This is a genomic window from Dyella japonica DSM 16301 (assembly GCF_001010355.1).
In the GTDB taxonomy this organism is placed as follows: domain Bacteria; phylum Pseudomonadota; class Gammaproteobacteria; order Xanthomonadales; family Rhodanobacteraceae; genus Dyella; species Dyella japonica.
Genome location: NZ_JPLA01000015.1, coordinates 1 through 57490 on the forward strand (window position 1 = coordinate 1; position 57490 = coordinate 57490).

General features: G+C 64.8%; 51 protein-coding genes and 1 pseudogene (1 of these 52 cut by a window edge). 30 read left to right on the plus strand and 22 right to left on the minus strand.

Going from position 1 to position 57490, the window contains the following annotated elements; all coding sequences use genetic code 11:
* The first annotated feature begins 127 nt into the window (after nt 1-127).
* A complete protein-coding gene (locus Y882_RS06460; protein WP_046971087.1) occupies nt 128-1498 on the plus strand; it encodes a formimidoylglutamate deiminase in 1371 nt (456 codons plus the stop codon).
* Between the two features lie 134 nt (nt 1499-1632).
* Nucleotides 1633-1803 carry a hypothetical protein gene (locus Y882_RS19945; RefSeq protein WP_156171342.1) on the plus strand — a complete coding sequence of 57 codons (171 nt, stop codon included), beginning with the start codon at nt 1633-1635 and terminating at the stop codon, nt 1801-1803.
* Here Y882_RS19945 and Y882_RS06465 read toward each other — a convergent pair.
* Nucleotides 1788-2723: a LysR family transcriptional regulator gene (locus Y882_RS06465; RefSeq protein WP_046971088.1), complete on the minus strand. Its 936-nt coding sequence runs from the start codon at nt 2721-2723 to the stop codon at nt 1788-1790. The two genes, Y882_RS19945 and Y882_RS06465, sit on opposite strands and share 16 nt — an antisense overlap.
* Nucleotides 2724-2829: 106 nt before the next feature.
* On the opposite strand from Y882_RS06465, the gene Y882_RS06470 reads away from it, so the two are divergent.
* Complete coding sequence (locus tag Y882_RS06470; RefSeq protein WP_046971089.1) at nt 2830-3936, plus strand: aldo/keto reductase; 1107 nt, start codon at nt 2830-2832, stop codon at nt 3934-3936.
* Nucleotides 3937-4138: 202 nt separating this feature from the next.
* Here the strand turns inward: Y882_RS06470 and Y882_RS06475 are convergent, their stop codons facing one another.
* The gene (locus Y882_RS06475) at nt 4139-4630 is read right to left on the minus strand and encodes a Spy/CpxP family protein refolding chaperone (protein WP_046971090.1); all 492 of its coding nucleotides are present in this window, start codon (nt 4628-4630) and stop codon (nt 4139-4141) included.
* A gap of 159 nt (nt 4631-4789) precedes the next feature.
* Here Y882_RS06475 and Y882_RS06480 point away from each other — a divergent pair, with 159 nt between their 5' ends.
* From Y882_RS06480 to Y882_RS19165, 4 genes and pseudogenes are all read left to right on the plus strand, one after another.
* Nucleotides 4790-5476, plus strand: a complete 687-nt coding sequence (locus Y882_RS06480) for a response regulator transcription factor (protein ID WP_046971091.1) — start codon at nt 4790-4792, stop codon at nt 5474-5476.
* The gene (locus Y882_RS06485; RefSeq protein ID WP_046971092.1) at nt 5473-6840 is read left to right on the plus strand and encodes a HAMP domain-containing sensor histidine kinase; all 1368 of its coding nucleotides are present in this window, start codon (nt 5473-5475) and stop codon (nt 6838-6840) included. The genes Y882_RS06480 and Y882_RS06485 overlap by 4 nt, the downstream gene beginning before the upstream one ends.
* A gap of 79 nt (nt 6841-6919) precedes the next feature.
* Complete coding sequence (locus Y882_RS06490; protein WP_046971093.1) at nt 6920-7906, plus strand: multidrug resistance efflux transporter family protein; 987 nt, start codon at nt 6920-6922, stop codon at nt 7904-7906.
* 49 nt (nt 7907-7955) lie between these two features.
* Nucleotides 7956-8645: pseudogene (locus Y882_RS19165) on the plus strand (alpha/beta hydrolase); the annotation flags it as partial.
* A 258-nt stretch (nt 8646-8903) separates the two neighbouring features.
* Here the strand turns inward: Y882_RS19165 and Y882_RS06500 are convergent.
* Complete coding sequence (locus Y882_RS06500) at nt 8904-10616, minus strand: sensor domain-containing diguanylate cyclase (protein WP_046971095.1); 1713 nt, start codon at nt 10614-10616, stop codon at nt 8904-8906.
* A 220-nt stretch (nt 10617-10836) separates the two neighbouring features.
* On the opposite strand from Y882_RS06500, the gene Y882_RS06505 reads away from it, so the two are divergent.
* Nucleotides 10837-12135, plus strand: coding sequence for an MFS transporter (locus Y882_RS06505; protein WP_082120979.1), 1299 nt, complete (start codon nt 10837-10839; stop codon nt 12133-12135).
* A gap of 45 nt (nt 12136-12180) precedes the next feature.
* On the opposite strand, the gene Y882_RS06510 is transcribed toward Y882_RS06505, so the two are convergent.
* A complete protein-coding gene (locus Y882_RS06510; RefSeq protein ID WP_046971096.1) occupies nt 12181-13470 on the minus strand; it encodes an alkaline phosphatase family protein in 1290 nt (429 codons plus the stop codon).
* A gap of 32 nt (nt 13471-13502) precedes the next feature.
* On the opposite strand from Y882_RS06510, the gene Y882_RS06515 reads away from it, so the two are divergent.
* The gene (locus Y882_RS06515; protein ID WP_046971097.1) at nt 13503-13700 is read left to right on the plus strand and encodes a hypothetical protein; all 198 of its coding nucleotides are present in this window, start codon (nt 13503-13505) and stop codon (nt 13698-13700) included.
* A 157-nt stretch (nt 13701-13857) separates the two neighbouring features.
* Here Y882_RS06515 and Y882_RS06520 read toward each other — a convergent pair whose 3' ends face one another.
* The 3 genes from Y882_RS06520 to Y882_RS06530 all read right to left on the minus strand — a co-directional run bounded on the left by Y882_RS06520 (nt 13858) and on the right by Y882_RS06530 (nt 16552).
* A complete protein-coding gene (locus Y882_RS06520) occupies nt 13858-14385 on the minus strand; it encodes a methylated-DNA--[protein]-cysteine S-methyltransferase (protein WP_156171343.1) in 528 nt (175 codons plus the stop codon).
* Nucleotides 14385-15875 carry a DNA-3-methyladenine glycosylase 2 gene (locus tag Y882_RS06525; RefSeq protein WP_046971098.1) on the minus strand — a complete coding sequence of 497 codons (1491 nt, stop codon included), beginning with the start codon at nt 15873-15875 and terminating at the stop codon, nt 14385-14387. The genes Y882_RS06520 and Y882_RS06525 overlap by 1 nt, the downstream gene beginning before the upstream one ends.
* Before the next feature lie 137 nt (nt 15876-16012).
* A complete protein-coding gene (locus tag Y882_RS06530; protein WP_052949742.1) occupies nt 16013-16552 on the minus strand; it encodes a YybH family protein in 540 nt (179 codons plus the stop codon).
* Between the two features lie 155 nt (nt 16553-16707).
* Between Y882_RS06530 and hutU the strand changes: the two genes are divergently transcribed.
* The 5 genes from hutU to Y882_RS06555 all read left to right on the plus strand — a co-directional run bounded on the left by hutU (nt 16708) and on the right by Y882_RS06555 (nt 23945).
* Nucleotides 16708-18378: a urocanate hydratase gene (gene hutU / locus Y882_RS06535; protein WP_046971099.1), complete on the plus strand. Its 1671-nt coding sequence runs from the start codon at nt 16708-16710 to the stop codon at nt 18376-18378.
* Nucleotides 18379-18545: 167 nt separating this feature from the next.
* Entirely contained in the window at nt 18546-19535 is a 990-nt protein-coding gene (bla, locus tag Y882_RS06540; RefSeq protein WP_244466268.1) for a class A beta-lactamase, read from the plus strand.
* A 71-nt stretch (nt 19536-19606) separates the two neighbouring features.
* Nucleotides 19607-20002 carry an MAPEG family protein gene (locus Y882_RS06545; protein WP_046971100.1) on the plus strand — a complete coding sequence of 132 codons (396 nt, stop codon included), beginning with the start codon at nt 19607-19609 and terminating at the stop codon, nt 20000-20002.
* 347 nt (nt 20003-20349) lie between these two features.
* A complete protein-coding gene (locus Y882_RS06550; RefSeq protein ID WP_046971101.1) occupies nt 20350-21123 on the plus strand; it encodes an iron-containing redox enzyme family protein in 774 nt (257 codons plus the stop codon).
* Between the two features lie 71 nt (nt 21124-21194).
* Nucleotides 21195-23945 carry a putative bifunctional diguanylate cyclase/phosphodiesterase gene (locus tag Y882_RS06555; RefSeq protein ID WP_046971102.1) on the plus strand — a complete coding sequence of 917 codons (2751 nt, stop codon included), beginning with the start codon at nt 21195-21197 and terminating at the stop codon, nt 23943-23945.
* A gap of 3 nt (nt 23946-23948) precedes the next feature.
* Here the strand turns inward: Y882_RS06555 and msrA are convergent, their stop codons facing one another.
* Nucleotides 23949-24653 (minus strand): peptide-methionine (S)-S-oxide reductase MsrA, encoded by a 705-nt coding sequence (gene msrA, locus Y882_RS06560; protein WP_046971103.1) that lies wholly within the window; start codon nt 24651-24653, stop codon nt 23949-23951.
* A gap of 179 nt (nt 24654-24832) precedes the next feature.
* Here msrA and Y882_RS06565 point away from each other — a divergent pair, with 179 nt between their 5' ends.
* Nucleotides 24833-25657, plus strand: a complete 825-nt coding sequence (locus tag Y882_RS06565) for an arylamine N-acetyltransferase family protein (RefSeq protein WP_046971104.1) — start codon at nt 24833-24835, stop codon at nt 25655-25657.
* Here Y882_RS06565 and Y882_RS06570 read toward each other — a convergent pair whose 3' ends face one another.
* From Y882_RS06570 to Y882_RS06595, 6 genes are all read right to left on the minus strand, one after another.
* Entirely contained in the window at nt 25658-25879 is a 222-nt protein-coding gene (locus tag Y882_RS06570) for an RNA-binding S4 domain-containing protein (RefSeq protein ID WP_046971105.1), read from the minus strand. It abuts the gene before it with no gap.
* Between the two features lie 14 nt (nt 25880-25893).
* Nucleotides 25894-26328 carry a barstar family protein gene (locus Y882_RS06575; protein ID WP_046971106.1) on the minus strand — a complete coding sequence of 145 codons (435 nt, stop codon included), beginning with the start codon at nt 26326-26328 and terminating at the stop codon, nt 25894-25896.
* The gene (locus tag Y882_RS06580) at nt 26325-26783 is read right to left on the minus strand and encodes a guanyl-specific ribonuclease (RefSeq protein ID WP_046971107.1); all 459 of its coding nucleotides are present in this window, start codon (nt 26781-26783) and stop codon (nt 26325-26327) included. Before Y882_RS06580 ends, Y882_RS06575 begins: the two co-directional genes overlap by 4 nt.
* Nucleotides 26784-26846: 63 nt before the next feature.
* The gene (locus Y882_RS06585) at nt 26847-27689 is read right to left on the minus strand and encodes a DUF72 domain-containing protein (RefSeq protein WP_046971108.1); all 843 of its coding nucleotides are present in this window, start codon (nt 27687-27689) and stop codon (nt 26847-26849) included.
* Nucleotides 27690-27773: 84 nt separating this feature from the next.
* Entirely contained in the window at nt 27774-28589 is an 816-nt protein-coding gene (locus Y882_RS06590) for an AraC family transcriptional regulator (protein ID WP_046971109.1), read from the minus strand.
* A gap of 49 nt (nt 28590-28638) precedes the next feature.
* Entirely contained in the window at nt 28639-31074 is a 2436-nt protein-coding gene (locus Y882_RS06595) for a DUF3772 domain-containing protein (protein ID WP_046971110.1), read from the minus strand.
* Between the two features lie 86 nt (nt 31075-31160).
* Here Y882_RS06595 and nfi point away from each other — a divergent pair, with 86 nt between their 5' ends.
* A complete protein-coding gene (nfi, locus tag Y882_RS06600; protein WP_046971111.1) occupies nt 31161-31850 on the plus strand; it encodes a deoxyribonuclease V in 690 nt (229 codons plus the stop codon).
* Between the two features lie 84 nt (nt 31851-31934).
* Here nfi and Y882_RS06605 read toward each other — a convergent pair whose 3' ends face one another.
* Entirely contained in the window at nt 31935-32579 is a 645-nt protein-coding gene (locus Y882_RS06605; protein ID WP_082120966.1) for a PadR family transcriptional regulator, read from the minus strand.
* A 292-nt stretch (nt 32580-32871) separates the two neighbouring features.
* Between Y882_RS06605 and Y882_RS06610 the strand changes: the two genes are divergently transcribed.
* On the plus strand, nt 32872-34728 hold the full coding sequence (locus Y882_RS06610; RefSeq protein WP_046971152.1) for an ABC transporter ATP-binding protein: 1857 nt from the start codon (nt 32872-32874) through the stop codon (nt 34726-34728).
* Between the two features lie 131 nt (nt 34729-34859).
* The gene (locus tag Y882_RS06615) at nt 34860-35393 is read left to right on the plus strand and encodes a DUF6496 domain-containing protein (protein ID WP_046971113.1); all 534 of its coding nucleotides are present in this window, start codon (nt 34860-34862) and stop codon (nt 35391-35393) included.
* Between the two features lie 3 nt (nt 35394-35396).
* Here Y882_RS06615 and Y882_RS06620 read toward each other — a convergent pair whose 3' ends face one another.
* From Y882_RS06620 to Y882_RS06635, 4 genes are all read right to left on the minus strand, one after another.
* A complete protein-coding gene (locus Y882_RS06620; RefSeq protein ID WP_244466272.1) occupies nt 35397-35840 on the minus strand; it encodes a PaaI family thioesterase in 444 nt (147 codons plus the stop codon).
* A gap of 2 nt (nt 35841-35842) precedes the next feature.
* Nucleotides 35843-36436, minus strand: coding sequence for a TetR/AcrR family transcriptional regulator (locus Y882_RS06625; RefSeq protein WP_046971115.1), 594 nt, complete (start codon nt 36434-36436; stop codon nt 35843-35845).
* Between the two features lie 83 nt (nt 36437-36519).
* Nucleotides 36520-37146, minus strand: a complete 627-nt coding sequence (locus Y882_RS06630; RefSeq protein WP_046971116.1) for a cytochrome b — start codon at nt 37144-37146, stop codon at nt 36520-36522.
* On the minus strand, nt 37146-38231 hold the full coding sequence (locus tag Y882_RS06635; protein ID WP_046971117.1) for a catalase family peroxidase: 1086 nt from the start codon (nt 38229-38231) through the stop codon (nt 37146-37148). Before Y882_RS06635 ends, Y882_RS06630 begins: the two co-directional genes overlap by 1 nt.
* A 398-nt stretch (nt 38232-38629) precedes the next feature.
* On the opposite strand from Y882_RS06635, the gene Y882_RS06640 reads away from it, so the two are divergent.
* Entirely contained in the window at nt 38630-39784 is a 1155-nt protein-coding gene (locus Y882_RS06640; protein ID WP_046971118.1) for an acyltransferase family protein, read from the plus strand.
* Between the two features lie 80 nt (nt 39785-39864).
* Here the strand turns inward: Y882_RS06640 and Y882_RS06645 are convergent, their stop codons facing one another.
* The 3 genes from Y882_RS06645 to Y882_RS06655 form a co-directional block, all read right to left on the minus strand.
* The gene (locus tag Y882_RS06645; protein WP_046971119.1) at nt 39865-40839 is read right to left on the minus strand and encodes a GlxA family transcriptional regulator; all 975 of its coding nucleotides are present in this window, start codon (nt 40837-40839) and stop codon (nt 39865-39867) included.
* Nucleotides 40840-41097: 258 nt separating this feature from the next.
* Nucleotides 41098-41658, minus strand: a complete 561-nt coding sequence (locus tag Y882_RS06650) for a sigma factor-like helix-turn-helix DNA-binding protein (RefSeq protein ID WP_046971120.1) — start codon at nt 41656-41658, stop codon at nt 41098-41100.
* 153 nt (nt 41659-41811) lie between these two features.
* Nucleotides 41812-42846: an alpha/beta hydrolase gene (locus Y882_RS06655; protein WP_046971121.1), complete on the minus strand. Its 1035-nt coding sequence runs from the start codon at nt 42844-42846 to the stop codon at nt 41812-41814.
* A 643-nt stretch (nt 42847-43489) separates the two neighbouring features.
* Between Y882_RS06655 and Y882_RS06660 the strand changes: the two genes are divergently transcribed.
* The 11 genes from Y882_RS06660 to Y882_RS06710 form a co-directional block, all read left to right on the plus strand.
* Nucleotides 43490-46294 carry an ATP-binding protein gene (locus Y882_RS06660; RefSeq protein ID WP_052949746.1) on the plus strand — a complete coding sequence of 935 codons (2805 nt, stop codon included), beginning with the start codon at nt 43490-43492 and terminating at the stop codon, nt 46292-46294.
* Between the two features lie 704 nt (nt 46295-46998).
* On the plus strand, nt 46999-47475 hold the full coding sequence (locus tag Y882_RS19170) for an NUDIX domain-containing protein (protein ID WP_162207396.1): 477 nt from the start codon (nt 46999-47001) through the stop codon (nt 47473-47475).
* Between the two features lie 165 nt (nt 47476-47640).
* Nucleotides 47641-48066 carry a MerR family transcriptional regulator gene (locus Y882_RS06675; RefSeq protein ID WP_046971125.1) on the plus strand — a complete coding sequence of 142 codons (426 nt, stop codon included), beginning with the start codon at nt 47641-47643 and terminating at the stop codon, nt 48064-48066.
* Nucleotides 48063-50477, plus strand: a complete 2415-nt coding sequence (locus Y882_RS06680) for a heavy metal translocating P-type ATPase (protein ID WP_046971126.1) — start codon at nt 48063-48065, stop codon at nt 50475-50477. Before Y882_RS06675 ends, Y882_RS06680 begins: the two co-directional genes overlap by 4 nt.
* Before the next feature lie 98 nt (nt 50478-50575).
* Nucleotides 50576-50734 (plus strand): hypothetical protein, encoded by a 159-nt coding sequence (locus Y882_RS20505; RefSeq protein ID WP_169748740.1) that lies wholly within the window; start codon nt 50576-50578, stop codon nt 50732-50734.
* A gap of 114 nt (nt 50735-50848) precedes the next feature.
* Nucleotides 50849-52141, plus strand: a complete 1293-nt coding sequence (gene folC, locus Y882_RS06685; RefSeq protein ID WP_046971127.1) for a bifunctional tetrahydrofolate synthase/dihydrofolate synthase — start codon at nt 50849-50851, stop codon at nt 52139-52141.
* Between the two features lie 61 nt (nt 52142-52202).
* Nucleotides 52203-53264: an SPOR domain-containing protein gene (locus tag Y882_RS06690; RefSeq protein WP_046971128.1), complete on the plus strand. Its 1062-nt coding sequence runs from the start codon at nt 52203-52205 to the stop codon at nt 53262-53264.
* A 35-nt stretch (nt 53265-53299) separates the two neighbouring features.
* Complete coding sequence (locus Y882_RS06695) at nt 53300-53905, plus strand: CvpA family protein (protein WP_046971129.1); 606 nt, start codon at nt 53300-53302, stop codon at nt 53903-53905.
* Nucleotides 53906-53920: 15 nt separating this feature from the next.
* On the plus strand, nt 53921-55396 hold the full coding sequence (purF, locus tag Y882_RS06700) for an amidophosphoribosyltransferase (protein ID WP_046971130.1): 1476 nt from the start codon (nt 53921-53923) through the stop codon (nt 55394-55396).
* A gap of 114 nt (nt 55397-55510) precedes the next feature.
* Complete coding sequence (locus Y882_RS06705; RefSeq protein ID WP_046971131.1) at nt 55511-56323, plus strand: ferritin-like domain-containing protein; 813 nt, start codon at nt 55511-55513, stop codon at nt 56321-56323.
* A 272-nt stretch (nt 56324-56595) separates the two neighbouring features.
* Nucleotides 56596-57490, plus strand: the 5' portion of a protein-coding gene (locus Y882_RS06710) for a site-specific integrase (protein WP_046971132.1). The gene runs 314 nt beyond the window's last position; 895 of the gene's 1209 nt are visible here — the first part of the coding sequence; the start codon lies at nt 56596-56598; its stop codon lies off the right edge, out of view.

Sequence of the window (57490 nt, forward strand, 5' to 3'; positions counted from 1 at the left end):
GCCTGACCAGCAGCTTGGGCGTGTGTTCCGGAGATTTTTTGGCCATTGCCGCATTATGCCGCAGCGATGTGAACGGCGCGGGGTGGCGAGAGGTTACACTCGAAGTCTGTCCTTACGGAGCTTGCTCATGGCAGCCACCATCCCGACCCGCTACGCCGCTGACCGACTCTGGACGCCGCAGGGCTGGAGCCCTGACGCCGTGTTGGATGTCGATGATGGCGGCATGCTGGTCGAGGGTTCCGCGGGGCACGCCGAGCGCCTCGGCCGTTGGGTGCTGCCGGGCATGCCGAACCTGCATTCGCATGCATTCCAGCGCGCCATGGCGGGGCTGGCCGAACGCAAGGGCAAGAGCGACGACAGCTTCTGGACGTGGCGCGAAACCATGTATGCGTTCGCGGCCACTATCGGCCCGGACGAATTGCAGGCGATCGCCGCGCAGCTCTATGTGGAGATGGTGAAGAGCGGTTACACCCAGGTCTGCGAATTCCACTACCTGCATCACCAGCCCGACGGCACGCCGTATGCGCAGCCCGAGGCGATGTCGCTGGCGCTGATCGAAGCTGCGCGCGAGGCCGGCATCGCGCTGACCTTGTTGCCGGTGCTGTACATGAGCGGTGGTTTCGATGGCCGGCCGCTGGCGCCGCGCCAGTGCCGTTTCGGTCATGACGTGCCGTCCTATCTGCGCCTGCTGGAGAGCCTGCGCAAGCACGAGAGCGACAAGCTGCGTGTGGGCATCGCCCTGCATTCGCTGCGTGCCGTACCGGAGGATGCCTTGCGCGCGGTGCTCGCCGACGATGCATCGAAGAGCTGCCCCATCCACATCCATATCGCGGAACAAATTGGCGAAGTGCAGGACTGCCTGGCTACGCGCGGCGCACGTCCGGTCGAATGGTTGTACGACCACGCGGCGGTGGATGCACGCTGGACGCTGATCCATGCCACGCATTTGACCGACAAGGAAACGCAGCAGATCGCGCGCAGCGGTGCCGTGGCCGGCCTGTGTCCAACCACGGAAGCCAATCTCGGCGATGGGTTGTTTCCGCTGGCGGCTTATCTCGATGCGAACGGTACGCTGGGCATCGGTTCTGATTCGCACATCTCCGTATCGCCGGTGGAGGAACTGCGTTGGCTGGAATACGGCCAGCGCCTGGCAACGCGTCATCGCAACATCGCCGGTCGCCATCAGGGCGACAGCGTGGGCGAAACGCTGTGGCGCGCCGCCTTGCGCGGCGGGGCGAGGGCTTCGGGCTTGCCGATCGGCGAGTTGCGCGCAGGCGCACGGGCTGACTTGATCGTGCTCGACGATCGCGCGCCCTTGCTTGCCGCACGCGACGAACGCTCGCTGATCGACAGCTTCCTGTTCGCCGGCAACGCGCCGCTGGTGCGCGATGTGATGGTGGGTGGCGAATGGATGGTGCGTGGCTTCACCCATCGCGACGAGGATCGCATCGCGGCGCGCTATCGCACGGTGATGGAACGGCTCGCCCAGCAACGCTGACGCGTAAGGCTCAAGCCAGCATGAACGGTGGCTGCGATTTCGATGAATCGCAGCCATCCAAAAGCGTGTGATCTCGTCATCGGGTTTTTCGAGGCCGGCGTTCTCCGGATCGAACCCACCCGAAGGAGAACACCATGCGTCGACTCATGCTGATCGGTCTCGGCCTCGCCGTCATGTTCAGCGCGAGCCTGTCACTCACCGGCTGTGTGGTGGTGGCGCCACGTCCGCACTATGCAGCGCGGGTCTGGGTACCGGCTTACTACGCCCCCGGCAGCGTCTATGTATCCGGTCACTGGCGTTCGTGAGCTGTAGCCAACGCAGCGCAATGCTGGCGCAGGTGCTCGATGAAGGCGCGTAATTTCGGCGGCACCTGCAGCCGGCTGGGGTAGTAGAGATAGAAGCCGTCGAACGGCGGCAACCAGTCGTCGAGCACGCTCTCCAGGCGGCCATCGGCCAGCGCTGCACGCACCGAGGGTTCCACCATGTGCGTCAGCGCGAGGCCGTCGATGGCGGCGCGTATCGCCATGCTCGGGTCGTTGGTGGTGATGGGGCCGTCCACGTCCAGTTCGAACCACTGTCCCTTGGATGCGCCTGTCGGGTGTGCAAATTCCCAGCGGTAGATGGCATTGCTGCTGAAGCGGAAACGCACGCAGTCATGCGTGGCAAGGTCGCGCGGATGGGAAGGGCGTCCGCGCGCTGCAAAATAGCTGGGCGATCCCACCACCACCGCGCGCTGCGGGCCACCCAGCGGCAACGCCACCATGTCTCGCGCCAAACGTTCGCCCAGGCGAATGCCGGCGTCGAAACCATCGGCGATCAAATCGGTGAGGCGATTCTCGACCTGGATATCCAGCTTCACTTCCGGCCATGCGCGCATGAAGGAGGCCACGCAGGGTGCGATCAGGTGATCGAGCACCATCTGCGGTACAGCGACGCGGAGCGTGCCAGCGGGCCGGTCGCCGTGCTGACGCAAGGCATCGATGGCCTCGTCGATTTCGCTGAGGGCAGGGGCGATGCGTTCGAGGAAGGCGTGGCCAGCTTCGGTCAGGCCGACGCGACGCGTGGTCCGGTGCAGCAGGCGCACGCCCACATGGTCTTCGAGTTGCCGCAGTGTCTGGCTGAGCGCGGAGGGCGTGACTTCCAGCTCCGCGGCGGCACGGGTGAAGCTCCCATGGCGGGCGATCAGGCGGAAGGCGCGCAGAGCGGTCGCGTGGTCCTGAGCCATTAATTAGCCTCACTTAATAAAGCATGCACAAGATGCGGATTTTTCCGCGTAATGGCAAGGCGCATGCTCTGCCCATCCGCACCAGCCACCATCACGGGAGTTCGCCATGTCGATCGATGCCTACTACACCCTCGGCCGCTCCGGCCTGCGCGTCAGCCGCCTCGCCCTGGGCACCATGACCTTCGGGGACAACTGGGGCTGGGGAGCGGCGCAGGACACCGCCCGCGCGATGTTCGACCGTTACCTGGACGCCGGCGGCAACTTCATCGATACCGCCGACTTGTATACCGACGGCGCCAGCGAGGAGCTGCTCGGCCAGTTCGTGGCCGACAGCGGCACCCGCGACCGCGTGGTGCTGTCGACCAAGTTCAGCTACAACGCCCAGCCCGGCAACCCCAATGCCGGCGGCAATGGCCGCAAAAACATCCTGCGCGCCGTGGAAGGCTCGCTGCGCCGGTTGCGCACCGATTACATCGATCTCTACCTGCTGCACACCTGGGACCGCCTGACGCCCGCCGAAGAGGTGGTACGCACGCTGGATGACCTGGTACGCGCCGGCAAGATCCGCTACGCCGGCCTGTCGGACGTGCCCGCCTGGTATGCCTCGCGCGCACAGACCTACGCCGAGGCGCACGCGCTCACGCCGCTGGTGAACCTCCAACTGGAGTACTCGCTGATCGAACGGCACATGGAACACGAGTTCGTGCCGATGGCAGGCGAACTGGGCATGGGCATCACCGCATGGAGTCCGTTGGGCATGGGTCTGCTGTCGGGCAAGTACAAGCCTGGCGCAGCGGGCGATGGCCGCTTGTCGAAGATCTCCGGCGCACCGGGTTTCGATCGTTTCACCGAGCGCAACTGGGCGATTGTCGCGGCACTTGAGGCGGTGGCCGCCAAGCTCGGCAAGCCGATGGCGCAGGTCGCGCTCAACTGGGTGGCCACGCAACCGGGCATTGCCTCGGTGATTGTCGGCGCCACCAAGCTGGCGCAGCTCGATGACAACCTTGCGGCGCTGTCATTCGACATCCCTGCCGAGCTGCGTGGCCAGTTGAACGACGCGAGCGCGCTGGAGCCCACGTTCCCGTACTGGTTCTTTGGCGACGTACAGCAGTCGCGTATCCATGGCGGTGTGGCGGTGGGCAGCAAGCCGGAGGGCTATGCGCACAAGGTCTTCGTGCCGGCCGCGCAACAGGCGGGATTCAAGGCCGATTGAGCGAAAGCTGTCTTGTGTAGGAGCGCACTTGTGCGCGACAAACCTACGGAGCGGTGTCTGTGTGAGGCTGCGGTCGCGCACAAGTGCGCTCCTACAAAGGGTCTAAGCCTCCAAAAAAACGGCGCCAGCATGCAGGCTGGCGCCGAGTTTCTTGCTGGCGCCGAGGCAGCGCCGTTACGTTGTTATGACGTCGTCCGAACCGTTACTGGGCCGAGGACGAACCCGTGGTCGGGTGCGTGGCCTTGAACTGTTCCCACTGCTGGTGACGGGCGACCTGCTGAGCCTTGAAGGTGGCCAGCTGGGCCTGCTGGGCGGGGGTGAGGATGGCGTAGACCTGGGCGCGGATCGCGGCGCGCTGCTGCACGCGTGCCGTGGTGGCGGCGCCTTCGGCCTGGGCCAGGGCGGTAGCCGCGGCCTGGTAACCGGAAGCATTCGGAGCCATCTGCTCGAACGCCTCACGCTGCTGACGCAGCGCCTGGCGCTGGGCCTTACCCTGCGAGAAGGAGCTCTGCATGATCTGCTTGATGCTGGCCTTCTGGGCGTCGCTAAGGTTCAGCTTGCTGTACGCCTCAAACGCGCCGTGACCATGACCGTGGCCGCCGTGCGGGCCACCGTCCTGGGCGGACGCGATGGCGAACGGAGCGAGAGCAACAGCCGAAGCGAGCACCAGAGCGAGAGAGATGTTCTTGCGCATGGGGATTACCTGTGTCGTGGTGGAGGGGTCTTGCGTGGTGCCTATTTGACGACGGCGCTATGTGTATGTTCTTTGCGGGAAGGTAAAGAACGGTAAAGCCGGTGGAGCAAGTTCCTTCGCACCGCTTGAATGGCCGCCAGGAAACCGAAAAAGCCCGACATGCCCCGAATTCTCATCGTTGACGACGACCGCGCACTGGCTGAGCTGCTGGCTGAATACCTGCGGCGCGAGGGCTTCGTGGTGGATGTCGCGCACGACAGCGAAGCAGGCCTTGCGCAGCTGCACAATCCGACGACGCGACCGGACCTGCTGATCCTCGACGTGATGATGCCGGGGCGCGACGGCCTCGATACGTTGCGTGAACTGCGCCTCAAGCATCGCCTGCCGGTGATCATGCTGTCGGCCAAGGGCGAGCCGGTGGATCGCGTGATCGGGTTGGAACTGGGTGCGGACGACTACCTCACCAAGCCTTGCCTGCCGCGCGAACTGCTCGCGCGTGTACGCGCACAGCTGCGACGCAACACGCCGGCCACCGCAGGCACGCTGCAGGTGGGCGTGCTGCGGCTGGAGCCTGGCGAGCGTCGCGCCTATGTGGGCGAGCAGGAGTTGTCGCTGACCGGTGCGGAATTCCAGCTGCTGCTGGCGCTCGCCCAGCGCACCGGCGAACTGGTGGACAAGGCCACGCTCACGCGCATGGCGCTGGGCCGCGAGCTGGAGCGTTTCGACCGCAGCATCGACGTGCACGTGAGCCGCCTGCGCCACAAGCTGGCGGAAGCGTCGCCGCAGGCGCCTCGCATCGATTCCGTGCGCGGCGCGGGCTACAGCCTCGTGGCGGGTGGCGCGTGAGTCCGTTCAAGAGCTCGCTGTATTGGCGCGTGCTGATCAGCTTCTGCGCCGCCAACCTGCTGGCGCTGGCCCTGGGCATCTTCCTCACGCAGCACTTCATCGAATACAGCACGGCGGTGGAGATCAACTGGTCCGCCGTGGCCCAAGGCGCTGACCAGGCTTTTGAGGCGGGCGGCTCGACGGCGCTCACGGAATGGTCGCTGCAGCAGCGGCGAGAAGGCATCGAGGCGACGCTGTACGAAAACGGCCAGGCGCTGTCGCCGATCCGCATGCCTTCGTCGGTGCAGGAATCGCTGCCGAGCTGGCTGGACGAAAAGCGCGACATGGTGCTGCAGCCATGGCCGAATCTTTATCTCGCCGTGCAGCAGATACGGGGCAGCGATGGCCATGTGCGCCAGCTGGTGGCGCTGAGCCGCACCCACTCGCGGCTGCGCCAGCAGACGCGGCAGACGATTTTCCTGGCTTTCCAGGGCGGACTCTCGCTGTTGTTCATCGGCTTTGTCGGCTGGTGGGTGGCGCGCAGTGTGGCCAAGCCGGTGGAGGCGATCAGCAAGGCCACTCGGCGCATGGCGGCAGGCGAGTTGTCCGCGCGCGTCGAGGGGCAGGGGCGCAGAGCGCCGGAGGAACTCACTCAACTCGCCAGCGACTTCGACGCGATGGCCGAGCGCATCGAAGCCCTCGTCGCCCACGACCGCAGCGTGCTGCAAGACCTCTCGCATGAATTGCGCTCGCCGCTGGCGCGCCTGCACCTGATCCTCGATCTCGCCCAACGCAGCGGCACGCCTGAAGAAGCCGCGCGTTACTTCCTGCAGGCAGAACAGGAAATCGGCCGGCTCGACGATATGACCGGCGAAATGCTGGCGCTGTCGCGGCTGGAAGGCGGCATTCCCGGGGTCAACCGCGAACCGGTGGACCTGGCCGCGCTACTGCGCGAAAGCGCGCGCCGTGCCGAACTGGAAGCCGCCGCGCGTCATATCACGTTGGAACTTCTCGACACTGCGCCGGCCGTCGTATCGGGCAACGAGCTGCTGCTGGAGCGGGCGTTGGACAACCTTATCGCCAATGCGATCAAGTTCAGCCCGCCGGGTGGTCGCGTCGAACTCAAAGCGCAGGCGCAGGCCGGCCATGTCGACGTCTCCGTGCGCGACAACGGTCCCGGCGTGCCGGAAGCCGAGCTGGGCTCGCTGTTCCGGCCGCTGTTCCGCGGCAGCAATGCGTCGCGTGCCGATGGACACGGGCTGGGGCTGGCCATCGTCCAGCGCGTGGTCAAGGCGCATGGCGGCGACATCCACGCGGAAAACGTCGATGGCGGCGGGTTGTTGGTCGCCCTGCAACTGCCATTGGCGCCGGACACTGGCGGCTGATTCGAACTCAGAGCAGTCGACGGCCTTCGAAAACGCCCGCGCGTCTGCGACACTCGGTGTTTTCGACCACGGCCTGCCGATGCGCTCCAACGCTATCGCCGCGGTGGGACTGGCGCTGTGCGCGGCGCTGTTCTTCACCATGACCTATGTACTCAACCGCAGCCTGGTCGCCGGCGGCGGGCATTGGGCGTGGGCGGTGATCCTGCGTTATCTGATCACCTTGCCGCTGCTCGCTATCGCCTTGCCCTGGCAGGGTGGCCTGGGCGAATTGCCGAATGAGTTGAAGCGCTATCCGCGTGCCTGGCTGTTGTGGAGTGCGGTCGGCTTCGTGTTGTTCGGCCTGCCGCTGACGTGGGCGGCCAACAGCGGCCCGTCCTGGCTGGTGGCGGGCAGTTTCCAGACCACCGTGCTGGCCGGTCCGCTGCTCGCACCGCTGATCTATCGCGATGCGCGCCGACATCTGGCATGGCGCAGCGTGGCGATCGGCGTGCTGATCGTGGCCGGCGTGTTTGCACTGCAATGGGGACATGCCCAAGGCGAGTTGCGCGCCAGCGATTGGCTGGCGATGGCGGCGGTGGTGTTCTCGGCCTTCATGTATCCGCTGGGCAACCGCATGGTGCTGCTGCATCTGGAACATAGCGGCGCGCAGATCGGCGCCACCCAGCGCGTGTTCGGCATGACGCTGTGCAGCTGGCCGCTGTGGTTGGTGCTCGCCGCCGTGACCTGGATCGCGGTAGGCCCGCCGGGCTGGCGCGAAATCCTGTTGGCCGGCGGCGTGGCCTTGTCGTCGGGCGTGATTGCCACGGTGTTGTTCTTCCGCGCTACGGCGATGGTGCGCACCGAGCCTACGGCGCTCGCCGCGGTGGAAGCGATGCAGGCGGCCGAGCTGTTGTTTGCCACGGTGATCGGCGCGAGTTTTTTGGGTGAGGCATGGCCGCACGGTTACTCCGCTTTCGGCGCGGTCATGATTATCGTGGGCATTGCGTTGTTCGGTTGGGTGAGTGGCCGTTCGGCAGCGGGGCATCGGGAAGAAGTGCGCACATTGGAGACGGATCGTGGTGCATGAGCGCGGGTGGAAGGTGATGCGTGACGTTTGGAAAGGTGTGGCGATCTGCATGCTCGTTGGAGCGTTGGTCACACCGTTGCCGTTGCTGGCTGGCGAACAGGCGCTGGCGCCAGAAAAATTGGTGCTTGATGCGAAGGCGTTTGCGCCCGAGCAGATCAAGGTGACGGTCTACCTTCCTCCTGGCTACACGAGCTCCGACGCGCGCTATCCCGTGCTCTATGCGAATGACGGCCAGGACATGGATGCGGTTGGCTTGCAGCAAACGCTGGCAACGCTCTACGCGCATCACGCCATCCAGCCGGTGATCGTGGTCGCGGTGGATATGCTCAAGGATCGCGCGTCTGGCTATGGGCTGTTCGATCGCGCACGGCGGCAGAGCATCGTGGGTGGCTCGCGTATCGGCCCGATCGGGGCGCGTGCGTACGATTACTCCGCATGGGTCGCCAACACGCTGGTGCCCTATGTCGACGCTCACTACCGCACGCAGGCCTCAGCCCAAGGCCGCACCATGCTCGGCTGGTCGCTGGGTGCGCTCAATGCATTCAGCTTGGGCTGGGAGTATCCGGACGTGTTCGGGCAGGTAGGCGCGTTCTCGCCGTCGTTCTGGCTGGCCGCCGATCGCAGCGATGCGCAGGCGGTGGAAAGCACGCGCCTGGCGCAGGCGGTGGTGGACCGGGCAGGGCAGCGCAAGCCGCTGCGTTTCTGGTTTGCGGTAGGCGGCCATGAAGAAACCAATGACCGCAACCACAACGGCACCATCGACGCCGTCGAAGATCTGCAGGATTTGATCAACGGTTTCGCGGCGCCGGACGGCAGCCATCGCCGGGGACTGCGCGACCTTGGCTATCGCATCGACACGGATCGCCCCGACCAGCCATCGCAAGCGGACCAGGTCGTCTACGATCTGCTGCCCGATGGGGAACACAACCAGGCCACCTGGAAGCGCATGTTGCCAGTGTTCCTGCGCTGGGCGTATGGCGTGACGCCGAAAGGGGAATCAGCCCGCCACGGCGGTCAACGGCGTGTGTGCGACCACGCAGTTGCGGCCCAGGGTTTTGGCGCGATAGAGCGCCGCATCGGCGCGGGCGATCAGATCGTCCGCCGTATCGGCAGGTCCGGTAAGACTGGCCACGCCCATGCTGATGGTGGTCTGCAGCGAATTGCCGCGCGCGTGCACATGCAGCGACTCGATGCTGCGGCGGATGCGCTCGCCCACCGCCATGGCCTGCTCGTGCGTGGTGGCTGGCAGCAGTGACACGAACTCCTCGCCGCCATAGCGGCCCAGGCTGTCCGTCGGGCGCAGCTCGTCGGCGATCGCGGCAGCCACCGCGCGCAGGCAGGCATCGCCGGTCTGGTGACCGTAGCGGTCGTTCACCGACTTGAAGTGATCCATGTCCAGGAAGATCAGCGCCAGCGGCTGGTGCTGCGGTCGCGCCTGCGAGACGGCCTCATGCAACCGCGCGACCAGGGCGCGGCGATTGAGCAGGCCGGTGAGCGCGTCGTGATCGGCCAGATGATGTGCCACGTCGCGTTCGCGCCGCGCACGCAAGGACAGGTCGGCCAAACCAATCGTGACCACGATGCTGCAGAACGCAGTGGCGAACGGCAGGCCGTATTCCAGCCAGCGCGGCTGGTCCAGCGCCAGCAACACCTGGCCCAGTCGCACCACGGTCAGCAGCACCTGGGGCAGCCATGCCACCAGGAAAAAACGAGCCTGCCGCCCATGCCGGGAGGCAGCAAGCACGATGGTGGCCAGGGCCCACAACGAAGTGACGATGAACCACAGGTTGTACGCACTGGCCAGCAGGTGCATGCGCTCCGCGAACGGGAAACACAGCAGGGCGGCGATCAGTACGTACGGCCAGCGCATATACCCCAGCGCCCGTGCAGGACGCGGGGTGATCTGGCGCAACTCGCAGAATTCCAGGATGAAGGAGAACAGCAGCGGTGCGCTGAGCGCCACGAACAGCCACGGCGCATGCGTACCCAGCGGCACCAGCAGCGAGCCGCCGGGCAGTTCGTACATCTCGCCGCTCATCAGCAACTGGTTCATCAGCTGGCAACCCGTATAGCCGATGAAATACAGCAGCACGCGATCGCGCAGCACCAGCCACAGGCACAGCGCCGCAAGGATCATGGTGAACTGCACGCTGGAGAACAGCGTGGTCAGGCGCACATGGGTCAGGTCTTGCGCCTGGTAGGTGGCCATGTCGGTGATGTCGGCGCGGATCTGCCGGGTGAAGTTGTCGGCAGCAATCTGCACATAGATCGGCTGATCGGCGCGCAAGTCGTGCGGCAGCTCCAGCGCGAGATGGTGGCGCGAGTAGCGCGCCAGCTGGTCGGTCTGGGCAAACCACAGCTCGTGCGGTTGATAGTCCGGCGGCGCATACACGTTGATGCGGATATAGGTGGCGCCGGTGAAATTGAGCACGGGCGAACTCGCCTCGTGCCAGTCGCGGTCGATGGTCAGGCGATACCAGCGCTGCGTCTCCACCGCGTTGGGCGTATGCGTCGAGCGGCTGGGCAGGAAGCGCTCGTCCATGCCGCCGTGGATCACCTGCGCCGGTGTCGGCGCCGGCTTGAGCGGCGCCAGCGAGGCCACTTGCAGGGTCGGGATGGCGGAGCGCGCAGGCATCGCCTGTGCGGCCAGTGCAAAGCACATGGCGCACATCCAGGTGAACAACACCACGATGGGCTCGCGTATCGACATATCCCCCCTTGCTGCCGGTCCCCTGTTACCGGCGTGCGGGGCGGGTCCTTCCTTCGGACAGCTACCCCGGCGTCTTTATGTATCACGTTCCACACGCGATATGGACTTTTTGGCCAGCCCGGGCCAGGTCGTCAGGATCCGGGGCGGCCATGAGCGGCGGTCGAACACGATCACGGCAAGTCTTATGCTTATCGCCTCGGCAGTCGTTGGCGGTGGTGGCATGGCAAGGCGGGAAAGCGTGAAACCGGTCTCTCAGGCAGAACATCGGCCCGAGGGCGGCGAACTTGAATCGCACGACTTTATCCGCCACGGCACACCGGCGTTTCGACGGACCAACCTGGCGCTGTTTGCCGCCGGTCTGGCCACGTTCGGCCTGCTGTACTGCATCCAGCCCCTGATGCCCGAGTTCAGCAAGGACTATGGCGTCAGCGCGGCCGTCGCGGCGCTCTCGCTGTCGCTGACCACCGGCGTGCTGGCGTTCGCCATGCTGTTTGCCGGCGGCCTGTCCGATGCCTGGGGCCGCAAGACCATCATGACGGCCTCGCTGCTGTCCTCGTCCGTGCTGGTGCTGCTCACCGCGTTGGTGCCCGACTGGCACATGCTGCTGATCCTGCGCGCCCTGCTGGGGCTGACGCTGAGCGGGTTGCCCGCGGTGGCGATGACGTATCTCAGCGAGGAGATGCACGCCGAATCGATCGGCCTGGGCATGGGCCTGTATATCAGCGGCAACGCCATTGGCGGCATGGGCGGACGCCTGGTGGCCGGCGTGCTGGCCGAGTTTTTCGGATGGCGCGTGGGCGTGGCCACGGTGGGGGTGATCGGGCTGGTCGCCGGCATCGTGTTCTGGCGCAGCCTGCCGCCGTCGCGCCATCACGTGCAGCGGCCGTTTCATCTTGGCGCACTGATGGGGCGATTCGCCTCGACGTTTCGCGATCCCGGCCTGCCATGGCTGTTTGCCGAAGGCTTCCTGCTGCTGGGCGCGTTCGTCACGCTGTACAACTACATCGGCTACCGCTTGCTCGCGCCGCCCTATGGGCTCAACCAGGCGGTGGTGGGCGCGATCTTCAGCGTGTATCTGATCGGTACGTTCAGTTCGGCCTGGATGGGCCATCTCGCCGGCAAGCTCGGGCGACGCAAGGTGTTGTGGACGGCGTTTGCGCTGATGCTGGTGGGATTGGCGCTGACGGCCGCGCGGCCACTGTGGCTGATCGTGCTCGGCATCGTCGCGGTGACGTTCGGCTTTTTCGGCGGCCATTCCATCGCCAGCAGCTGGGTCGGGCGACGCGCCGGCGACAACAAGGCGCAAGCCTCGTCGCTTTACCTGTTTTCCTATTACATGGGTTCCAGTCTGGCCGGTGCCAGCGGTGGCCTGTTCTACGCCTCGCATGGCTGGAACGGCGTGGCGGTATTCGTTGGCGCGCTGGTCGTCGCCGGACTGGTGATTGCGTGGCGCCTGTATCGACTGCCGCCACTCGTCAGTCCGTCCCGCCCGGAAACAGAACCGCCGATTCCGCAGTGAGGCTGCGGAAGCGCGTTGCGCGCATCCGCAGCGGGAGTTGCCGGCTTACTGCACATCCGGCTTGAGCATGCCCTTCACTGCGTCGTAGTCGCCATCGTTGGTGGCGGCCGGCAGGTCGAGCAGGTGGGTCATCAGCGGGTAGACGTCCACGTTCGGAAACGACGCGACTTCGGCGCCTGCGCGGAACGCCGGGCCGTGCGCGACGAACAGCGCCTGCATCTGCGGCGCGGCGTTGTCGTAACCGTGGTCGCCGCGCATCGGCTCTTTCTTCTTCGCCAGGTACTCGCGGGTGGAGATGCGCCAACCGACATCGGCCAGGCACAGCAGCTGCGGCACGCGCGGATTGCTGCCGTAGGCGAGTCGTGCGGGTACGCGCGTCTTGTCCCAGCACGTCATGTGCTGCTGCGGCTGCTCCATGCTGGCTTCGATCTTCGCGAAATCAAACCCCGGCTTCGGGTTGAAGCCGGCCAGCACGCCCACGCTCACCAGCCCCACCTGCTTGAGCGGGATGAGTTTGTCGATCACCACCACGTTGTGCGCCGGTGAACTGGCCATGCCATGGTCGGCCACAATGATCATGTTGATGCGATCGAGCAGGCCGCGCTGCTGCAGGCCTTTGACGAGTCGATCCAGTGCCGCATCGGTGTGCGCAATCGCTTCGTTGACCTGCGGCGTATCGGGTCCGAAATGGTGGCCGGCATGGTCCACTTCATCGAAGTACAGCGTGAGGAAGGTCGGGCGCTCGCCAGCCGGAAGATCCAGCCAGGCCAGCACTTGGTCCACGCGCTGGTCGGGCGTGATCTTGCCGTCGTACGGCTTCCAGTAGTTCGGGTGGGCGCCGTGGATATCCGCTTCCGAGCCAGGCCAGAACATGGTGGCCGTCTTCATGCCGTGCTGCTGCGCGGTTTCCCACAGCGGTGTGCCTTGCGCCCACCACTGGCCATTGCTCACTGCCTCGCGATTGCCGAGCGAAAATTTGCCGAGCACCGGATCGGTCATCGTGTTGTTGACGATGCCGTGGTGATCCGGGCGCAGGCCGGTGACGAGGGTGTAGTGATTGGGAAACGTCAGCGACGGGAACGACGGCTGCATGCCGTCGGCGGCGCGCACGCCTTGCCTGGCCAGCGATGCCAGCGTGGGGCTGAGTCCGCGTTCGATGTAATCGGAGCGATAGCCGTCGATCGAGATCAGCAGCAGCGGTGCCGGTGCGGGGGCGGGCTTCGCTACGGCGACGGGTTGCGGCGACGGCGCGGAAACCGGTTGCGGGTGGGTCGTGGCACAAGCTGCTGCAAGCACAATCAACGAACAGAGCAGCGGGCGAAACAGGATCTTCATGCGCAAGGACTTATGATCGATACAAAGTCCGTATGATCGCCCAGGCGTATGACCATTACACGTCTTTTTCTTTGCGCAACTTTCGTCACTTGCTCGTGCTGGGCCGGTATGGCAGCGGCGTATCCGCAAGCCAGTGGCGCACCCGCGAGCAGCGCCACGGCGGAAGCGTCCGCCACCACGACGACGCGCAAGCCGGCATCGCAGGCGAATACGAAGACATCGCATGTTGATGCGAAGGCAATACCCGCGAGCAAGGGCAAGCCAACACCGGCGCCGGCCACGCCGGAGACGTATCACCTATCGCACCGGCCGCATCAACTCGATTCCTACCAGAACGCGTTGACACCACCGCCGGCGGCGAACGAGCGCTGATCGTCGACCCTTGGCCTAGTGCGCAGCGTGCGTAAGCTGCGCGCCGAACAAGTCACCGTCGGCGATGCGGCTTTCCATCGCCAACAGAAACTGCTTGGTCGGCAGCCCGCCGCCGAAGCCCGTGAGACTGCCGTTCGCACCGATCACGCGATGGCACGGCAGCACGATCGGCAGTGGATTGCGTCCATTCGCGGCGCCCACGGCACGCACGGCTTGCGGATGCTGGATGCGGCGCGCGAGTTCGCCGTAGCTGATGGTGGTGCCGTAAGGAATGCGTGACAGCTCCCACCACACCTCCTGCTGGAACGGCGTGCCCAGCGGATGCAGCTTGAGATCGAATTGCTGGCGAACGCCGGCGAAGTATTCTTCGAGCTGCTGCCTCGTCTGGGCGAGAGGCTCACGTGCACGTATCCACGCCGGGTTTGGTGCGCGCTGATGGCGACCGGTGGAGAACCAGATCTCGCGCAGTCCGGCTTCGTCCGCGACCAGGCGCAGCAGGCCGATCGGCGTGTCCATCTCGTCGTGAAAAATAAGCTCGTTCATCAGGCCACCTGCTTGCTCGATGCGGCGGCGTCGCTGGCGCTGCGCCACAAGTGCATGACGGAGTACGCGCGCCACGGTCGCCAACCCTCGGCGAGCGACGTCAGCGCCTTGGTCGACAACTCCGGACCGTCACCGGCGGCAACGCGACGAAGAATCAGGTCGGCCGAGGGAAATGCATCCGGATGGCTGAGCGCACGCATCGCCATGTAATGCGCCGTCCATTCGCCGATGCCCGGCAGGGCGACCCAGCGTTCCACGAATTCGTCCAGCGGTTGCTCGCTGCGAAAATCGATGCGCCCGTCCAACAGCGCCTGGGCGACGCCGCGCACGGTCGCCGCACGGGCCGTGGTGAGGCCGATCGAACGCAGATCCGCATCGACCAGCAACTCCGGGCCCGGGAACAGGCGCTGCAGTTCTGGCACCGGCGATACCACCGGTGTGCCGAAGTGCTGCACGATGCGCGTCGCCAGCGTCCGCGCAGCCGCCACGCTCACTTGTTGGCCGAGGATCGCGCGCACGGCGATCTCGAAGCCGTCCCAGCCGCCCGGCAGGCGCAAACCGGGACGCTTGCGCAGCAGTGGCCGCAGCACGGGACTTTCCTTCAGCGCATCGCTGATCGATTGCGGGCTGGCGTCCAGGTCGAACATCCGGCGCAGCTTGTTCACCACGCCCAGCATCTGCGCCGGTTGTGGGCAGTGCAGCTCCAGCCGCAGCGCATGATCGTGGCCGGGCCATGCACTCAGGCGCAGCCAGCCCGGCGCTTCGGGCGTACCGAACACACGCGCATAACTGTGTTCGTCCACGTGTTCGACGCCGGGCAGTGCGCGGCCGCGCAGGAACGCGAGGATCGCCTCGAAATCGTAAGGCGGCCGATACGCAAGCCGTAGCGTGATCGCATCGCCGGTCGCCGCGCCGGGGTGGCGACGCAGGTCGCGCGGCGCCATGCGGTTCGCTTGCAGGAACGCGGCATTGAAGCGACGCAAGCTGCCGAAGCCGGACGCGAGCGCGACTTCCGTGACAGGCATGGTGGTCTCGGTCAGCAGCTGCTTCGCGAACAACAGGCGTCGCGTCGTATGCACGCTGATCGGCGGCGCACCAAGTCGTTCCACGAACAACCGGCGCAGCTGCCGCGCGCCGACGCCGACGCGTTCGGCCATCGCATCCACGGACAATTCGTCGAACGCGCCGCTGTCCATCAATTTCAGCGTGCGCGCAATCACATGGTCGCCGCGCTGCCACGCATCGTTGCCGGGCGACAGTTCAGGCCGGCAACGCAGGCATGGCCGAAAGCCGGCCGCTTCCGCCGCCGCGGCACTCGCGTAATAACGCACATTCTGCGGCTTCGGCGATGGGGCAGGGCAGACCGGGCGGCAGTAGATGCGCGTGCTGGTGACGGCGGTGAAGAACAGTCCGTCGAAGCGCGCGTCGCGGCTGAGGCGGGCCTGCTCGCAGGTACGGTCGTCGGGCAACGGGGCGGTTGGAGTGGCCATGGCGCAAGGTTAGCACCGGGGATCGATCCGGACTGGCCGTTTTCGGACATCAATATCAACGGGTTCAGCCGCCAAGGCTTTCGAAGTTCGGCTGCATCGCCGCGCCATGGATCATTGCAATGATGCGTGCTGCGCGTTCAGTGAACGACGGCAAGCGACACGAGATCAGGCGCGCATTCCGCACGGCGCCCTGACTCGAAATTCGCCACGTCCTGTGCGGTCGCCGTGCGTCCTTCGTCGCCGGCATCGAACATCACGCGCCACACGCCGTCGCCGCCGCGATGCCACACCGTGCTGAATGCGATCAGCGTGAAGCGCGGGTTTGCGTTCGGCGCGAGGTTTTCCAGCAGGGCAGGTCCACTCGACAGCACGGTCGAAGGATCGCCTGCCTGCACCACCCATGCGGGGTACCAGCGCACGCGCATGCTCTTGCCTTCGAGCAGGCCCTTCCACTGTTTGACGATGGCTGCCCGGCCGCGCTGCGGATGCGCCGTGTTCGCCGCGAACACGGCATCGTTGTCGATGTGCTCGGCGAATGCCTTCTCGTCGTGCCGATCCACGGATGCCGCGAACGACAGTTCTCGCTGCCACACCGCGCAACGCGATGTTTCAGCAGCCTGCGCGTGACCAACGGACGCGGCCATCGCCATCACGGCCAGTATCAGGAAACGCTGCATGGGCGCAACCTCAGGGGGAGTGGGGCAAGCATGATTTCGCCTTGTGCGGCGCGAAAGTGCCGAAAGGTGGATCGGCGGGACTTTGCCGCAATGCGGTTTGCGGGCGCCGGCTGGCCTCGTCACAATGGCACTTTCCCCTGGCTGTGACGCTTCCCATGAACGCTCCCACCCGCATCGACACCACCCGTACCATCCGCGCGCCGCGCGGCACCGAATTGACCTGCAAGAGCTGGCTCACCGAGGCGCCGTTCCGCATGCTGCAGAACAACCTCGATCCGGAAGTGGCGGAGAATCCGGCCGAACTGGTGGTCTACGGCGGCATCGGGCGGGCGGCGCGCAACTGGGAATGCTTCGACGCGATCCTGCGCGCCCTGCGCGAGCTCAACGACAACGAGACGCTGCTGATCCAGTCCGGCAAGCCGGTCGGCGTCTTCCCGAGCCACCCGGATGCGCCGCGCGTGCTGCTGGCCAATTCCAACCTGGTACCGGCATGGGCGAACTGGGAGCACTTCAACGAGCTCGATAAGAAGGGCCTGATGATGTACGGCCAGATGACGGCCGGCTCGTGGATCTATATCGGCTCGCAGGGCATCGTGCAGGGCACCTACGAGACCTTCGTGGAAATGGGTCGCCAGCACTACGGCGGCAGCCTCAAGGGCAAATGGATCCTCACCGCCGGCCTCGGCGGCATGGGCGGCGCGCAGCCGCTCGCCGCGTCGCTGGCCGGTGCGTGCTCGCTGAACATCGAATGCCAGCAGAGCCGCATCGATTTCCGCCTGAAGACGCGTTACGTCGACGAGCAGGCGACAGACCTGGACGACGCGCTTGCGCGCATCGCGAAATACACCGCGGCTGGCGAAGCAAAGTCGATCGCGCTGCTCGGCAACGCGGCCGATGTGCTGCCGGAGCTGGTGCGCCGCGGCGTGCGTCCGGATGCGGTCACCGACCAGACCAGCGCGCACGATCCGGTCAACGGTTATCTGCCGCAGGGCTGGACGGTTGAGCAGTGGTTCGAGCGCCGCAAGAGCGATCCGACCGGCACCGCCAAGTCCGCCAAGCAGTCGATGAAGACGCACGTGGAAGCGATGCTCGCGTTCCACCAGCAGGGTGTGCCGACGTTCGATTACGGCAACAACATCCGCCAGATGGCGAAGGACGAAGGTTGCGCGGATGCGTTCGCGTTCCCGGGTTTCGTGCCGGCCTTCGTGCGTCCGCTGTTCTGCCGCGGCGTCGGTCCATTCCGCTGGGTGGCGCTGTCGGGTGATCCGGAAGACATCTACAAGACCGACCAGAAAGTGAAGGAGCTGATCCCCGACGATCCGCACCTGCATCGCTGGCTGGACATGGCCAAGGAGCGCATCAACTTCCAGGGCCTGCCGGCGCGCATCTGCTGGGTGGGTCTGGGTCTGCGCCACAAGCTGGGCCTGGCGTTCAACGAGATGGTGCGCAACGGCGAGCTGAAGGCGCCGGTGGTGATCGGCCGCGATCATCTCGATTCGGGTTCGGTGGCCAGCCCCAATCGCGAGACCGAAGCGATGCGCGACGGTTCGGATGCGGTCAGCGACTGGCCGCTGCTGAACGCCATGCTCAACGTGGCCGGCGGCGCGACCTGGGTGTCGCTGCACCATGGCGGCGGCGTGGGCATGGGTTATTCGCAGCATTCGGGCGTGGTCATCGTATGCGATGGCAGCGAAGCGGCCGACCAGCGTCTTGCGCGCGTGCTGTGGAACGACCCGGGCACCGGCGTGATGCGTCATGCCGATGCCGGTTACCAGATCGCCATCGACTGCGCGAAAGAGCAGGGCCTGAACCTGCCGATGATCTGATCGCGTCGCGGTGCCTTGCGCATGGCGCAGGGCACCGCTCGCTGCGTGCCGGGGCAGGGCCAGTTCTGCGCCCGTGATTTGCCATGGTCAGCTGCGAAAGTGACGGGGTCATCCAGATACAGAAGGGATTCTCCATGGCTCTTTCGACCGCCCTCCGGGCTTGTTTGATGCCGGTATTTGCGATCGCCTGCGTGGCTGCGTCGGGCATGTCGCTCGCGGCCAGCCCACCGTCGGTAACCCCAACGAACGAGCCGCTTCAGCATGCGTTGGATGCCCTGGCGCAGCGTGCGCGGCCGGGCACCCTGGGCGTGGCCGTGCTCGACTTGAAGTCGGGCGCAGCGGCGGGCGTCGATGCGGATCGCGCGTTCCCGATGATGAGCGTGTTCAAGGCGCCGGTGGCCGCTGCGGTGCTGTCGCGGATTGACGATGGCTCGTTGTCGCTGCAGCAGTCAGTGACGGTGACGCGCGATCAGGTGATGGGAGGCTCGGCGATCCCGTCCCTGGGCGCGCACTTCCACGGTGAGCGCATGAGCTTCACCGTCGAGCAGCTGTTGAAAGCCGCGGTGACCGAGAGCGACAACACGGCGGTCAATGCCTTGATACGCGTCGCGGGTGGCCCCGGCGTGGTGACGACGTATCTGCACGCGCACGGCATCGATGGCATGCGCGTGGATGTGGACGAGGCGGGCATCGCGCAGGTGTTTCACGGTCTGCGTCCGGGCGAACTGCCGCCGGCGCACGAAAGCGACGCGGCCGCGGACCAGCGTTTCCAGTCGGGCTATCAGGCCTTTCTCGCCGACCCGCGCAATCGCAGCACGCCGGATGCGGCGATCGCGTTCCTGCGCAAGCTGGTCCAGGGCGAGCTGCTGTCGCCGGTATCGACGCAGCGCCTGCTCGCGCTGATGGAAGCGCAAACGATCCCGAACCGCCTGCGCGCGGGCTTGCCTGCGGGCCTGCGGTTTGCCGACAAGACCGGTACGTCCGGCTCGCTGGGCAAGCGCACGGCTGCCTTCAACGATATCGGCATCATTCGCTGGCCCGACGGCCACACCGTGCTGGTGGCGGCCTTCCTGATGGATTCACCAGCGAGCGACCCGCAGCGTGCTGCGCTGTTTGCCGATATGGCGCGAACCGTGGCGTCTTCTGTCCAGCCTTAGGGCCGCCTCGGTGGTGCCGGGCTCCGGCCGGGCGCATGATGTCGCCACATCATCCAACCAGGAGTGGCGATATGCCGGTCGAACTGAAGATGTTGGCGTGGTCGATTGTGTTGGGTCTGGTCTACGTGGTGGTTGCCGTCACGCTCGCCACCATGCAGCGAGGCCTGGCCTGGAGTGCCAGCAATCGCACCGGCGAAGCCCCGCTTACCGGCGCCGCCGACCGGACCAGTCGGGCCTGCCGTAATTTTCTCGAGACCTTCGCGTTTTTCGCGGCCGCGGTGCTGGTCGTGGTGGTGGGGCAGCGCACCACGGGCACGACCGCGCTTGGTGCACAGATCTACTTCTGGGCACGGGTAATCTACCTGCCGGTTTTTGCGGCCGGCATTCCTTACCTGCGCACCTTGATCTGGGCCGGGTCGGTGGTCGGCCTGGTGATGATTTTGTCCGGCGTGTTCGGTTCGAATTGACGAAACGCGCGCCTCGCGACTGATCGCCGGGTGCCATCGGCGGCGGCGCGGGGCGCGCGTTTGTCTATCGCGGCAACGCTGCTTGATTCGTCGGGTGCTGCGTCAAAATCTTGGCGCGCGCCAGTATTTCGTCGTCAGTTTTCCGCCAGGATGGTGCCGGGGCTTCCTTGGCTGATTTTTACTTTTTCTCTGTTAATCAATCACTTGCGTGCATTTTGCCAGGTAGCTTCGCGAACTGGCGTTCGCAAGCCATTCGAGGCGTGACCACACTGGTAGTCCGGCACGGCTTGTGTCGGGCCGCCGGCCAGGGTCCGGCGGTTTCCTTGAATGACGACTGGAGAAACTGCATGAACACCAACAATGTACGCACCGGCTCGCTGACCGAACTGTCCAGCTACCCGAAATGGGCACGCGACATGATCGAAGCCTGCGAACCCGCCCGCCGGAGCGTCCGCGACCACGTGATGTGGGACATGATGAGCGAAGGTAGTATCGACTTGGCTACCGTGCGCAACTTCATGGTCGGCACCTGGTCGCTGATCGAGCGCTTCCCGGGCTTCATGGCCTTGAGCCTGCTCAAGACGCGTTATGGACGCAGTGCCGGCGACAACATGGCCCGACGCTGGCTGGTCCGCAACATCCGCGTGGAGCAGAACCATGCCGAGTACTGGCTGGATTGGGCCGAGGGCTCTGGCGTGTCGCGCGAGGAAGTGCTCGACGGCCTGCCGCCCCGCGGCACCCAGACAGCCGCGGAGTGGTGCCACGACGTCTGCGCCCGCGACACGCTGGCTGCCGGTATCGCGGCCACCAACTACGCGATCGAAGGCGTCACCGGCGAATGGTCCCAGAAGGTGTTTGACAGCGTGGCCTACGCCAACAGCCTGCCGGCGGCCGGCCGCAAGTCGACCCTGCGTTGGCTTCAGCTACACGCCGCTTATGACGATACTCATCCGTGGGAGGCGCTGGAGATCGTCTGCACCCTGATGGGCAGCCAGCCCGCGGAGGAGGAAGTGGAGCATCTGCGTGAATGCATCGAGCGCAGCTACGTGAGCCTGCACTATGGTCTCGAGCGTTGTCTGGTGCAGCACGCGGTGAACGAAGTGGCAGAGCAAGCGGCGTAAAGGGGATCTCGTCGTCGACAGCGTGACGGGACGAGATGTAGCTTTATGGAGTGGTCGTGTAAAAGGACGCCATGGATTTGATCCGTAGCACCTCTCCAAGACCGCTGTCCCGGCGCTTGAGGCCACTGGCCTATGGGCTGGTGGCCGTCATCGGCCTGATTCTCATGCTTACCTGGGGAGCCCTCCAGGTCCAGGTCACTCTCGCCGGTTTCCTCAACGGCGAGAGTGTCTGGAGCAAGGCGCAGAAGCAGGCGGTGGTGGACCTGCTCGGCTATGCCCAGTCCGGCGATGCTGCCCGGCTGGCGGCCTTTCGCCGAAACTACGAGTTGCTGTCGTCCGACGGCTGGGCGCGTGACGCGATCGCCTCGGGCCATTACGACCGCAAGCTGATCCATGAGGCGTTCCAGCGCGGCAAGATCCTGCCGCAGGCCGAGCCCGGCATGATCTTCATGCTGCGCTGCTGCACGGACGTGCAGCACATGCACGAAGCCGTATCGCTATGGCGCGCCGCCGATGGTCCGCTGGGCCAACTCGATGGCGTGGCCAAGGAATTGAGCGAAGCCTATGCGCGCGGACAGCCCGAGCCGGCATGGCTGCAGTGGCAGCTCGACCGCATCAACGGGCTCAACAACGATCTGGAGCCGCTCACCAACGGTTTCTCGCTGGAGGTGGCGCAGGGCGCGATCTGGCTCGGCAGGGTGCTGTTCGCGGCGGTGTTCCTCACCGCCTGCATCGCCTCCCTGCTGTGGCTGCGCATGGCCCAGCGCATCCTCTTGCGCATCCGCGGCACCGAAGAGCGCTACAGCACGCTGTTCAACAGCGCCGCCGACGCCATCCTGATGGTGGACGACGAAAGCGGGCGCATCCTGGAGGCCAACCGCACCGCCATGCAGTGGACCGGCCGCGACGTGGACAAGCTCACCGGCGAAGCGCTGTCCACTTTCTTTACGCCGCTGCTGCATCGCGCCGATGGCGCCGTCACCGGCGAGTTGCGCATGGCCGACGGCGAATTGCGTCCGGTGGAGATGCGCAGCAGCGTGACCCACTGGGGATCGCAGAGCGTGCGGCAGTCGATCCTGCGCGATATCACCGAACGGGTGAACCTGGAGCAGCAGCGACGCATCGCCTCGGAGGCGCTGGCCAGCATCGCCGAGGGTGTGATCATCGCCGAGGCGGATCGGCGCGTGACGCGCGTGAACGCCGCGCATATCCGCATGACCGGTTTCACCGTGCAGGCCCTGCAGGGGCTGCGCTTCGACGACCTGCGCTGCCTGGCCGACGGCTCGCCGCTGCCCAACTCGGTGTGGGACGTGATCGAGGCCGAGGGCAACTGGGTCGGCGAAGTGCGCAGTCGCCGCATGGACGGCACCAGCTATCCGGAGCTGCTCAGCATCAGCGCCATCCGCAACCCGGAAGGCGAGGTGCAGCATTACGTGGCGGTGATCAACAACATCAGCACCGCCAAGGCGAACGAGCAGCGCCTGCAATACATGGCCGCGCACGACACGCTTACCGGCCTGCCCAACCGGGCCGAGTTCGAGCGCCGCTGCGTGCAGGCCGTCACCACGGCCGAGCGCGAACGCGGGATGGCCGCCGTGATCTTCATCGACCTGGATGCCTTCAAGGCGGTGAACGACAGCTACACCCACGCCATCGGCGATCACCTGCTGGTGAAAGTGGCCGAGCGCGTCGTCTATGAGCTGGGCGATCACGGCGTGGCGGGCCGCATCGGTGGCGATGAGTTCACCGTGCTGCTGTCGGATCTGCATTCGCGCGAGCAGGCGAGTGCGCTGGCGGGCCGGTTGTTGACGGTGCTGTCGACGCCGTTCGCGGTCGGCGACTACGAACTCGCCCTCAGCGCCAGCATCGGCATCGCCTGTTTTCCGCTCGACGGCACCGACGTGCCCACCCTGATCACCAACGCCGATGCCGCCATGTACGCGGCCAAGACCGAGGAGCGCAACGCGTTCCGCTTCTACTCGCCGCGCATGCAGGCCGATGCACGGCGTCGCATCGCACTGGCCTCGGAGCTGCGCAAGGCGCTGTCGGAGAACGAGTTCCGCTTGATGTACCAGCCCACGGTGGAAATGCGCACCGGCCGCATCGTGGCGGTGGAGGCGCTATTGCGCTGGTATCACCCGCAGCGCGGGCTGATCGCGCCGGGCGAATTCATTCCGATGGCGGAGAAGCTGGGCTTGATCCGGCGCATCGACCAATGGGTGCTGCAGGCCGCGTGCGAGCAGATGTCCGCGTGGGATAAGGCCGGTCTGCCACCGTTGCGCATGGCGGTGAACGTATCGGCGAACTGGTTCGGGCAGGCCAATTTCGTCGACGAAATCCGCATGCTGCTGGAAGCGCGGCGCCTGGCGCCCGAGCGACTGATGCTGGAGATCACCGAGGGGGCGATCCTGCGCCTGGGCGAGGAGATGGAGCGCACCCTGCACGCGCTGCACTCGCTGGGCGTGGGCGTGGCGATCGATGATTTCGGCACCGGCTATTCGTCGATGAGCTACCTGAAGCTGCGCGCCATCGATTACCTGAAGATCGACCAGAGTTTCGTCGCCGGCCTACCCGACGACGTCAGTGACGGCGCCATCGTCGAGTCCATGCTGACGCTGTGCCGCCGCCTCGATATCAGCCCGATTGCCGAAGGCATCGAAACCGAAGAACAGCATCGCTTCCTGCTGCGTGCGGGATGCACCGAAGGGCAGGGCTTCCTGTATTCGCGTCCGGTCGAACCGAACGTGATCGCGCAATTGCTCAGCCCCGGACGGCGCCAGGGCAATTCCCACCTGCGCCTGGTGCCGCCCGAGGCGGGTTGATCGTCAGTGCAGCGTGACGCTGACCAGTTCGCGGTCAGGCTGATAAAGCGTCGGGAACTGCTGCTTCAGATGGGTCACCTTGGGCGCATCGTTGAACACGATGTACGGCTCGTCGGGATGACGCTTCGCATAGTCCTGGTGATAGGACTCCGCGACATAGAAGCCCTTGAGCGGCACCACCTGGGTCACGATGGGATCGCCATAGGCATGCGCGGCGGTCAGCTGCGCGATGTATGCGGTGGCGACGCGCTTTTGGTCGTCGTTGCCATAGAAGATCGCCGAGCGATACTGCGTGCCCACGTCCGGACCCTGGCGATTGAGCTGCGTCGGGTCGGTGGCGACCGAGAAGTAGACCTTCAGCAACTGGCCATAGCTGACCTTGCTCGGGTCGTAGACGATCTTCACGGATTCGGCGTGGCCGGTGTCGCCATCGCTCACGCGATCGTACTCGGCGGTGTTGGCGGCGCCTCCGGAGTAACCGGCCCACACTTTCTTCACGCCTTTGACGTGCTCGAACACCGCCTGCAGGCCCCAGAAACAGCCACCGGCCAAGACGGCGACCTGATCACCCTGGGCAGGCGCGGCGTCGACCGCGGGGTCGGGAAGCACGGTGTTGTCGCCGGCCGCGGCCAGCGTGCAGGCGCCCAGGCCTGCCATCAGAAGTAGGCCCGCGAGGGCGGGAAACAGCTTGAATCGGCGGATGCTCATGAAGGAACGCTCCATCGAGGAGGGGGACGGCATGCCCGCAGCACTGCGCGGGCCTTGCTTCCTTATTCGCCGCCGGGTCGCTTCCGGTTACCTGCATCCTGACAGCTTGCGCCCGGCCGGGTGCGAAGGCCTCGCCAAGGCGGTGTTATCGTGCGGCTTTCTTCGCCAGGGAGGCCGCCATGCCGCATCAGCTTGATCTCGAGGGCTACCTGCAACGCATCGGTTTCGTCGGCGAGCCCAGGGCCGACGTAGCGACCCTGCGCGCACTTGCCACGGCGCATATCGCAGCCATTCCGTTTGAGAATCTCGATCCCCTGACGGACGCGCCGGTATCGCTGGAGCTCGCCGCGATCGAGGCCAAGCTGGTGAACGGCCAGCGCGGCGGCTACTGCTTCGAACAGAATGCGCTGTTCAGCGCGGTGCTGAAGGCGGTGGGCTTCGACGTCACCGGTCTGATCGCCCGCGTGCTGTGGAACCAACCCGAGGACGCCGAGAGCCCGCAGACGCATATGCTGCTGCGCGTGGAAGTGGAGGGCGAGAGCTGGCTGGCCGATGTCGGCTTCGGCAGCATGGCGCTGGGCGGTGCGCTGAGGCTGGTGGTCGACGAGGCGCAGCCCACCTCACTGGAGCCGTTCCGCCTCGTCACGGACGGCGTGCAGTGGCGCATACAGGCGCGGGTGGGCGAGCAGTGGCGCACGCTGTACCGGTTTCGCCTGCAGCCGGCGGAACCGGTCGACTATGTGGTGGGCAACCATTTCACCTCGACCTTCCCGCAGTCGCTGTTCCGGCACAACCTGATCGTCGCGCGCACGCTGGCCGATCGCCGGCTCGCACTGCGCAACCGCGAGTTCGCGATGCATGCCCTGGGGCACGAGTCGGTGCGTCGCACGCTGCAGAACGTCGACGAGATCAAGCGGGTGATCGAGGAACAGTTCGGCATCCGCCTGCCGGCATCGCCGGTGCTGGACGCCAGGCTCGCCGCGCTGCCGATGCCCGAGGCTTGATCAGTCCAGCGCGTTCACGTGGATGACGAAGTCTTCCAGCTGCACCACCTGGCCTGCGTGGATCTTGCAGGTCTTGCGCAGCTCCTGCTGGCCATCCACGTAAACCACGCCCGACGCCACGATGGCCTTGCCCGCGCCGCCGCTGTCGCATAGACCCACCAGCTTGAGCAGCTGGTTGAGTTCCACGTAGTCGCGGTCCAGGTCGAAATCGATCTCTTGCATGGTGATGTGCTTACTCAGTCGTCGGTATCATCAAAAGCGCTTTCGGGCAGCGCGAAGAACACGAAGAACGGGGCGCCGGCGTCCTGCCAGTAGTCCACCGCTTCTTCGAGAATATCCAGCAGGGTATCGAAGTCGTCCTCGTTGCGGCCGCGCATCTGCTCGGCGTGATCGAACAGCAGGATATAGCCAGTCGCCTTGAGCCAGGACAGATCGCGCATGCTGTCGGCCAGCGCATCCCAGTTGCGGCCGAAGTCGGCGGGCAGGCGCAGTGCCTGGGTCAGGCGATCGAACAGCGCTTCGTGATCAGTGTAGTCGGCGAGGCTGACGCGGCATACGCGCAGTCCCTGCATGCCGGCTGCTTCGGCCAGGGGTTCCAGATCCTCGCTGGTGACAAAGAAAATGCCACCGTCTTCGGCATCGCCGAAATCCAGATCAAATTGCGCGCTCATCGGGATACCTCGAACTGGCGAAACGTGCGGTAGTGGTCGTCGGTGTAGTAGTAGATCTGCGGCGGTGTGCCGCCGGTGATGATGCGTCGCGCGCCGCGGTAATCGAGTCCCGGCGTGTCCACCGTGTACTCGTGGTAGTAGCCCTCCGGCTTGGCCGGCAGGCGTCCTTCGCGATTCTGGAACACCACGCCGTCCTGGCGATGTTCGTACGGACCACCGCTGGCGATGCGCCGCAGGATATCGGCCGCTTCCGGCGGCAGGAACGACGGCAGCGTATCGTTGCGTGTCGGCGCGGTGACCGGCGTCGTGGCCTCTTGCGATACCACGCTGTCTTGCGGCGCCGCGGTTGGCGACACCACACCGCCTTGCGGCAGCGGTTCAGAGCTATGACGACCCCACAGCAGCGCCGCCACGGCCAGCACGGCCAGCAGAAGCAAGGGTTTGAGTGCGCGCATCACGAAACGCCTGGTCAGAGTGGCGCGAGTGTAGATCCTCCGGCGCGCCCAGGCACGCCGGCGTCAGCCCTTTTTGTCCACCCGCCGCTGCAGCGACATGGCCGCGGCGGGATTGCGTTCCTTCGCGCTGCTGATGAAGTAGATGAACACGTCGCGCGGCGCCTGGGTTTTCAAAGGCGCCGACACGTGCGGCAGCTCCGGCAGGTCATGGCCCTCGGCCCAGGCGCGTGCGCGCGTGGTCCAGATATCCAGGTCGCCCGATGGATAGCCCGTCTCCAGTTGCGCCTCGCTGCGCATCAGGCGCGCATAGGCAAAATCGCCGGTCAGGTCGGCCAGCGACGGATGCTCGGACGAATCGGTGAACACGGTAGGGATGCGGTACGAACGCGCCAGTTCCACATAGCGTTCATCGAGAAAACTGGGATGGCGCACTTCCAGCACATGGCGCATGGGCCGGCCGTTGAGTTCGCGTGGCAGCAGGTCGAGGAAGGCGGCCAGATCGTTGCCATCGAACGGGCGCGTCGGCGTGAGCTGCCACAGCACCGGCCCCAGGCGATCGCCGAACTCGGCCAGGCCGCCAAACACAAAGCCGTCGATGCCGCGACCGGCGTCGGCCAGCCGCTTGCCTTCGGTGACATAGCGCGGCGCCTTCAACGAGAACACGAAGCCGTCCGGCGTTTCAGCCGCCCATTTCGCATACGTCGTGGGCTTCTGCGCGCCGTAATAGGTGCCGTTGATTTCGATGGCGCGCAGGTGGCGGCTGGCGTATTCCAGTTCCCGTCGCTGCACCAGGCCGGCGGGATAGAAATTGCTACGCCACGGCGCGAAGTTCCAGCCGCCGATGCCGACACGGATACGCGAAGCAGGGCCCTGCGCGATGGCAGGCGAGAACAGGTCGGCAGACATGGCGGGGACTCGACGGGGATGGCCGATCATGCCACGGACCAGATGAAGCTACGCGTGAAGCTGCGTCGGCAATCGATACCGCCTTCAGTCCAGGGGCAGGTGATTCGGATAAGGCCCGCGCGCCGCCATGAACGCGGTAGGCGTCATCCCGGCAAAGTCGCGGAACTCGTGCACCAGGTGCGCCTGGTCGCCGTAGCCGCCGTCGATCGCCACGCCGCTCCAGTCCACGGCGGCCGATCGATACACCGCGTCCACCACATGGCGAAAGCGCATCAGTCGCGCGTAACGCTTCGGCCCCATGCCTACCTGCCGGCGGAATAGACGGCCAAAGCGGTACTCCGACAACCCGATATCGCGCACCAGCGGCCCGATGCGCGCCACTTGCGGCCGTGCGCCGATTTCGCCCAGCGCATGCAGCACCTCGGGCGCCAGTTGCGGCTTGCGCATATGGGCAAGCAGCCATTGCTCCAGCAGGGCCAGTCGCTCGTGCGGGCAGGGCGTGTCCAGCAGCTGCTCGCGCAGGCCGTGGGCGCTGTGGCCGAAGATGTCTTCCAGGCCGATGTCCTGGCCGACCAGCGCCTCGTGGTCTTCGCCGGTGAAGGCATGCGCGCCACCGGGGTGGAACACCGCCCCCATCACGCGCACCTGTTCGGCGGTGTCGATGATCTGGCTGCGCAGGCACGGTCCGCCAATCACCGAGGCGGCGGCGCGCAGGCAACGGCGATCCGCGTCGTCGCTGTAGCTGCGGGTCTCGTTCTCATGGAGGTTGATGATCAGCGCGGCGCCCGGCACCGGCAGCACCCGCTCGAAGTAATGCGCAGCCGGCGGCATGTCCCAATCCCACAGGCGGGAAATCAGGGCGTTGAGCGGCGGCGCAGGTACGACGATGTGGTGTCCCATCGACGGGCTCCGGGTGACGCCTGGAGTTTAGGCCGATGGGTCGACGCTGTCAGGTTGGCTTGCCCGGAAAGACCGTGGTCGGCGGGCTGGGGGGCGTGGCCGGATCGTGCTGCATGGTGCGCACCACCATGTCCTGCGGGGTGGTGAGCGGCAGGTTGGCCTTGCGCAGGCGATCGATGATCTCGAACAGCAGGTCGCTCTTGACCGTGCCCGAATCGCGCGGATTGTTCACGTAGGCGGTGCACACGAACATCATCGAGCCGGAGTCGATGCTGTCCAGCTGCACGGTGGGCGCGGGTGAGTTGAGCGTCACCGAATGATTGCGCAGGATGTCGAAGATGATCTGCCGCACCTTATTCGGATCCGTGCCCAGCGGCATCGGCAGGCGGATCTGCACGCGGCCCTGCGCATTGGCCAGCGTCACGTTGCGCACGTTCTGGGTGATCAGCTGCGAGTTCGGCACGATCACGGTGGAGCGGTCGCCCTGCTGGATCTCGGTGGCGCGGACATTGATGCGCTTGATGTCGCCTTCCACGCCGCTGATGCTCACCCAGTCGCCGACCTTCACCGGCCGCTCGGCCAGCAGGATCAGGCCGGAGATGAAGTTCTGCACGATCGCCTGCAGGCCAAAACCGATACCCACCGACAACGCACTGGCCACCCAGGCGATGCTTTGCACGTCCACCTTCAGCGCGCCCAGCACCAGCACGAAGACCAGGATGCCGCCCACGTAACCGAGCAAGGTCACGATGGACATCTGCATGCCCACGTCCAGCGAGGTTTTCGGCAGCAGCTGCTTGCTCAGCCAGCGCTTGAGCAGGCGCACGATCACGTAACCGACCACCAGCACCACCATCGCATTGAAGATGCTGGTGGGATTGATGGTGAGCGTGCCCAGCGAGAGGCCGTTGAAGATGCGCGTGCCGCGATCCATCAGTTCGTTGGCGCCCGCACCATAGGGCGCCAGGATCAACGGGATGGCGAACATCAGCAGGAACGCACGGCCAACGCCGGAAAGCACGGTCGCGGTCTGTTCCAGCCTGGCCGGCGCGAAGCCGAAATTTTCCTGCAGCCGGATGCCGGTGCGCGAGTCGGGCGAGAGCACCGATTCGCACAAATCGTTGATCAGGTGCATGACCACATATAGCGCGGCGATCAGGAAACCCGCGCGCAGCATCTGGCGCGCCACATAGAAGGCGAGCGCGATATAGCCGGTGAGCACCGAGATCAGGGTGATCAACATGCCCAGGAATGCGCACAGCACCAGCACGCCCACCCAGAGCGGCCTGGATGCGGGCGTCGCGCCGCTGGAGAGCAGGGCGCGGCGCGCACGGCTCATGATCACCAGGGCGTAGGCCACCAGGCCGCCGATCACCGTCGCGGCCAGTGCATTCGCGGCCATGGCGGTGGAAAGGCTGGCGCTGATGTCGTTGGTGACACGCTCGATCACGCCCAGCAGCAAGGCGCTGTATGCCATCAGGCTGGGGAAGGGCCACAGCCGCGTAGCGAGGTTGTCGGAGATCGGCGGCAGGCGCCAGGACGGATGCTTCACCATCAACAGGGCGCGGCCCAGGCCCGCCATGGTCGCGACGTAAAACATCAGGCGCACCAGCGGGCGCACCAGCTCGTCCAGATCCTCGTCGAACACGCCGTTCCAGTTCACCGCCAGATAGATCAGCCACGCGGCGATGCCATAGATCAGGGTCGTGCCGACGGTCACGACGGCGGCCATGGCGCTGCGGCGCAGATGACCCGACGGCAAATAGCGAGCCGCGATGTCCAGCATCTTGTATTCGAAGACGCGCCGCCCACCCGCGAGCAGCAGGACGGCCGCGCTCAGGCAGAGGATGAAGGGCAGGCGATTGGCCGGCTGCCAGGCCTGGGCGAGTGCGCCCTGCACCGACTGCGAGAGCTGCCGGAAATTGCCGCTGTCATCAGGCAGGTTCTGCGCGAAGCGGCTCCAGAACGCCATGCTCAGCGGCGAGGCGCTGCGCTGGCTGATCTGCGCCTGGAACAGATTGCGGCGCAGCGCGGCGATTTCGGTGAGCAGCTGCTGGCTTTCGCGGCTGAGCAGCTTGGACTGGGTCAGCTGCCCGGTAAGGTCGGTCTGATCCTTGGTCAGCTGCTTGCGCTGGGCTGCCACTTCCGGCGTTTCCGCCGGAGCGCCCTTCGCGGGCGCCGGGCCGAGTACATCGAGCTTGGCCTTCAGCGCATCAGCCTGCGGAGCGAGGCTGGTGGTCAACTGGTCGGCCTGCTGCTGGATTGCCTGCGTCTTGCTGCGCGCGCCGGTGAGGATGTCGTCGGTGAGCTTGGACTTGTCGGTCAGCGTTTTCTTGACCTGATCGAGCTGGGTGCTCAATTGATCAGGCGTGGCGAGCACTGTCTGCTGGATCTGCCCGTTGTTCTGGGTGTCCTGGGCCAGTACGGGAGAGGCGCTAGCGACGGCGAATAGAAGGATCAGCAGCAAGCGAGACAGGATAGGCATGCGGGCATGATCCGGACCGGTCCTGAACCGGTCAATGAATAAATGTTTTGACGAGGTGTTCAGGCCCAGGCATTCACGCTGTCTTGATGAGCGCATCGAACCTCGCCAATGCCATGCCCCCGTGGGATGGAAACGTCGCCAAGGCGCGTCTGCTGCAGTCCGAACTGGAGGCGCAGGTGCGGCTGGTGGATGACTACCCGCCGCTGCGCCATGTCGCCGGCGTGGATGTGGGCTTCGAAGACGGCGGTGCGATCACGCGTGCGGCGGCGGTGATGATCGATGCGCAGACGCTGGCGCCGATCGCCGAAGTGGTCGCGCGACAGCCGACGCGCATGCCTTACATCCCCGGGCTGCTCTCGTTTCGCGAGCTGCCTGCGGTGCTGCAAGCCTTGTCGGAGCTGCCGGCATCGCCGGATCTGGTGTTCGTCGATGGGCATGGCGTTGCGCATCCGCGACGGCTAGGCATCGCCGCGCATCTGGGCGTGGTCACCGGCCTGCCGGCCATCGGCGTGGCGAAATCGATCCTGGTGGGCGTGCACGAGGAAGTGGGGCCGCATCGCGGCGACCGTCAGCCGCTGGAAGACAAGGGCGAAGTGATCGGCTGCGTGCTGCGCAGCAAGGATCGCATCCGGCCCCTGATCATTTCTCCGGGGCACCGGGTGAGCATGGCGACGGCGCCGGAACTGGTGCTGGCGTTCGTCACCAAGTATCGATTGCCCGAGCCTACGCGGCTGGCCGATCGGCTGGCGTCGCGTCGGGGAACCGTGCGGCGTTGAGCTTCGCGCGCGCTTGCGCCGCCGCACACACAGGCCCGTCCGCGCCAGCCGAAGTGAACATCGGCCGGCGCAGCGGGCATGGCCTCAGCCATCCTTGTGGCCCTTGGCGATCTCTTCCGCGGCCCTGCGGATGATGTCGCCGATGCGCTTCACCTCATCCGCGTTCCACGGACCGCCGTGCATGAACAGGGCACGCTTGAGGCTGTGCATCGCTTCGCGCAAGGCCATCGGGGCGGCGGCGCGGGCAAACATCTTGGCGGTCTGCTCCATGCGCGACATCACCGTATCGACGGCCTCCTTGTTTTCGGCGAGGAAGGCCTGGCCTTCGGCGGTGATGGTGTAGAGCTTCTTGCCGCCGTCGCTCTCCACGCTGGCGTGACCCAGCTCTTCAAGCAGGGTGAGGGTGGGGTAGACCGCGCCGGGGCTGGGCGAGTACGCGCCGTCGAACATCTCCTCGATGGTGCGGATCAGTTCGTAGCCGTGACGCGGCTGTTCGGCGATCAGGGCGAGCAGGATCAGCTTGAGGTCGCCGTGGCCAAACACCCGGCCCCCGCGGAAACGCCCACCCATGCCACCCCAGCCGCCTTCACCCTCGTCGTCCCCGAAACCCCGGCCACGTCCCCGGCCACGGCCCATGCCGATGGCCTCGCGGGCCCAGGCGTCGCGGCCTTCATGGCAGTGGTGGTGGTGAGGTGAGTGGTGGCGATCAAACAAATGACGAAAACCCATGACTAACTCCGATATATCGTAAGTAACAGTCTTAAGATATATCGTGAGTTTCTGAAAATGCAAGGGCGCCCGCCCCCACGACGCCCGGTCCCCTGTGGGAGCGCACCCTGTGCGCGAACGCGGCGCGCGAGCGCCGCCCCAGTTGTTATCCCGCCGCAGTCGCGCACAGGGTGCGCTCCCACAAAAGGCCGGAATCGAGTCGCGCCTTGAAACCCCCGTGACTTGCCTTCACCCAAGTGCTATCAAGCGCCTCCTCCTGCGCCGCCGCCTCCCCAAGGACGACCTCCTCATGCTGTTCCGCTGGTTTGAATCGCTGATCGACGCGTTCCGGGAACCCGTCGACGGCATGCCACCGTCGTCGGTCTGGCGCTTCTATGTGTTCTATCTGCGCCAGGTCTGGCCGGTGTTCGCCGCTGCGCTGGTGGTGGGCTTTGGCGTGGCGCTGGTCGAGGTGTCGCTGTTCGGTTTCATCGGCAGCATCGTGGACATGGCCAAGGGCGCGCCGGTCGCCGACTTCTTCCACCTGCACGGCGATGAATTGCTGTGGATGGGTTTCGTGGCGCTGATTGCGCGGCCGATCCTGATCGGCGCGCACGACCTGCTGGTGAACCAGGCCATCGTGCCCAACCTCACCAACCGCATCCGCTGGCAGAACCACCGCTATGTGATCCGCCAGAGCCTGGGTTTTTTCCAGAACGACTACGCCGGCCGCATCGCCAACCGCATCATGCAGACCTCGGGCGCCTTGCGTGAATCGGCGGTGCAGATCGTGGATGCGATCTGGTACGTGGCGATCTACACCGGCAGCGCCATCTTCATGTTCGCCAAGGCCGATGTGTGGCTGGCCGTGCCGCTGGTGGTGTGGCTCATCGCCTATGTGGCCACGCTGCGCTATTTCGTGCCGCGCACCAAGGAGCGCTCGTGGCGGCAATCGGAGGCACGCTCGCGGCTGATGGGGCGCATCGTCGACGGCTACAGCAATATCCTTACGCTGAAGTTGTTCGCGCATACGCAGCGCGAGGAGGCCTATGTCGCCGACGCGATGGGCGAGCAGATCAAGCGCATGCGCGCCATGACCCGCCTGACCACGGCGATGGACATCACCATCACCACCTTGAACGGCTTTCTGATCGTCGGCACCTCGGCGCTGGCCCTGTGGCTGTGGAGCCAGGGCAAGGTCACGGTGGGCGCGATTGCGCTGAGCACCGGCCTGGTCATCCGCATCAACAACATGTCCGGCTGGATCATGTGGGTGATCAACGGCATCTTCGAGAACGTCGGCACCGTGCAGGACGGCATCGAGACCATCTCCCGTCCGCGCGCTGTGCAGGACCGCGAAGGCGCCATGCCGCTGGAAGTGACCGAAGGCGGCGTGCACTTCGAGAACATCCATTTCCACTATGGCAAGAAAGGCGGCGTGATCGCCGGCCTCGACCTCAAGGTGCGCGGCGGCGAGAAGATCGGCGTGGTCGGCCCGTCAGGCGCGGGCAAATCCACCCTGGTGAATGTCCTGCTGCGCCTCTATGACCTCGAAGCAGGCCGCATCCTGATCGATGGCCAGGACATCGCCCAGGTCGCGCAGGAAAGCCTGCGCGCGCAGATCGGCGTGGTTACCCAGGACACGTCGCTGCTGCATCGCTCGATCCGCGACAACCTGTTGTACGGCCGACCCGATGCTACCGAGGCACAGGTGGTCGAAGCCGTGCGCAAGGCGCGCGCCGAGGAATTCATCCCGCAACTGGTCGATGGCGAAGGTCGCGTGGGTTACGACGCCCACGTCGGCGAACGTGGCGTGAAACTCAGCGGCGGCCAGCGCCAGCGCATCGCCATCGCACGCGTGCTGCTGAAGGACGCACCGATCCTGATCCTGGACGAGGCGACCTCGGCGCTTGACTCGGACGCCGAAGCGGCGATCCAGGACAGCCTGGAAGTGCTGATGCGTGGCAAGACCGTCATCGCGATCGCCCACCGCCTGTCCACCATTGCGCGAATGGATCGCCTGGTGGTGATGGACAAGGGTGAGATCGTGGAAACCGGCACGCACGCGGAACTGATTGCGCGTGGCGGCCTCTATGCGCGCCTCTGGCAGCGCCAGACCGGCGGGTTCGTGGCGGCGGAGGATCCGGCCGAGGACAGCGCGTTGGCGTGAAAGCGCTTGAGCTTGTCGCAGCCACTGCTGCCATCGCTGTGAATAGTCGTTGCAGGCCTGAGCTTTATTTTGTTCCGCATTTCACAGCGCCACCGGCAGCATGGTGGGCGCATTCGCAGTGGAGTTTCGACATGCCTATCGATCGCGCTTTGACCCGCGCCCGCAAAGACCAGCGCCAGGGCAAGTCGGCCAGCACCCAGGCCGGCGAGTTTGTGCGCGAGGAAATCGAGCGCATCCGGGAAGGCGTGCATGGCGCCCGTTCGCCGGAACAGGCCATCGCGATCGGACTGTCGCAGGCGCGCCGCGCCGGCATCGACGTGCCGGCGCAGAAAGGCGCCAAGAGCGCCCGCAAGAAACCGGTAGCCAAGAAGCGCGCCACGACCAAGGCTGCTTCGGCCAAACGCAGCCGCGCCAGCTTGCAGGCGCTCAAGCGCGAGAGCACGGCCTCGGCGTCGCCCGAGGCCTTGTCCAAACACGCGCGCAAGGCCGCAGCCGCACGCACGCCGGCGGAACGTTCCGCTGCCGCGAAGAAGGCGGCACGAACCAAAGGCCCGGCGGTGCGCAAGGCCGCGGCGAAGAAGACCGCCGCGACGGGCGCCAGCAGCCGCGCCGCGGGTGCCGTGCGCGCGGCACGGACGCGTGCCATGCGCTCCCGCGCGCGCTAGATCCTAGCGTTCAAAGATCAGCAGCGTTGAGGTGGCTGTGCCATATAGCCGGCCCTGGGCGTCCATCAGGCTGGCTTCGGCGAAGGCCACGCGGCGCCCGATGGTGCGCACGCGGCCTTCGGCGCGGACGCGACCGGTGTCGCGTGTCATGGCTTTCTGGAAGGTGACCTTGAGTTCCAGCGAGGTATAGGCCTGCTCTGCCGTGAGCCGCGAATGCACCGCGCAGCCGCAGGCCGAATCCAGCAGCGTGGCGAAATAGCCGCCGTGCACGATGCCCATCGGATTGTAGGCGTGCACGCCGGGCGTGCCTTCGAACGCGGCGAAACCTTCGCCGACCTCCACCAGATCGAAATCCAGCGAGTCGCCGATGCCCGGACGCTGGCCGGAAGCGATGAACGCGCGCAGCTGCTCCAGCCCGCTCAAGCCCTGGCCGATCTGGGTGATCATGCTCACGGCGCGGACTCCAGCCCCAGGCGCTGTTTGAGCAGATGCCGCGAGTCGGCCAGGATCGCGTCGGAGCGCTTGGCGTCCGTCTCCACCCGGGCCAGCGACAGCGCGCCGACCAATTCGGACACGGTGGAACGGGCCAGCGTCTGCGGGTCGCTGTAGCCCAGCGCCGTGAAGCGTTCGGCCATCGCGTCGGTGAGACGACGTGCACCATCAGCGAACAGCTCACGGGTCTGTTCGGGCAGACGCGGCAGATCGGATGCCAGCGCGGCCATCGGGCAGCCGCTGGAGCGTGCGTCGCGATGCTTCTTCGACAGGTAGAAGTCGATGTAGTTGGCCAGCCCCTGGGCGGGGGCGTGGCCTTCCATCTCATGCTTCAGGCGCGCGCGCGACTCCTCGAACATCTGCTCGATGGCTGCGGTGACCAGGTCGTCCTTCGACTTGAAGTGCGCATAGAACCCGCCATGGGTGAGCCCGGCCTCGGCCATCACGCCGGCGACGCCAATGCGGTCGGGGCCATCCTGGCGGATCGCCTTGGCGGCGACTTCCAACACCTTGCTGCGAGTTTTCTGTTTGTGCTCGGCGTCGTAACGCATGGCCGCTCCACGTAGTTTGTATGATTTAAATCATACTATTGACAGCGGACACCGCAAGTGGCAGTGCATGAGACGCCGCCATCTCACACACGCGGCGGCTCGCTCGACGGTGGCTCGCTGGCGGTCGGGGTAACGATGACTGGCTCCACAACGACGGTTTCGCGTCGCGGGAAGGTCATGCTGGGCAGCACGTCGTCGCGTCGAATCAGCCCGTGATAGAGCGCAGCGCCCATATGCCCGAGCACAGTGACGAACAGCAGATACGCCAGCCAGCGGTGTGTCACCCGCAGCCAGGCATAGGTTTCACCGTCGAACGACAGCAGCGGCGGCAGATGCCAGGAACCGCCGAGCGAGATCGGGTAACCGCCCGCCGAAAGCATCGCCCAACCCACCAGCGGCAGGGAGAGCATCAGTGCGTACAACACCCAGTGCGAGGCATGCGCCACCCATTGCATCAGCAGCGGCATATCGGCCGGCAAGGGCGGTGGCGGATGACGCCAGCGCACGGCCAGGCGGATCAGGGCGAGCACGAAGATGGTCACGCCCAGCGGCTTGTGGAGGGCGAGCAGCCATTGGTGTTTTTCCGACACGGTCGACACCATGCCCACGCCGACGAACAGCATGGTGAGTATCAACAAGGCCATCAGCCAGTGCAGCAGGCGCGCCAGCGGATGAAAGGCGCCGGGATAGGTAGCGTGCTTGGCGTTCATCACGGGTGCTCCGAAGGCGTGGTCGCGCGCGCGGCGCCGGGGAGATGCGCTTCTTCGCTGGTGCGGCGCAGATAGGACACCGCGTAGGCCGCAGAGCGCGCCGGCAGCAGCGGGTCATCGGAGATCGCTATGCCCTCGGGGACAATGGTCGGGTCGTAATTCACATCGCGACAGGGGCCGCTGTCCTGCGGCTGCTCGCTTTCGATCACCAGCGTGCCCGCATCAATCGTGTGGCGATCGGCCGGCCATTGCTTGGTCGCGTCATTGGTGGGGTCGCCGGGCTCGGCCAGGGTCACGCGCAGATGCCAACGCAGAGGGCCTTGCGCCAGGCGTTGCTGCAGGTCCTTGGCCAGATAGTCGGGGTCGCCGGCTTGCGGGCCGGTGCCAGCATCGTCCGTCGCGACGGGCGTGACCTTCCAGCGCACCGCATGGCGCTTGCCGGTGCCATCGACGAAGTAGAACGCATTGAGCGCCTCATACGTCTCGGTGACATAGCTCGCCGAAGGCTTGGCGGTCTTCACCCAGGCCAGAAACGCGCCGGTTTCCGGGTGCGAGGCGAAGAAGGCGCCTGCTTTCTTCGGATCGGGCTTGCCGGTGGCCGGGTCGGGCAGGGTAGCCACCAGCTGATCGTAAAACGCCTGCGGCGTCGCCACCGGAAACACCGGCATGCTGTTCATGCCGGTGCGCCATTGTTCGCCATGGGGCAGCGCAAAGCGCAGCGCAAAGCTGCGGATCGGCACGCTGCTGTCGGGCGCATAGGGATTGCCGCCGGGCAGGGCAAAGCGACCGACCACCGGCGTGCGACTGCCGGCCGCAAACACGCTGGCCGTGGAATACGAGGCAGCTTCGCCGTTGCTCTCGAAATAACCCACTACGCACACGCCCTTGGCATGGTTGCGCCGGAAACCGGGATGCACGCCGCCGCCTTCCTGCAACGTATCCACCAATCGACGCGACGACAGCCGCTGCGGCGTGAGCCAGCCGGCCACATAGGCAAACGCGCCGGCCAGCACAACCACCGCAAGGCCGATAAGCGCCCACCGCCAGGGTTGGTTTGAGGGTGGCTGACGAGATGGATCGGTCATGCGGCGCTCCCGGGATCGCTGGTTGGATATCCTCACTTCGTCTGGCGGCAGCAGCCGGTTACCTCGGTGCCGCGCGGCGTCTCCACGCCGGGTGAGCATAGGCTCCGGGGCAGTGAAGGGGTCGTATCGAAGCCGCCATGCCGGAGCCTCTTCGCAGACAGGTTCCTGCGATCGGGATACGGGTGAGTTGGAGCGGCATGGCAACGCATTGGGCCGTGCCGGGCACTAACGGAGCGGAGCGATGGGGCGGTCTCATCGCCGTGAGCGGTACCGATGGACGGTGCCATCCACCCTGCGTGGCCACCTTGGGAGGAAGTCGAACATGCCGGCTTATCCGGGCTTCAAGCTCGCCGTTCGGGTCGCGACATGTTGAACGCGTCGTGCCATCGGCGACGAGCATGAAGCTCACGTTTGCCCATCAATTGCGCGCGATCGCGGCGCTGGCGGTGGTCATCAACCACTATTGGGGAATCTTCTTCGTGCCCGGCGTGCGCGCCCTGATCGGGACGCCGGCGAGCTTTGTGCCGTTGAAGCCGGCCTATACCGAGCATGTATTGTCGCCGGCGTGGGGCGGGTTCCTCTACGGCGCTTTCGGTGTCGCGGTGTTTTTCCTGATCAGCGGGCTGGTCATACCGATCAGCCTGAGGAATATTTCGACCGGTCAATTTCTGATAAGGCGGTTCTTCCGCATTTATCCCGTCTACTGGTGCTGTCTGCTGATCAGCATCGCGATGTACTTCATCTGCTCGTGGTATTGGTCGACGCCGTTGTCGGACCGGATCAGCGTGTCGTTCCTGGCAAGAAACATCCCGCTCGTCCACAGCGCGGCTGGCTTGCCGTCGCTGGATTTCGTGAGCTGGTCACTGGCGGTGGAGCTGAAGTTCTATCTGGTCTTTGCGCTGGTGAACCTGCTCGGAAAAAGCGCGCATCAGGTGATGCTGCTGTCCATTGGTTTTCTGGCCTTGAGTTGCGTGGTCGCCTTCTGCTCGACGCATGGGTTGATTGCCGTCCCCTTTGTGTCATACGCCGTATCGGACACGAAGTATCTCTCCTTCATGTTCCTTGGCTGTCTGTTCTACTACGTGCTCTATCGGGAGCTGAGCGCGAGTGTCGCGCTTGCTTATGGGGCGATCGTCTACGCCTTGTTCGTGACGATCAATGCCTACTACGAACCAGGTCTCTTTGGGGCGCTGACGAAAAACTACACGTATGCCTTGATGCTGTTTTCCCTGTGCTATCTGTTTCGAAGCAGGTTCAGGGCAAACCGGGTCATCGACTTCCTGGCCGACATCAGCTTTCCGCTCTATCTGGTCCACTCCATGATCGGCTACGTCGCCATGCCCATCCTGATCAGCAAGGGCATCGGCTTCACGTTTGCATGGATGATCAGCTTTGGCATGACCGTCCTCGTCGCATGCCTCGCCCACAGGTATGTCGAGATTCCCGTGAACAACTTTGGCAAGAGGCTGTCCAGCCCCAGGGAGAGCGTGGGCTCCCGAGGATTGCCGGTTGGCTTGATGGCCATGGGCGACAACGATCACCGCGCCGGTTGACTACGCGCGCGCCAAACTCAAGGACGCCAGGGCAAACGCTTGGGGCAACGGGTAGAAAGCCGTCATAGCACTTTGACCGCCTAGGTGCGCGCCCGCCGTTTCCGGTATTCCCGTGGCGTGATGCCGAGGTTGCGCTTGAAGGTTGCCAGCATCCGTTGCTCGTCGCCGAAACCGCAACGTCGTGCGATCGATTCGATGCCGTCACTGGTTTCGTCGAGTAGTCGTTGAGCCGCCTCGAGCCGGAAAAGCTCGACGGTCTTCCCCGGACTCCTGCCAATTCTCTTCTTGTAGCTACGTGAAAAATTTCGCGGGCTCATGTGCACGCGATTGGCCAGTGTCTCAATGTTCAAATGCTCATCGGCGTAATGTTCGACCAACCAAAGATGCAGGGCGTCGAACGGGTTGGCGTTCATGGCCTGTGTCTGCAGTGCTTGACTGAACTGCGGCTGCCCTCCCGTCCGCTTGAGGTAGACGATGAGCTTTCGCGAAATCTGCATGGAAAGTTCGTAACCATAATCGTCTTCCACCAAGGCCAGGGCGAGATCGATTCCGGCGGTGAATCCGGCGGACGTCCAAATCGGATCGTCGCGAACGAAGATGGCTTCCTTCTCCACTTCGAGCGTGGGATACGACGAAGCAAGCAGGTCGCGAGCCGCCCAATGGGTGGTTACGCGGCGATGTTGCAGGAGGCCGGCCTCGGCTAGAAGAAAGACTCCGGTGCCGACCGACGCTATTCGGCGCGCCCTGGCTGATGCGTTCTGTAACCACGCCACGATGCGCTTGCTCTGGAGCATGCGTTCGATCTTGCTTGATCCCGGCACGACGATCGTGTCAATCGCAGCCTCATCGAAGTCCGACAATAATTCGGTCTGGATGGGGACTCCCTCGATGCCGACGACCACACCTGCATCGGGGCTTGCGATATGGGTCATATAGCCTGCGCTGCCGCGCAATGGTGGGTAATGCATTGCGGACCGGAATACGGTGAGAGGTCCGACCATGTCCAGCATCAACACGCCATCGAACGCGAGAAATAGGACGCACTTGGTCTGCATACGGCAATCCCCGATGCAACGTTCTGGCTGAGATATGGCTAGCCACCCAATCCGGCCACCGTGGATGTCGCTTATCGAAAGCTGGCTAAGCGGTCACGTCGGGGTTCCGCGCGACGGTTTCCGGACACGGACCCAGGATTGAGAAAGTAGCCACGGCCAGCGGTGGGTGCATGCGGCGTAGCAGTCGCCAAGCCCGATGCGATGACGCTCGCAGGCAAGGCAATGCCATCCCGGGATCGCGTCTTGGCCGTCGGACCATCAACCCATAAACACAGGCAGTACGCTGCGCAAATTGACTCTGGCTTGAAACAGGCGCGCCTTCACTGTGCCCAAAGGTATGCCAGTCATAGTGGCCGCCTCGTCCAAGCTATGGCCTGCGCCGTAAACCAGTTCAAACACCAGGCCCTGGTCCGGGGTAAGGCGGGCCAGGCCGTTCGTGATCCAATCACGCAAGTCGATGCCATCGGGGTCGCTCCAAGGGATGGGGTCGGGCGTGGCGTCATCTCCATTGACGGGTTCGCGATCACGCTGACTCAGCGTCTTGCTTCCCACGCAATAGGCGATGCCAAAAATCCAGGTAGACACGAGTGATGCCTGTTGAAAGTTCGCTGCCTCTTGCCAGACGACCCGGAAGCATTCGTTGATCACCTCATGAATCATTTCAGCGTGTCGGGTCAGGTGGTACAGGAACTCACATAGCCGCTCGTGGTAGCTGCCGTAGAGCGTCGCCAAGGCGTCTCGATCGCCCTGGGCGATCCGCTCAAGAAGCAGCCTGTCCCTGGCTTCGGCGCCTTGCTTTCCTTTGGGGCAGGCATTCATGGGATTTCCGATACCTACGCTTGCCTGCCTGTCGGCGGTGCCGTCTTGAACTCCGACATGGGAGCTTCGATCTCGACATGGCATAAAATGAAGGTCCGCGTCCATGGCAAGAAGGCAGCACCCACACGCTGCCTTCTGTTTCATTCCTTTGAATTACTGTGCCAAATGGGCTTTGATTTCGGCAGACATCTGGCGGATCGCGGCCTGCGGCTCGGGAGCGTCCTGGATGCCGTTCAACAGCACGAAGTCGTGGATCATCCCGTTGTAACGAGTGGCGTTCACCGGGACGCCGGCCTCCTTGAGCTTGCGGGCGTAGGCTTCGCCCTCGTCGCGCAGCGGATCGTTCTCTGCGGTGATAATCAGCGCCGGCGGAAGCCGACTCAACTCGCGCAGGCTGGCGCGCAACGGCGACACATAGGGATTGTCGCGAGTCCTGCTGTCGGATGCGTACAGATCCCAGCCGTATTTCATGAACGCGCGGTCCATAAACCGCCCCGTGCCGAATTCACGGTAAGAGGATGTAGCCATGCCTGCATCGGTGGCTGGCATCATCAGCACCTGATAGCTGATCTTGGGGCCATTGCGATCTTTGGCCATGAGCGCCAGCGCTGCAGACATGTTGCCGCCCACGGAGTTGCCGACCACAGCGATGCGGTTGCCGTCGGCGCCAAATTCGCTCGCGTGGGCCACCACCCATTTGAGTACGGCATAGGATTGATCAAGCTGGGTGGGAAAGCGGGCCTCGGGCAGGGCGGTGTACTCCACAAACACACCGATCTGGCCGGAGCCAACCACCAGGTCGCGCAACAGGCGCTGATGGTTGTGGAAATTTCCGACGATCCACACACCGCCATGAATAAACAGCAGCACGCCCGGCGTACCGGTCACCTGCTCAGGTTTCATGATGTAGATCTTCACCGTCTGACGGTCCTGGGTGATCGTCTGCTCGGTGATCGTTACCCCCGACATGTCGACCAGGGTCTTGTCCTGCAGGCCCGTCAGAATTTCTTGCGGCCTGGGCTGGGGAAGCTCCCAGAATGGACTGGAGTTCTTGTCCAGTTCCCGCAGGAACGCACGAACCTGGGGATCGATGCGGGGATCGGTTGCGGCATCGGGTTCTGCAAAAACGGCTTGTATCATGAGGACTGCTCCCACGGCTCGTGTTGCGATCGAATAGACGCGCTTCATGGTCTTTCTCCATCCAGGAACTGGACGCAGAGAAGCTAGTCCTTGAGCAACGGGCGTCGCTTCTGCCATTTGACCAGTCTGATGACTGGTAGCTCCGGCAGGTTGGGCGTGGATTCGGGCGAGGGGCGCAAGAATCCATCAACGAGTGCCCTGATCGCACCGCGCCATGAACGCACACAAATGGAGCTTGATCGTGAGAACTTTCAGAGCGCAGCAGCACAGCAGCAAAGGCGTGCTGAGACGAACCTGCCTCAGTCGACCCATCATTGCGTTTCACGCATCACGTTCGCTGCGAGCATCGTCAACTCCGGCCTTCGAACAAAGCTGCCACTTCGAGCAACAGATCTGGGCCAGCCTCTTCTGCACACAGAGGCTCGGAGCGAGCGGTCAAATGCAGCGTCTTCCTGTAAGCGTATCGACAGCGTTAGGGGTAATCATCGACTCGATGTCACAGATACGCGCACCTGACCTGGTCGCGGCGATCTACCCGAGCGGCCATTGCCCGGCAACATCCAAGCTCACGCAAGTGCAAGACCCAACATCCAATATCCCGAATGCATTCTGCTAACTTGGCGGCCCGTAAAGTTCGCCGGCCAAGTGAGGTTCGACATTGTTTTGGTAGCGCATCTGCGCCGGTTGTGGGATGAGCAAAAGCACAAGAAATATCCGTAATGAAGCGCACAGCCCGTGCATGTGCGCCTCCCGATCTGCATTGCCAGCCCTGCAAGGTCGACAAGCAGACATCGCCCTCATCGACAATCTGTTCGATCGCATCGATCAAGGCGGAACGGCGCTAGTCATCAGCGGTGAGACCGGCATCGGGAAATCCGCGCTGCTCGAAACAGCCAAGCATCGCGCCGTCGAACGCGATTTCATCGTACTGAACATGACGGGCGTTCTAGCCGAAGTCCATTTGCCTTACGCGGCGCTGGAACAAGCGCTGCGTCCATTGAGCAAGCAGATGGCAAGCCTGGTGCCTCGCCAGCGATCGGCCTTGCTGTCCGCATTCGGCATGCAGGATGACGGTGGGGCGCCCGATCTTTTCCTGGTGGCGCTCGCGACCTTGTTTGTTCTGAGCGAAAGCGCCACGTGCGCACCCATCCTGTTCGTTGCAGACGACGTGCAGTGGCTGGATAAGGCGACTTATGACGTCCTGTCTTTCATATCGCGCAGGCTCGGTTCGGACCCCATCGTTCTCCTGGTCGCCATGCTCGAAGGATTTGAGCAACCCTTCGGCGACTCCGACACCCTGCGACTCAAGCTTTCGGCGCTCAGCGATGCTGACGCAGAGCACTTGCTGGACGCTCACGCGCCAGGCCTTTCGCCTGACCTGCGCAGCCGATTCCTCATGGAGGCTGCCGGCAATCCTTTAGGCCTGCTGGAGCTGCCTCAGGCTGATCGCACGAGCGATGCCGGCGACACGGCGTGGCTTCCCTTGACGGAGCGCCTGGAGCGCACTTTCTCGTCACGTCTGCGCGATCTTCCCGATGCGGCTCGCACACTGTTGTTCGTGGCGGCGGAAAACGATGAACCGTCGATCGAGGAAGTCCTGCGTGCAGGCGAGATGGTTCTGGGTGAACGCGTGTGCGTGGATGACCTGGCACCGGCCATCGCCGCCAAGCTGATCGAGGTTGACCGGACAGAGGTGTGCTTTCGGCATCCACTCGTTCGTTCCGCACTTCATCAGGTAGCCGATCTAGCTACACGCCAACGGATTCATGGCGCACTCGCAGCAACCATTCGCGGTCAGCTGGATCGTCAGTTGTGGCATCGCGCGGCTGCCATCATCGGCCCGGATGACGAACTCGCAGACGAGTACGATCGCATGGCCAAGCGTGCCGTACGACGCGGCGCCGCGGCGATGGCCATCGAGGTGTTCGAAAACGCGGCACGACTGAGCACGACTGCAAAAGCCAGAAACCATAGGTTCCTGCGGGCTGCCGAACTCGCTGCCGATCTGGACCAGCCGGAAGTGCTCGAGCGCTTGCTGCGCCAGGTCGATGTGGACGAGTCGGACAAGCTCGCGGCCGTGCGTATCGATTGGTGTCGAGAGATCAGCAAGCCCCCTGCGGTGCATGACCCCGCGAAAGTTGCGGCACTGGTTGGCTTCGCGGCGCATGCCGAAGCTGCCGGCGCCAAGGACCTGGCCATCAACCTTCTCTGGCGCGCCGGGCAACGCTGTTGGTGGAGCAGTGCGAACGAAAAACTCCGCGCAAGTGTTCTGGTTGCGGCAAACCGGTTGGGTTTGCCAGACAGCGACCCGCGCATGATCGCCATCTCCGCCTATGTCGAGCCGCTTCGCTGCGGCCGCAGTGTGCTCAATGCGCTGCAACAGCTTTCGCCGATAGATCACAGCGATCCTTCGATCGCGCGAATTCTCGCCACCACCGCCAACATCATCGGCGCGTTCGATTTCAATGTGGGCCTGCTGGCCGAATTCGGTGCCGCGCTACGTGCGCAGGGCCGACTCGGCGAACTCGCCCGCGTACTGTTTACGCGAGGGTGGGCCGAAATGGAAATCGGCAATTGGGCGGGCGCGATGCGAGAGGCCGAAGAATCCGCCCGCCTCGCCGAGGAGACCGGTGAAACCTTGTGGGTGGCCGCAGCCACCATCCTGAAGGCCATGCTGGTGGGCATCCAGGGCAACCTGGATGAATCCGAAGCGTTCGCCGCGCAGGCGGAGCGCCTCTTGCTACCGATGGGCGCCGGCTTTCTGCGCGCGATGCTACAGATCGCACGAGGCGCGTCTGCCATCGGAGCGGGGCAGCATTGGTTGGCCTATGAGCAATTGCAGCGTGTCTTTGCGCCCGCCGACCCAGCCTTCAATTCAGGCCTGGAGTCTTTCGCGCTGGCGTATTTCGTGGAAGCCGCCGTTTTTTCCGGCAGCCCCGAGTCGGGCCGTAGAGTCTTCGATCAGATCGAGCGCGCTGCAGCCCCAACGCCCATGCCATGGGTGCAGACCATGCTGTACTACGGCAAGGCATTGCTCGCTGAACCCGAAGACGCCGAGCATTGGTATCTGCAAGGTCTTGGGCCGGCCGCGAAGCACTGGCCCTTCCTGCGAGGACGTCTGCTTCTGGCTTATGGCGGATGGTTGCGGCGCCAGCGCAGATCCGCCAATGCGAGGCGTCCACTGCGCGAGGCACGCGAAATCTTCGATGCGCTCGGCGCCTCACCCTGGAGCCATCGTGCGCGCGAGGAGCTGCGCGCTTCGGGCGAATGCAGCCGTCAACGCAGCGAGCGCATATGGGAAACGCTGACGCCCCAGGAGCTTCACATCGCGCAACTTGCTGCCGAAGGGCTTTCGAACAAGGAAATAGGTACCAGGCTGTACCTGTCGCACCGCACGGTGGGATATCACCTGCATCGCATCTTTTCGAAGGCCGGTATTACGTCTCGGTCGATGCTGGGGTCCATGCTCGTGGGCGTTGAAAATCCGGCCGGTTGATGGTCGGTCTCGTCCGTGGGTTGGGGTGAGGCCGTTGCCTCATCGACGTAGCAGATGGGCTGCCCATGCGCTCAGCGAATCGCCGTTACTGCGCGTCGCATATTGTTGATGCATCGCAGCAAAACAGGGATTTTTGTCGTTGCCAGACCCTTCGCACGTCATCAACACTGGCTTCGGCTGTGGCGCTGCGCTGCATCCGGCTTCCGGACTGCGTGACACCTGCGACAGCACGATGGCCGATTGATCGTGCCGGTCAAGACCACTGCATCCACACAATCGCATCTCTCTGACGCAACCCACGCAATAGCGGAGGTGTGAGTGTGCGCGGCGTTCCGTCCGGATCCCGCACTCGCCTTCTGGCAGTGCCTGGTGTGTTCGTTTGGGAGAGGGTCGCATGACGAAGATAAGTATGTTCTCGGAGCAAACCAACGAAGCTGGGCGATTTCGACACGACGAGGTGTTGATCAGCGAGATCGAGGCATTCCAGACCAAAGGCAGTTGCGTCGACACGCCGCGGTCATCTGCCTTGCAAGTGGCGGCGCGGCGACGGCGCATGAATGCAGTGGAAGCGAGGCAAAGGTCGCGCTGGCTGCCTCCCTTGTTCCGGATCTACTGAGTACGCAGGCAGGCAACATCACAAGGTCAGTTGCTGGCTCAGAGCGAGCGTCAATGATGCATCGCGCGATTGGATCTGGGAGAACGAGTTGACGCAGCATTTTCCATTGAGCACGGGCATCTTCGTTATCGTCCGCCGCGAGAAAAGAGTCTTGCTGCTCGGGCGAAGCCATACCGGCTGGAAGGGCAGTCTCTTAAACCTGCCGGCCGGTTTGCATCATGGCGGCGATCCACTGGCCGTCGCCGCTGCACGGGAGCTCCAGAAGGAAACCGGGTTGATGGCCGCGCCCGATGGGCTCCGCCTGGTGCATCTCATGCATTGTCGGTCCAGCGACAGCGGAGCGGAATGGTTGAGCGCGTTCTTCCTCGCAGAGCGCTGGGCCGGAGAGCCGCGGCTCATTGAGCATGGCGGGCATAGCTATCTTGGCTGGCATGATCCCAGTCGCCTTCCGCCAGGCGTGATGCCGCATACAGCGCAGGCCATCAAGTGCGCCCTTGATGGCGTGCGATATTCCCACTTTGGCTGGGCCGAACAATTGGCCTGTTATGGGGAGCGGGGCGATTAGGGCAACTCATCGTGGCCCGCGTCCTGTTCGGGCTTGCCAGTGCCATCGTTCAGGGCTAGTGCCAAAGGTGATGAGCTTGAGTGCCAAGGTTAAGGACTCTCGACAACAGCCAGTGCCCCGGGCCGCTTGACTCTGGACCTTGATCAAAGGTCTAGACTTGGTCCCATGAACACTTCCCACACCTCCATGACCATCGGCGCCGTCGCCCGGCGGGTCGGCGTCGCCATCGACACCATTCGCTATTACGAGCGCGAGGGGCTGTTGCCCGAGCCGCTGCGTCGGGCTTCGGGTTATCGCAGTTACGACGAAGGCGCGGTGCGACAGCTTCGCTTTATCCGTCGCGCGAAGGATCTGGGCTTCACGCTCGAGGAAATTCGCGATCTGCTGGCCTTGTCGGCCGATCGCCAGCGCGGCGTCAAAGCGGTGAAGAAGCGCGCGGAGGAACGGCTCGCTGCCATCGATGAGCGCATTGCCGAGCTGACCCGCGTGCGCGACGGCCTGGAACAACTGATCGAGGCATGCCCGGGTCATGGATCGCCCGATCAATGTCCGATCCTGAAAGCCTTGACGGATCAGGACGACGACGCATGAGCACGGAGACGCATGCATGCTGCAGCGCCAAGGCAGCGGCCGAGCCGGCAGCGTCGTCGACTTGCTGCGGCGCAGACGCGGCCACTCACGGCCAGCAGCATCACGATCCATCCCACCACCATGAGGCCGCGGTGAAAGATCCCGTATGCGGCATGACGGTGGATCCCGCCCATGCCAAGCACCAAGTGGAACATCAAGGCGAGACCTATTATTTCTGCGCACAGCGTTGCAAGGAAAAGTTTCTCGAAGAGCCCTCGCGCTATTTGAACGCGTCCGCCGAGCAGGCATCGGTCATTGAAGGCGCGATTTATACCTGCCCGATGCATCCGGAAGTGCAGCAGATCGGCCCGGGCCATTGCCCCAAGTGCGGCATGACGTTGGAGCCGATGATGCCCAGCCTCGACGACGACGGTGGCCACGAACTGCGCGCGATGTCGCGCCGCTTCTGGACGCTTGCCGCGTTGACGCTGCCGGTGTTTGTGCTGGCGATGGGGCCGCATCTGTCTGGCTGGCAGTTGCCTGCGCCATGGCATGTCTTCGCTGCCTGGACGGAGGCCTTGCTGTCTACCGTCGTGGTGCTGTGGGGCGGTGCGCCGTTTTTCGCGCGTGGTTGGCATTCGCTCAAACCGTGGTCGCCGAACATGTATACGCTGATCGCGCTCGGGACAGGCGTGGCCTGGCTCTACAGCGCCGCCGCGTTTCTCGCGCCGTCGTGGTTCCCTGCGGGGTTTCACGACATGCATGGGCGGGTCGGCGTGTACTTCGAATCCGCGGCGGTGATCGTCACCCTGGTTACGCTCGGCGACTTCCTTGAACTGCGCGCACGACGTCGCACTGGCGCCGCACTCAAGGCGCTGCTGGGGCTGGCGCCCAAGACGGCGCGGCGCATCGACGCCGATGGCGCAGAACATGATGTGCCGCTCGACGCCGTCCACGCTGGCGACCAGTTGCGCGTGCGTCCCGGCGAAAAAGTGCCGGTGGATGGCGTGGTGCTCGACGGCAGCAGCCATGTGGACGAGTCCATGCTTACCGGCGAGCCGCTGCCCGTTGCCAAACGCAAGGGTGAGCAAGTGACGGGTGGCACGTTGAACCAGGATGGCGCGCTGCTGATGCGTGCGGAAAAAGTCGGCGCCGCCACGGTGCTGTCGCAGATCGTGACGCTGGTGGCCCAAGCCCAACGCAGCAAGGCACCGCTGCAGCGCGTGGCCGATCGGGTGGCCGCGTGGTTCGTGCCTGGCGTGGTCTCGATCGCGACGCTCGCCTTTGTGCTGTGGGCCTGGCTTGGGCCTGAGCCAAAACTCGCTTACGCCTTGATTGCGGCGGTATCGGTGCTGATCATCGCGTGCCCGTGCGCACTTGGCCTGGCCACGCCGATTTCCATCATGGTGGCCAGTGGCCGCGGCGCGCAGAATGGCGTGTTGTTCCGCGACGCGGCGGCCATCGCGTCGCTGCGCGCCATCGACACCGTGGTGGTCGACAAGACCGGCACGCTCACCGAAGGCAAGCCCGCACTGAAGACGGTCGTGAGCCTGGGCAAGCTGCCGCGCGCCGAACTGCTCGCGATGGCCGCGGCCCTGGAACGGCTCAGCGAACATCCGCTGGCTCGGGCCATCGTCGTCGGCGCGGAAGCGGAAGGCATCGTCGTGCCGTCGGCCTCGCAATTTCGCAGCGTGACGGGGGCGGGCGTCGAAGGCGAAGTGGATGGGCACGCGGTGACGCTGGGCAACCATCGTCTCTTGTCCAACGCCTGCGTGCCGCTGGACGACGAAGTGGGAGCACGCGCGGATGCCTTGCGCGGCGAGGGTGCCACGGTGATGTTCCTCACCGTCGATGGCGCACTCGAAGGCCTGATCGCCGTGGCCGATCGCATCAAGCCCAGCACGCCGCAGGCGCTGGCCGACCTGCGCGCGCAAGGACTGCGCATCGTCATGCTCACCGGCGACAACCTCGCCACGGCGGGCGCCGTCGCCAGTGCACTGGATCTCGACGAAGTGCATGCGGACATGTCGCCCACCGAGAAGGCCGACGTGATCCAGCGATTGCAGCAGCAAGGCCATCGGGTGGCGATGGCGGGCGACGGCATCAACGACGCGCCGGCCCTGGCGGTCGCCGACGTCGGCATCGCCATGGGCAGCGGCACCGATATCGCGATGGAAAGTGCGCAGGTGACCCTGGTCAAGGGCGAGCTGAGCGCGATCGTGCGAGCGCTCTCGCTGTCGCGGGCCACGGTGCGCAATATCCGCCAGAACCTGTTCTTCGCCTTTGTCTACAACGCCGTGGGCGTGCCGCTGGCCGCGGGCCTGCTGTATCCGTGGCTGGGCGTGATGTTGTCGCCGATGGTGGCTGCCCTGGCGATGAGCCTGTCGTCGGTGTCGGTGGTGGGCAATGCACTCAGGCTGCGGCGTGCATGATGCTTGTCACCTTCGTTGGTTGACGCCACGCCCTGCCGCCAGAGCGGGCACGGACGGATGATTTCTCTCGCACCGATGGGGTGCGGGGAGACATCGCCATGAACGTCATCAACGACACGCGCAGCACGCTGGAAAAACACATGCCCCTGTTGGTCGGCCTGCTGGTTGCATGGCTTGCCGGCAAGGCGCTGAAAAAGATGTTCTGGACTGCGTTCGGCATGTATTGGGCGCTGAAGGCGACGGGCATCCACTTCTGAGTCGCTGCGGGGATGCGGCATCACGATGGCGGCTCATGCTTTAAGCTGTGCGGCCCTAGTCGCGGAAGCCGCCAGTCTGCGGCTTCGTTCGTTGGACGCATGAATACTGCACCTATGACCCGCACTCTCGACGAATGGCTGTCCTACCAGGAACGCGTGAACGTGCGCAGCATCGAGCTGGGCCTCGATCGCGTACGTGCCGTGTGGGAACGCATGGGCGCGCCCGCGCCGGCGCGCCGCGTCATCACCGTGGGCGGCACCAACGGCAAGGGCTCCACCGTGGCCATGCTCGAGGCCATGCTGGGCGCCGCCGGCCAGCGCGTGGGCTGCTACACATCACCGCACCTGCTGCGCTACAACGAACGCATCCGCATCGAGGGACATGACGCGGACGATGCTGCGCTGGTCGCCAGCTTTGAACGCATCGAGGCGGCGCGCGGCGAGATACCGCTGACTTACTTTGAATTCGGCACGCTCGCGGCGCTGGATCTGTTTGCGCGTGCCGCGCTGGACGTCGCGGTGCTTGAAGTCGGTCTGGGCGGACGGCTGGACGCAGTGAACATCATCGACGCGGACGTGGCCGTGATCACCACCGTCGATCTCGACCATATGGATTGGCTGGGACCGGACCGCGACAGCATCGGCGTGGAAAAAGCCGGGATCGCGCGGGCAGGGCGCCTGGCCGTGGTCGGCGAAATCGATCCGCCGGCAGGTCTGCTCCAGGCGCTGGAACGCGTAGGCGCGAAGGTTGAGCGTGCCGGCGTGGATTTCAGCGTGGAGCGACTATCGTCGGGCTGGCAGTGGCGTCATCGCGATGGAACGGCCTGGACGCTGCCCGATCCCGCGCTCGCCGCACCCGTGCAATACGCCAATGCGGCGGCATCGATCGCCGCGCTGCATGGCCTGCAACAACAGGACGCCGAGCTGGCGGCGCATGATCTCGCGCTTGCCGCCGCGGTCGGCGTGCGCTCCGCCCAGGTGGCTGCCCGACTGCAGGTGCTCGCAGGCGATCCCGCCCTGGTGGTGGATGTGGGCCACAACCCACAGGCGGCGCGTGCGCTGGCCGAGTGGCTGGATGCGCGTCCTGGCGTGCGCGTGCATGCCGTCTATGGCGCGCTGTCCGACAAGGATGTGGCCGGTGTGATCGGGGCGCTGGGCACGCGCATCGCGCACTGGCATCTGGCCGGACTGGCCCAGGACACGCCGCGGGGACTGTCCGCCGAAGCGCTGGCCGAGCAGCTGGCGGCCGTGCTGCCCGATGCTCCGTATGAGGTCCATGCCGACGTCGGCACCGCGCTCAAGGCCGCACGATCCTCGGCCAGGCACGGCGAATGCGTGCTCGCTTTCGGCTCGTTTTTCGTCGCGGCGGCGGTGCTTGCTGAATCGGGTGGGGCCGATTCGGCCTGAGCGGCAGCTGGCCCGGCTATAATCGCCCCGTTCTCGCATCCCCGCCCGCTTGGAGCCCGTCTTGAAAACACGTCTGCTGGGAGCTGCCGTTCTCATCGCGCTGGCTGTGCTGTTTGTGCCGATGTTCATCTCCAGCAACCCGCCGACGACCAGTGGCGACGAATCGGTGAGCCTGGCGATCCCGCCGGCACCCGATCGTGACCTGCAGACCAAGACCATGAGCCTCACGCCTGGCGCGGCTCCGGCGTCCACCGCGGCTGCGGCGCCCAAGCCGGTCGTGCCGGCACCGGCGGCCACGGCCACCCCGGTGGGCTCGTCCGACCAGCTGGCCACCGTAAACATTGGCTCCAACCGTCCCAAGGACGTGGAAACCGATCCCACCGCCGGCCAGAAGCCTGAACCCACCACGGTGACGCGTCCGGGCTCCAGCGCCTCCCAGCCGGTGATCCCGGTGCAGGGCAAGGCCGCCGGTGTGACGGGTTCGGCCACCAGCACGGCCGGCAAGGCCACGACGTCGGCAGCCATCCCCGCTCAACAGGAACCGGCCATGCCGCCGGCGACCGCGGCGCATGGTGCCTATTCGCTCAATCTCAGCGCCTATGCGTCCAGCGCCAGCGCGCAGAGCCTGATCCAGCGCGTGCGCGGTTTGGGTTACCCGGCCTCGGGTCGCGCCATCAACCAGGGCGGCAAGCAGCTGACGATGGTGACGGCGGGTCCGTTCGAATCCCGCGCCGCCGCCGAAGCGGCACGCCTGAAGATCACCCAGACCATCCCGGGTGCCCCGGCTCGCCTCGAAGGCAGCGCCTCGACGCCGGCCCAGGACGATGCGCCGGTCGCCAAGCCGGCCGCACCGGCAGGCAGTACGGCTGCTGCGCCGGCTTCGCGTCCCGGCGCCTGGGCCGTGCAGGTGGCCGCCATGGGCAGCCAGAACGATGCCAATGCGCTGCGCGACAAGCTGCGCGCCAATGGTTTCGACGGTTACGTGGATACGGTCAATGCCAACGGCAAGCAGCTGTGGCGCGTGCGTGCGGGTCCGCAGACGCAGCGTGCCGACGCGGTGCGCGTCCGTGACCAGATCAAGAGCAAGCTGGGCGTGGACGGCAACGTCGTCACCGCTCCGTGAACTTCAACCTGAACCAGCGACGGTAAGGTGACCCGGTGAATTGGGCCGACTACATCATTCTTGCCGTACTGGGCGTCTCGGTCTTGATTGGCCTGTGGCGCGGCCTCATTTCCGAGGTGTTGGCGCTGGCCATCTGGATCGTGGCGTTCTGGGTGGCCTGGACCTATGGGCCCAGCGTGGCGGCGTATTTCGAACACAGTATCCAGCTGCCGTCGGCGCGGATCCTGGTCGGCTACGGCCTTTGCTTCATCGTGGTGCTGATCGTGGGTGCGCTGCTGCGCTTCCTGGTGAGCAAGCTGGTGGAAGGTACCGGACTGTCCGGCACCGATCGCCTGCTGGGCATGGTGTTTGGTTTCGTGCGCGGCGTGCTGCTGGTGACGCTGGCGGTGTTCCTGCTCGGGTTTACCGCGTTCACGCGCGATCCGTGGTGGCACGATTCGGTGTTATTGCCGCAGTTCAAGGGAATGGCTGCGTGGCTGGGTGAGCGCGTGCCGGACAACGTCCGTCACTATCTCAATCCGCAGCCTCTGCTGGACCATTTACCCGCCTTGCCAGCGGGCATGCCAGGCGCTTCGCCAGCGACTGGACATGAAACCCATCCTGCGACCGCAACCACGGCCGCCCCGGCAACGACTTTCTAATACAGGCTTTCAACCATGTGCGGAATCATCGGCATCGTCGGCACCAGTGAGGTCGCCGCGTCACTCTATGACGGTTTGACCGTGTTGCAGCACCGTGGCCAGGACGCCGCCGGCATCGCCACGGTGGACGGCGCGCGCCTGCGCCTGCACAAGGGCAACGGCCTGGTGCGCGACGTGTTCAACCAGACCTCGATGAGCGGCCTGCGCGGCCGCATCGGCATCGGTCATTGCCGCTATCCCACGGCCGGTTCCGAAGGCTCCGCCGAGGCGCAGCCGTTCTACGTGAACTCGCCTTACGGCATCGCGTTCGCGCACAACGGCAACCTGGTCAACACCGAACAGCTGCGTCGCGAGATGTTCGAAGACGACCGCCGCCACATCAACACCGATTCCGATTCCGAAGTGCTGCTCAACGTGCTGGCGCACGAGCTGCAGATCCAGGATCGCATGGCGCTCACGCCCGACCACATCTTCAAGGCCGTGGCCGGCGTGCATCAGCGCGCCGCGGGCGGTTACGCGTGCATCGCGCTGGTGCTGGGCTACGGCCTGCTGGCGTTCCGCGATCCCAACGGCATCCGTCCGCTGGTGCTCGGCGAGCGCGTGACGCCGGAAGGCCGCGAATACGCCGTGGCGTCCGAGTCGGTCGCGCTGGACATCCTGGGCTTCAAGCGTCTGCGCGACCTGGACCCGGGCGAAGCCGTGATCATCACCGACGACGGCCAGCTGCATGCGCGCCATTGCTCCGAGGGCGCCACGCATGCGCCGTGCATCTTCGAATACGTGTATCTCGCCCGTCCGGACTCGATGATCGAGAACGTGTCGGTCTACAAGGCGCGCCTGCGCATGGGCCAGAAGCTGGCGGAGAAGATCCTGCGCGAGCGTCCGGACCATGGCATCGAAGCGGTGATCCCGATTCCCGACACCGCGCGCACCGCCGCCTCCGCGCTGGCTGAGGCGCTGGGCGTGCCGTTCCGCGAGGGCTTCGTCAAGAATCGCTATATCGGCCGCACCTTCATCATGCCGGGGCAGGGCGAGCGCGTGAAATCCGTGCGCCGCAAGCTCAATCCGGTCGAGCTGGAATTCCGCAAGAAGAACGTGCTGCTGGTGGACGACTCCATCGTGCGCGGCACCACCTCGCGCCAGATCATCCAGATGGCCCGCGAAGCCGGTGCCCGCAACGTGTACTTCGCCTCGGCCGCACCGCCGGTGCGCTACCCGAACGTATACGGCATCGACATGCCGGCCGCGTCCGAGCTGGTGGCGTCCGGACATTCAGAGAAGGAAGTGGAGAAGGTGCTCGGCGCCGACTGGCTGATCTACCAGGACCTCAAGGACCTGGTGTGGGCAGTGCAGGATGGCAACGAGAACCTCAAGCACTTCGACACGTCGTGCTTCTCTGGCGAATACGTCACCGGCCTGGACAAGCAGTACCTGCAGCAGATCGAAATGCTGCGCTCGGACGACGCCAAGGCGGCTCGCCGCAGCGCCTAAGATCGGCCGCAACCACCTGTGGGAGCGCACCCTGTGCGCGACTGCCTCGACGCTACATGTCGCAGTCGCGCACAGGGTGCGCTCCCACAACCCATCCGCCAGCGTGTTCCGCCCATGACCGCCGACCTCCACGCTGCCGCCAAGCGCTGCCTCGACGCCACTGACCCCGCGGAGAAGCTGCGCCTCACGCACGCCGCCTGGGAAGCGTTCCTCGCCGGCGAACTGCGCCCCGATGACGCATCGCCCGCACCCGAGCCGATCGGCGCGCCAGGCCGCCCCGAGTTGCCCCGTCTGGTACCGCAGCGACAGGTGCCGCATCGCGGCCTCGGTTCCAATGAGGGCCGCGCTGCGCTGGTACACGCCGTAGCGCACATCGAATTCAACGCGATCAACCTCGCCTGGGATGCCGTCTACCGCTTTCGCGGCAAGCCGCTGGATTACTACCGCGACTGGGCCAGCTGTGCGCACGACGAGGCGCGCCACTTCGCCATGTTGTCAGGCCGGCTGGCCGAACTGGGCCACGCCTACGGCGACTTCGACGCGCACAACGGCCTGTGGGAAATGGCCGAGAAAACCGCCCATCACGACACCGCGCGCATGGCCTTGGTGCCACGCGTGCTGGAGGCGCGCGGCCTGGACGTGACGCCGGGCATGATCGAGCGCCTGCGCTCGGTGGGCGACGAGCGCACCGTGGCCATCCTCGAAGTGATCCTGCGCGAGGAAGTGGCTCACGTAGCGGCCGGCACGCGCTGGTTCCGCCACTGCTGCGAACGCGACGGGCTGGAGCCGCGCGAGACTTTCCTCGACCTGCTGCGCGATTACATGGGTGCCACCCTGCGTGGCCCGTTCAATCGGCCTGCGCGGTTGGAAGCAGGTTTCGACGAGGAAGAACTCGATCGCCTCACCAAGCTCGCGCTGCAATCCTGAGCTTGGCCTGGGCGGATGCGGGCGACTGCGCGCTCCACGTCGAGAGGGCAATAAAAAAGCCGGCACTAGGCCGGCTTTTTTATCGAATTTTGGTCGGGGTGACATGATTCGAACATGCGACTTCTACGTCCCGAACGTAATTCTAAGGCTTTTTTGTTCAATGACTTATCACGTAAGTCATTGAATTAAAGAATGGTAATATTTTGCGACATTTCGCGATATGCTTCTTTTTGCAGGACGTTTGCAGGACGTTTGCAGGACAAAGGAAGGCCGTGCCAAAAATCACTCGCGAAGTACTGACGCTCAAAGTCATCAATGGTGCCAAGCCCAAAGGCAAACTGTACCGCTTGCGGGATGCGGCCGTCCCCGGTCTGGTGTTGCGGATCAGTCCCTCCGGTACTCGAGCCTGGGCAGTGACCTGGGGGCGTGGACAGGAGCGGATCATCGGGAATTACCCCGTTATGACCCTGGATGGAGCGCGAGACACGGCGCGCCGCGAACTGGGTGAGGTGGCCGAGCATGGAGCCCCGTTGGCCGTAATCAAGGCGACGAAGCCCGATGCTGTCGTGGAGACCTTCGGAGACTTCATGGCGCTATACAAGCCGCACCTGGAAGCTACGGCCAAGGCGGGGAAGGCCACAGTCGATTGCCTTCATGCGCAGTTCGGTTATCTATACAGCGAACCCTTGGGTTCAATCGGACGTGCCGTATTCGACAAGTTCAAGGCCAATCGACTCAAGGCCGGTCGTCATCCGTCCACCGTGAATCGCGACCTCGACCGCCTGAAGGCAGCACTCTCTAAAGCGGTGGAGTGGAACTTGCTACCCGCCAATCCGTTACTCGGCATGAAGCGGATCAAGAGGGATATCGAAGATCGGGTCCGCTATCTGTCGCCAAAAGAGGAAAAGGCCCTTCGCAAGGCACTCGATACTCGGGAGCAGCGTTTCAAAGTCCGGCGCGCCTCGAACAACCAATGGCGCGTTGTGCGTGGTCTAGAACCGTTGCCGCCACTAGCCGGATACGTTGATCATTTGATGCCGATGACTCTGCTCGCCCTCAACACGGGGCTGCGCCGAGGCGAGATCACGCAGCTCACGTGGGCCGACATCGATCTGAAGAAGAAGCTCCTGACAGTGCGTGCAGGCTACGCGAAGTCGGGTAAAGCGA

Coding starts and splice junctions, on each gene's coding strand:
- Y882_RS06635 (WP_046971117.1), bottom strand. CDS start 38,231: ATGACCGATCCATCTCGTCAGCCACCCTCAAACCAACCCTGGCGGTGG.
- Y882_RS06565 (WP_046971104.1), top strand. CDS start 24,833: ATGCCGCATCAGCTTGATCTCGAGGGCTACCTGCAACGCATCGGTTTC.
- Y882_RS06650 (WP_046971120.1), bottom strand. CDS start 41,658: ATGAATGCCTGCCCCAAAGGAAAGCAAGGCGCCGAAGCCAGGGACAGG.
- hutU (WP_046971099.1), top strand. CDS start 16,708: ATGAACGCTCCCACCCGCATCGACACCACCCGTACCATCCGCGCGCCG.
- Y882_RS06630 (WP_046971116.1), bottom strand. CDS start 37,146: ATGAACGCCAAGCACGCTACCTATCCCGGCGCCTTTCATCCGCTGGCG.
- Y882_RS20505 (WP_169748740.1), top strand. CDS start 50,576: ATGAACGTCATCAACGACACGCGCAGCACGCTGGAAAAACACATGCCC.
- purF (WP_046971130.1), top strand. CDS start 53,921: ATGTGCGGAATCATCGGCATCGTCGGCACCAGTGAGGTCGCCGCGTCA.
- nfi (WP_046971111.1), top strand. CDS start 31,161: ATGAGCGCATCGAACCTCGCCAATGCCATGCCCCCGTGGGATGGAAAC.
- Y882_RS19945 (WP_156171342.1), top strand. CDS start 1,633: ATGCGTCGACTCATGCTGATCGGTCTCGGCCTCGCCGTCATGTTCAGC.
- bla (WP_244466268.1), top strand. CDS start 18,546: ATGCCGGTATTTGCGATCGCCTGCGTGGCTGCGTCGGGCATGTCGCTC.
- Y882_RS06515 (WP_046971097.1), top strand. CDS start 13,503: ATGATCGCCCAGGCGTATGACCATTACACGTCTTTTTCTTTGCGCAAC.
- Y882_RS06675 (WP_046971125.1), top strand. CDS start 47,641: ATGAACACTTCCCACACCTCCATGACCATCGGCGCCGTCGCCCGGCGG.
- Y882_RS06680 (WP_046971126.1), top strand. CDS start 48,063: ATGAGCACGGAGACGCATGCATGCTGCAGCGCCAAGGCAGCGGCCGAG.
- Y882_RS06550 (WP_046971101.1), top strand. CDS start 20,350: ATGAACACCAACAATGTACGCACCGGCTCGCTGACCGAACTGTCCAGC.
- Y882_RS06705 (WP_046971131.1), top strand. CDS start 55,511: ATGACCGCCGACCTCCACGCTGCCGCCAAGCGCTGCCTCGACGCCACT.
- Y882_RS06470 (WP_046971089.1), top strand. CDS start 2,830: ATGTCGATCGATGCCTACTACACCCTCGGCCGCTCCGGCCTGCGCGTC.
- Y882_RS06490 (WP_046971093.1), top strand. CDS start 6,920: ATGCGCTCCAACGCTATCGCCGCGGTGGGACTGGCGCTGTGCGCGGCG.
- Y882_RS06465 (WP_046971088.1), bottom strand. CDS start 2,723: ATGGCTCAGGACCACGCGACCGCTCTGCGCGCCTTCCGCCTGATCGCC.
- Y882_RS06575 (WP_046971106.1), bottom strand. CDS start 26,328: ATGAGCGCGCAATTTGATCTGGATTTCGGCGATGCCGAAGACGGTGGC.
- Y882_RS06570 (WP_046971105.1), bottom strand. CDS start 25,879: ATGCAAGAGATCGATTTCGACCTGGACCGCGACTACGTGGAACTCAAC.
- Y882_RS06595 (WP_046971110.1), bottom strand. CDS start 31,074: ATGCCTATCCTGTCTCGCTTGCTGCTGATCCTTCTATTCGCCGTCGCT.
- Y882_RS06580 (WP_046971107.1), bottom strand. CDS start 26,783: ATGCGCGCACTCAAACCCTTGCTTCTGCTGGCCGTGCTGGCCGTGGCG.
- Y882_RS06645 (WP_046971119.1), bottom strand. CDS start 40,839: ATGCAGACCAAGTGCGTCCTATTTCTCGCGTTCGATGGCGTGTTGATG.
- Y882_RS06460 (WP_046971087.1), top strand. CDS start 128: ATGGCAGCCACCATCCCGACCCGCTACGCCGCTGACCGACTCTGGACG.
- Y882_RS06625 (WP_046971115.1), bottom strand. CDS start 36,436: ATGCGTTACGACGCCGAGCACAAACAGAAAACTCGCAGCAAGGTGTTG.
- folC (WP_046971127.1), top strand. CDS start 50,849: ATGACCCGCACTCTCGACGAATGGCTGTCCTACCAGGAACGCGTGAAC.
- Y882_RS06475 (WP_046971090.1), bottom strand. CDS start 4,630: ATGCGCAAGAACATCTCTCTCGCTCTGGTGCTCGCTTCGGCTGTTGCT.
- Y882_RS06530 (WP_052949742.1), bottom strand. CDS start 16,552: ATGCAGCGTTTCCTGATACTGGCCGTGATGGCGATGGCCGCGTCCGTT.
- msrA (WP_046971103.1), bottom strand. CDS start 24,653: ATGAGCATCCGCCGATTCAAGCTGTTTCCCGCCCTCGCGGGCCTACTT.
- Y882_RS06615 (WP_046971113.1), top strand. CDS start 34,860: ATGCCTATCGATCGCGCTTTGACCCGCGCCCGCAAAGACCAGCGCCAG.
- Y882_RS06640 (WP_046971118.1), top strand. CDS start 38,630: ATGAAGCTCACGTTTGCCCATCAATTGCGCGCGATCGCGGCGCTGGCG.
- Y882_RS06620 (WP_244466272.1), bottom strand. CDS start 35,840: ATGATCACCCAGATCGGCCAGGGCTTGAGCGGGCTGGAGCAGCTGCGC.
- Y882_RS06510 (WP_046971096.1), bottom strand. CDS start 13,470: ATGAAGATCCTGTTTCGCCCGCTGCTCTGTTCGTTGATTGTGCTTGCA.
- Y882_RS06655 (WP_046971121.1), bottom strand. CDS start 42,846: ATGAAGCGCGTCTATTCGATCGCAACACGAGCCGTGGGAGCAGTCCTC.
- Y882_RS06545 (WP_046971100.1), top strand. CDS start 19,607: ATGCCGGTCGAACTGAAGATGTTGGCGTGGTCGATTGTGTTGGGTCTG.
- Y882_RS06585 (WP_046971108.1), bottom strand. CDS start 27,689: ATGTCTGCCGACCTGTTCTCGCCTGCCATCGCGCAGGGCCCTGCTTCG.
- Y882_RS06555 (WP_046971102.1), top strand. CDS start 21,195: ATGGATTTGATCCGTAGCACCTCTCCAAGACCGCTGTCCCGGCGCTTG.
- Y882_RS06590 (WP_046971109.1), bottom strand. CDS start 28,589: ATGGGACACCACATCGTCGTACCTGCGCCGCCGCTCAACGCCCTGATT.
- Y882_RS06480 (WP_046971091.1), top strand. CDS start 4,790: ATGCCCCGAATTCTCATCGTTGACGACGACCGCGCACTGGCTGAGCTG.
- Y882_RS06605 (WP_082120966.1), bottom strand. CDS start 32,579: ATGGGTTTTCGTCATTTGTTTGATCGCCACCACTCACCTCACCACCAC.
- Y882_RS06500 (WP_046971095.1), bottom strand. CDS start 10,616: ATGTCGATACGCGAGCCCATCGTGGTGTTGTTCACCTGGATGTGCGCC.
- Y882_RS06660 (WP_052949746.1), top strand. CDS start 43,490: ATGAGCAAAAGCACAAGAAATATCCGTAATGAAGCGCACAGCCCGTGC.
- Y882_RS06505 (WP_082120979.1), top strand. CDS start 10,837: ATGGCAAGGCGGGAAAGCGTGAAACCGGTCTCTCAGGCAGAACATCGG.
- Y882_RS06525 (WP_046971098.1), bottom strand. CDS start 15,875: ATGGCCACTCCAACCGCCCCGTTGCCCGACGACCGTACCTGCGAGCAG.
- Y882_RS06520 (WP_156171343.1), bottom strand. CDS start 14,385: ATGAACGAGCTTATTTTTCACGACGAGATGGACACGCCGATCGGCCTG.